The organism is Pandoraea anapnoica (assembly GCF_902459765.1).
Classification (GTDB): domain Bacteria; phylum Pseudomonadota; class Gammaproteobacteria; order Burkholderiales; family Burkholderiaceae; genus Pandoraea; species Pandoraea anapnoica.
Genome location: NZ_CABPSP010000006.1, coordinates 57,531 through 114,101 on the forward strand (window position 1 = coordinate 57,531; position 56,571 = coordinate 114,101).

The following is a 56,571-nucleotide window of genomic DNA, read 5'->3' on the forward strand; positions in this document are numbered from 1 at the left end:
TGTATCCGGTGAGTCTCGGGGCGGAAGGGTCGTGCCAGATCGGCGGCACGCTCTCGACGAATGCGGGCGGCACGAGCGTGCTGCGTTACGGCAACACGCGCGAGAACGTGCTGGGTCTCGAAGTTGTGTTGGCCGACGGCACCATCTGGGACGGTCTGCGTGCGCTACGCAAGGACAACACCGGCATCGATCTCAAGCATCTGTTCATCGGCGCGGAAGGCACGCTCGGCATCGTCACGGCGGCCGCGCTCAAGCTCCATCCGCTGCCCACGCATCACTCGCTCGCGTGGTTCGCGCCGCGCGATCCGGCCGCCGCGCTGCACATCCTCGGCATGTTCCAGAACGCCTGCGGCTCACGTCTGTCCGCGTTCGAAATCATGAACCGTCACCAGCTCGATCTGGTGCTGACGAACGTGCCGAACCGCCGCAATCCGCTTACTGCGACCCATGCGTGGCACGTGCTTGTCGAACTGGGCGACACGCGCGATGCCGAGGGCCTCGAAGCGGTGCTTACCGAAACGCTGGGCGAAGCCATCGAACAAGGGCTGGTCGAAGACGCCGTCATCGCCGCGAACGAAACGCAGCGCGCCGATCTCTGGGAAGTGCGCCATAGCGTGAGCGAGGCGAACAAGAAGGCCGCCATCGGCCTGACCACCGACTGCGCCGTGCCGGTGTCGAGCGTGCCCGAATTCATCGACGCGTCGACGCGCGCCGTGCACGCCATCGTGCCGGGGCTCGACATCGCCATCGTCGGCCACATGGGGGACGGCAACGTCCACTTCATTCCGATGTTCTCGTTCGACGCGTGGGCGGCACTGGCCGACAGCGCGGCCATGGGCGACGCGATGCGCGCTGCGGTCAACGATGTCGCCGCGCGTCTGTCGGGCACGTTCAGTGCCGAGCATGGTGTCGGGCAAACGGGCCTGCCGCTGATGCAGCGCTACAAGGCCCCCGCAGAACTGGCGCTGATGCGCGCAGTGAAGGCGGCGCTCGATCCGAACCAGTTGTTCAATCCGGGGCGTCTCGTTCCGTAAGCATCGCGCACGGATCCACGCACACACGTTTTTCAAGTTTTGCTGTTTGTTTTGCCATAACTGCGCGCGCGGCGGCGGCTGTCTCTTCAAGCCTGCTGTCCGTCGCCGCGCCCACCCTCCCAGTCAAGACCGGAGACCATGATGAAACGCAAGACCTCCGCAAGCCCGCTCGATACCACCAAGAAAAGCGAAGCGACGCTCGCACAACCGGGCCGTCGCACGGCCATGAAGACGGCCATCGTCGGCGCGGCCGCCGTTGCCTTCCCGTTCGTGTGGACGCCCTCGCGCGCCGCCTCCAAGCGCATCGTGGTGCGTGACGACGGCGGTATCTACACCAAGGCGTACGACGCCGTGTACTACAAGCCGTTCGCCAAGGCGACGGGCATCGAGGTCGTCGGCGTGCAGGCCAATGCGGAGCCGACCGCGCAGATCAAGAGCATGGTCGAGGCGGGCAGCTACACGTGGGACATGGCGAAGATCAGCCAGCCCGCGATTCTGCTGCTGACGTCGGGTGGCAAGGAGTATCTGGAGCGTCACGGTCTGGAAGCAGACCCGACCATCGCGAAGATTCCGAAGCAATACATGTCGCCGTTCGGCGTGGGTACGAACGTCTATTCGACGGTGCTGGCGTATCGCACCGACGCGTTCAAGGGCCGCAAAGCCCCGTCGTCCTGGGCCGATCTGTGGAACGTGAAGGACTTCCCGGGCCGTCGCTCGATTCGCAAGTATCCGTTCGACACCATCGAAGAAGCGCTGCTCGCCGATGGCGTAGCACCGGGCTCAGTGTACCCGTGCGACTTCGACCGAGCGTTCAAGAGCCTCGACAAGATCGCCAAGCAGGTTGCCGTGTGGTGGACGACGGGCGCGCAGGTCGAGCAGATGCTCGGATCGGGCGAAGTGGACATGGTCGCCACGTGGGCGTCGCGTGCGCAGTCGGCACAGGCCAACGGCGTGCCGGTCGAGATCGTGTGGAACCAGAACATTTGGGGCTGCGATAACTGGTCGATCCTCAAGGGCACGCCGAATGCAGCCGCGTGCCGCGAGTTCATCAAGTTCGCGAGCGATCCGAAGCGTCAGGCGGAACTGACCAAGTACTTCCCGGCTGGCATGACGCAACCGGAAGCGTTCAACTTCGTGAAGCCCGAGATCGCAAAGAACTGCCCGACGTTCCCGGACAACATGAAGAGCGGCGTGCACATCAACGCGCAGTTCTGGCAGCAGAACCAGAGCGTGGCGCTCGAACGCTTTAACCGCTGGATCCTGACCTGATCCTCACCTGCTGTTCCGTTTCATGTTTTTTGGGGTGCTGATCTCATGACCGTTGCCAATCTTCAAGTTTCGGGCCTGTCCAAGCGTTACGGCGATTTTGTCGCCCTCGCGCCGACCGACCTCGATGTCGCCCAGGGCGAATTCCTGACCTTGCTCGGCCCCAGCGGCTCGGGCAAGACCACTTTGCTCTCGCTCATCGCCGGTCTGTCGCAGCCCGATGCGGGGGCCATCCGCATCAATGGGACCGATGTCACGTACGGCGCGCCGTACGAGCGCGACATCGGCATGGTGTTCCAGAACTACGCGCTGTTCCCCCACATGACGGTGGCGGAGAACATTGCGTTCCCGTTGCAGATGCGTCGCACCGACGCACAGGCCGCTCGCAAGATGGTCATGAACGCGCTGGAAATGGTGCATCTGCCGCATGTGGCAGAGCGCTATCCGCGCGAACTCTCGGGTGGCCAGCAGCAGCGCATCGCACTCGCGCGCTGCATGGTCTACCGGCCGTCGATCATTCTGATGGACGAGCCGCTGGGAGCGCTCGACAAGAAGCTGCGCGATCACATGCAGCTCGAAATCAAGCGCATTCACCGGGAGTTGGGCACCACCATCGTCTACGTCACGCACGATCAGGAAGAAGCGATGACGATGTCCGATCGCATCTGTCTGATGAACGCAGGCGAGATCGCGCAACTCGGTACGCCCGACGATCTGTACTTCCGTCCGAAGAGCGTGTTCGTGGCCGATTTCCTTGGCGAGTCGAACCTGCTCGATGCGACGGTGCTCACGCGCTCCGGCGATCAGGTGCGCGTGGCCATGCCGGGCGTGACGGCTGCGAACGGTGCAGGCGCGATGGTCTACGACCCGCAGGTTGAGCAGGGCCGCACCGTCAAGCTGATGCTGCGCCCGCAGAACCTGCATCTGCACGACACGGAAGCTGCCGGTGAAGGCATGGCGACGATTTCGGCGAAGCTGACCGACATCATGGTCACGGGCGGCATGACGAAGCTGTACCTGCAATCGACCGTGACGGGCGGCGACGCGAGCAAGTCGCTCGTGGCCGCGTTCCCGACCCGCCGTCAGGGCAACCGTTTCGAAATCGGTCAGACGCTGGGCCTCGCATGGCGTGCCGACGACGCCGTGGCGATTGCGGGGTAAGCCATGAGTGCATCTGCCGTGGTCCGTCCTTCGTCCTCCCAACCCGCTCAGCCAGCCCCGCGCCGGGCACGCTGGCGCGCGCGCATGCGTCCGCTGCTGATGGCGGCCCCCATCGTCATTCTGCTGGCCGTCATGCTGATCTATCCGGTCGGCCAGTTGCTGTTGCTGAGCATTCGCGGCGAGAGCGGCTTTACGCTCGCCGAATATCAGCGACTGTTCGCCTCGTCGGTATACGTCGAGGTATTGCTCATCACGCTCAAGGTCTCGCTCTACACGACCTTCTTCGCGGTACTCACGGGGTACCCGATTGCCTACCGGCTCTCCACGCTCAGCGGCGCGCGCAAACAACGCCTGCTGTTCTGGCTGCTGCTCTCGTTCTGGACGAGCTTTCTCGTGCGCACGTTCGCCTGGGTGGTGCTGCTCGGGCGTAACGGCGTCGTGAACCGCACGTTGCTCGATCTCGGGCTGATCGATCAGCCGCTGTCGCTGCTCTACAGCTTCCCCGCCGTGGTGTTGGGGATGGTGCATGCCCTCATGCCGCTGGCTGTGCTGACGATGCTCTCCGTCATGGAGAACATCGACCGGCGTCTGCCGAGCGCGGCCTCGACGCTGGGCGCACGTCCCGGCACGGTGTTCTGGCGCGTGTACTTCCCGCTGTCGCTGCCGGGAGTGGCCGCCGGTGCGCTGATGGTGTTCGTCACGTCCATCGGCTTCTTCATTACGCCGACACTGCTCGGCGGTCGTCACGAAACCATGATCACGCAGCTCATCATCGATCAGGTGATGCAGGCCCTGAACTGGGGCTTTGCCGGAGCGATCTCAGTGCTGCTACTCGCCGTGGTGCTGGTGGTGTTCTTCGTCTACGACCGTATGGTCGGTCTGTCGACGATGGCGGGTGGCGCAGGGGATGTGAAAGCTGGCAAGCGCCGTGGTGGCTGGACACGCACGTTCGGTGAGAAGGTGCTCGCGACGCTCGGTACCGCGACCGATCTGTTGCTGCGCGCGTTCCCGAAAGGGCGCGGTGCGCAGGCGGAGCAGGGCGACGGTCTGGTGCTGCGTGTGGTCGTCTTCCTGCTGGTCGTGTTCCTCGCCGCTCCCGCGTTGCTGATGATTCCGATGTCGTTCGACTCGGCCTCGGGGCTGGCGTGGCCGCCGAAGGGCTTCTCGTTGCAGTGGTACCAGCAGATCTGGGATTCGCCGCTGTGGATGCAGGCAGTCACGCGTTCGATGCTTGTGGGGATCGGCGCAGGCTTGCTGTCGATGCTCATCGGTACCCCGGCGGCGTTCCTGCTGGTACGCGGTGGCATGCGCGGCAAATCGGCGATGCTCGCCTTCGTGCTCGCGCCGATTGTGGTGCCGCGCATGATCCTCGCCGTCGGCGTGTTCTATTTCTTCGCGAAGATCGGTCTGGTCGGCTCCAGCGTGGGGCTGACGCTCGCGCACACCGTGGTGGCGGTGCCGTACGTCGTCATCACGATGATGGCGGTACTGCGCAACTACGACACGCGTCTCGATCTGGCGGCGTACAGCCTGGGCGCTCGCCCGTGGGCGACGCTGCGCCGGGTGACGTTCCCGATTCTCGGTGCGGGTCTGCTGTCGTCGTTCCTGTTCGCGTTTGCGACGTCGTTCGACGAACTCACGATTGCCCTATTCACGTCGGGCGGCCTCTCGACCACCTTGCCCAAGCAGTTCTGGGACGAGATCACGATGCAGATCTCGCCAGTGATCGCCGCAGTCTCCACGTGCCTGTTCCTTTTCATCGCCGCACTGATCTGGGTGGCCGAGCGACTGCGCCGCCGCAGTCTGGCGACCTGACGCACGGATGTCGTATCCGATTCCTACGAACTCAAGATTCACGGACGTTTAACTCATGCTTCGCTCCGCACAACTGAAAGGCATTTTTCCGGCCATCCCCACGCCGGTGCACACCGACGACACGATCCACATCGAAGGCGCGCGTGCACTCATGCGTTACCTGCTGGCGCAAGGCATCGACGGTGTGGTGCCGCTGGGCGGCACCGGTGAGTACGGTGCACTCTCGCGCGCCGAGCGCGTTCGCATGGCCGAACTCACGGCACAGGAAGTGCGCGACCACGGCCGCGATGTACCGGTGATTGCGGGCGTGCTCGACCCCGGTTATCACGACGCCATCGAGGCTGGCCGCGACTTCGCCGCTGCTGGTGCCGACGGTCTGCTGGTCCTCACGCCGTACTACACGAACCCGACGCAAGCCGGTATTCGCGACTACTTCCTGCGCTACGCCGACGAGTCGCCGCTGCCCATCCTCATCTACGAAATTCCGTATCGCACGCGTATCGCGATTGCGCCGGAAGTGCTGCATGAGCTGTCGCGCCACGAGAACATCATCGGCATGAAGGCCTGCAACACCGACATGTGGCATTTCCTGCGCACCATCGCCGGTGTCGACGAATCGTTTGCCGTGCTGAGCGGCGAAGACACGCTGTTCCCGCTGCATGTGGCGGCCGGTGCGCGTGGCGGGATCGTGGTGACGGCGTCGCTGCTGCCGACGGCCTGGCAACGCATCTTCTCGCTGGCGTCTGAAGGCAAGACGGCCGACGCGCTGGCGCTGCACCGCTCTCTGATTCCGCTGATGAATCTGGCGTTCGCCGAGACGAACCCGGGTCCGATGAAGTCGGTGATGGATCTGATCGGTGTGAACGCACCGGCGATGCTCGCACCGCTCGTGCCGCCCGCACCGGCGCTGTCGGCCGAACTGCGCGAGGAACTGGCGCGTCAGCTGGCGATTTTTGAAGGACGTTGAAGTGTGACGGCGGTGACGCGTGTCACCGCCTGATAGCAACGGATAGCACCTGAGCGGTCTTAGCGTCGGAACGTCGACAGCCGCGACTTCGAGATCGAGGTTGCGGCGACCTGAATGTGCGGGGCGAGTTCGGCTTCTGCGCGTTCACGCGTCCAGCGCGAGGTCGGCACCGAGATGTTGATGGCCGCGACGGCGTGACCGTCGTGATCGGTGATCGGGGCGGCGACTGAGATGTCGCCCATCACGGTTTCGTTCTCGACGATGGCGTAGCCGCGACGTGTGGTCTGCGCAATTCGTTCGAGCAGCTTCTTCTCGTCGATGAGCGTGTACGGTGTCATCGGTTCGAGCGCTGTGCCCGAGAGGATCTCGCGCACGCGTGCTTCGGGCAGACGCGACAGGATCGCAATGCCCGACGCCGTGAACATCGCTGGCAGACGCGCGCCGACCACGATATCGATGTTCACCAGATGTTGCCCGGGAAAGCGCGCGACGAACACGATCTCGTGACCGTCCAGCTCTTGCAGGTTGGTCGTCTCGCCCACACGGCGGCTGATGTCGAGCAGATACGGCGACGCCTTGTCGACCAGCTCATTGGCGCGAATGTAGTTGTACGAGAACTGCAACACCTTAGTCGTCAGCCCATAGGTTCTCGTCTCCGGCACGCGAAAGAGATAACCGAGGGCTTCGAGCGTATGCACCAGTCGCTGCGTGGCGCTGCGATCCAGATCCGCTGCTTTGGCGATGTCGCCCAGCGTCATGTACCGCGCGGGGCCGTCGAAGGCGTGCAGCACCTGAAACGTCTTCTCGGTCGAGCCGACGAAGAGCGAAGAACGCGGGGCGGCGGCGCTCGAAGCGGTGTCGCTGGTGGATTGGGTGGCGTCTGTGGCAGAGCGCGACGCCCCGGCGGATGAGCGCGGCATGGGTGTTTGGGTTGTTCGGATTGTAATGATTGTGATTGTAATGCAATTGTTTGTGCTCAAGTAGCGAACTTTGCCCAATTTCCGGGCACGCAGAAGGGAATGCGGTTGGGCACGCCAGAACATCAAGACAGGGGGAGCAATGCACGCGTTTTCCTGCGTGGAGGATTACCGTCGGGCGGCGAAGCGTCGCCTGACGAAGCTGGCCTTCGATTATCTGGAAGGCGGTGCGGAGGATGGCGAGGCGCTGCGGCGCAATCGGGACGCCTTCGGGCAGTGGGGCTTCGCGCCGCGTGTCATGACGGACATCTCCGCCACATCCAGCGAGACGAATTTCTGGGGACGGTCGGCCGCCGCCCCGATGGTCGTCGGCCCGACGGGCCTGAACGGCCTGTTCTGGCCGCGCGCAGACGAACTGCTCGCGCGCGCAGCCGCCGGTGCGGGACTGCCGTTCGTGCTGTCGACGGCATCGACCTCGTTGCTCGAAGACGTGCGCGCGGCGGTGCCGAATGGCGAACTTTGGCTGCAACTCTACGTGCAGCAGGATCGACGCATCGCCGAGAGCATGATGCGCCGGGCGCGCGAGGCAGGCTTTCGAACCCTGATGCTGACCGTCGACACCCCGGTGCACGGCAAGCGCGATCACGACACGCGCAACGGCTTCAAACTGCCGCTGCGCTTCACACCGCGACTCGTGGCGGACTGCATGCGACACCCGCACTGGAGCTGGCAGATGCTGGTGGGCGGCGCGCCGCAGCTTCGCAACATCGCACAGAGCGTGGGGGAGCGAGCGGATCTGGCGCGTCACGCAGCGATGCTGAGCCGTCAGATGGACTTGTCGCTCGGTTGGCACGACCTCGCGTGGGTGCGCAAGCACTGGCCGGGTGAAGTGCTGGTCAAGGGCGTTCTGACGGTGGACGACGCCCGTCAGGCGCAGACCCACGGTGCGGACGGCATCATCGTCTCCAATCACGGCGGACGCCAGTTGGGCAGCACGCTCGCGCCGGTCGAGGCGTTGTCGATGATCGTCGACGCCGTTGGCGCGTCGGGTTCGGGAGGGCCTGCGATGTCCGTGTTCATGGATGGCGGCGTGCGCCGCGGGGCCGATGTCGCAAAGGCCGTCGCGCTGGGCGCGAAGGGCGTGCTGCTGGGACGCGCGCCGTTGTACGGCGTGGCCGCGCGCGGCGGGCCGGGTGTCGATGGGGTACTGGCGTTGCTGCTGAGCGAATTGCGCACGACGATGCAACTGCTCGGCTGCGCAAACGTGGGCGCGTTGACGGCTGAACGGCTGGTGAGGCTGGCAGCGCTGCCTCCGGTGCATGGGAACGGTTCCGGCGGGGCAATTCAGGCAAACCCGCTATAATGTTTCGCGCCCGATTGCCGTCGGGCGGCGTGGCATCCGGCCGGTGGGCGGGGCATGCGCGCCGCGCGACGGCATGCCATTTTTCATTCACAGGAATGCCATCATGAGCTTCAACCACGTGCCTGCCGGTAAGGACCTCCCCAACGATTTCAACGTCATCATCGAGATCCCGGCGCAAAGCGACCCGGTGAAGTACGAAGCCGACAAGGATCTGGGCCTGCTGGTCGTTGACCGCTTCATTGGCACGGGCATGCGTTACCCGGCCAACTACGGCTTCATTCCGCAAACGCTCGCTGGCGACGGCGACCCCGTCGACGCGCTGGTCGTCACGCCGTTCCCGCTGCTGGCTGGCTCGGTCGTTCGCTGCCGCGCACTGGGCATGCTCAACATGACCGACGAGTCGGGCGTGGACGCCAAGCTCGTGGTCGTGCCGGTCGACAAGATCTGCCCGATGACGGCACACATGAAGTCGATCGACGACGTGCCGGGCTACCTGAAGGACCAGATCAAGCACTTCTTCGAGCAATACAAGGCGCTCGAGAAGGGCAAGTGGGTCAAGGTCGAAGGCTGGGAAGGCATCGAAGCCGCCCACAAGGAAATCACCGAAGGCGTGGCGAACGCGAAGAAGTAATTTCCACTTCGCGAAACTTGCCGCGTCGTTCGTCGACGCAAAGAAAACCCGGCCGTGTGCCGGGTTTTTTAATGGTGCGAGCGCGGCATTGGCATCACGGCTTGTGACGCTTCACTATCGTCAGAATGACCTGGTGCAGTTCCGCCTGCGCTTCAATGGCGGTGATCGCGCCGGTGACAGCGGCATCGGACAGCGCGTCGGCCGCCCCCAGCATTGCCCACATGGCGGGGGCCGGAATGCCCCCGGGACCTGCGAACGGCGCGAAGATCGCCGCGCATTTGGCGATGAACGATTGCTGGTACTCCCGCTTCACGGCGGCTAGCTCCGTGGAGCCGCCGAGTGCCGCGAGAACGCCCGGTATCTCGCGGCCCTGCGTCACCACGCACGTCACATAGCTCGAAGCAATCACGCGCGCCTTGTCCTGCAACGTTGGCTTTGCCGCTGCAACGGCCGCATCGAAGATGGCGGTCTGACGCGCGTCGAAGTCCTGATACAGCGCGGCGAGCAACCCATTGCGTGAGCCGAAGTGGTCGTACACGACCGGCTTCGTGACTCCGGCATCCTCCGCCAGACGGCCGAGCGTGAGCGCATCCGTGCCCTCGCTGCCGACCAGTGTCCATGCCACGTCGAGCAGTTGTCGGGTGCGGGCTTCGCGGGGCATGCGTCGGCGCGATGAGGCGTCTGCAGTTGAGGTCATGGTAGGCGTACGAAATGGCTAAAGCCCCGGACCTGAGGTCCGAGGCGCGGGTGGAGACATCGATATCAGGAGGGAGACGGAAAGACCTTCTGTCCGATGACCCTCGCTGTCTCGAGATGCGCTTCAGGGTAGCCGGTGTCGGAGGCGAGGAGCAACTCCGACGTGACCACCTGCGCACCGCAATAGTCGAAGATCCCGTGATCGATCTGCGTTTTCATTGCGCCGAAGTAGCCGTGCCGTGCCATCGTGCGCTGGTCCGCGCCCCCGATGGCCACCAGATGCACGCGCAGACGTTGCAGCTTCTTCAGCGACTTGCCGGGCGCCACATCTTCATATGCCCAACCCTGCGAGAACACACGGTCGATCCATCCCTTGAGCAGCGCGGGGAACGACCACCAGTAGATCGGGTAGACGAGCACCAGCGCGTCGGCGCGGTCGAGACGGGCGTGCTCGGCGGCCACGTCGGCCGGGGCAGCGAGCGTCTTGTTGAACAGCGCGAGATCGGCCGCATTAAAGCGGGGATCGAAGCCTTCGGCGGCCAGATCCGCGATCTCGGCAGAGTGTGCGACACCGTTGGCGGCAGGCGAAGACGCGATCGTCTCGGCGACGCGTCGGGCGATGGCATGGGTGAGCGAGTGTGGGTCGGGATGGGCGACGACAACGAGTGCATGCATGATTGAGTCCTCTTCAAAACATAACCTACTAATAGTAACTTACTTTTGGTAGGTTATGTTTTCGTCACATCTTCGTCCTGAAGCCGAGAGCAAGTTCGGCGACAATGTCGGCCAGAGGCGGTGCGCCATGCTGGCCTAAATAGCCGGAAGCAGGTGGCACGAAGCAAGCGCCAGGCAAGCCGCCGGTTCGCAAACGAGGTGTGAAGTGAGCAGCGACGTAGTCATCCGTGTAGTGCAATCGATTGAAGACGTGCCGGCCGACGCGTGGAACGCGCTCGCGGGCGACAACCCGTTCGTGCAGCACGCGTTCCTCCACGCGATGCACGAGACGGGATGCGCCGCCAAGCGTACGGGTTGGCAGCCAGCCTATCTGCTCATGCATGCAGACGAAGTGCTCGTCGGCGCGATGCCGCTCTACGTCAAGTCGCATTCCCGGGGCGAGTACGTCTTCGACCACGCGTGGGCCGACGCCTTCGCGCGTCACGGTCTCGAGTACTACCCCAAGCTGTTGTGCGCCGTGCCGTTCTCGCCCGTGACCGGGCCGCGTCTGCTCGCGCGCACGCAGGAGGATCGTGTGGCGCTGGCGCGTGGTGCGATTGCGTTCGCACGGCAGCTTGAGTTGTCGTCCATCCACGTGCTGTTTACGCACGACGACGATCTGGCCGCGCTCACCGAAGCCGGGTACATGCTGCGCGAGGGCGTGCAGTTCCATTGGGAAAACCCGGGCTTTGCCACGTTCGACGACTTCCTTGCGCAGATGAATCAGGAGAAGCGCAAGAAGCTGAAACAGGACCGTCGGCGCGTGCGCGAGGCTGGGGTGACTTACCGGTGGCTGCGCGGCGAGCACATCGACGACGCAGCGCTCGACTTCTTTTATCGGTGCTACGAAAACACCTACCGCGAGCACTGGAATTCGCCATATCTGAGTCGTGCGTTCTTCGGGCAGGTGCACGCGACGATGCCCGACGCGCTGCTGCTCGTCATGGCGGAGCGTGACGGCCAGCCGCTCGCGTGTGCACTCAACGTCGTGAGCGGAGACACGATGTACGGCCGCTACTGGGGGACGACGGACTTCGTCTCCGGCATGCATTTCGAGACCTGCTACGCGCAGGGCATCGAGTATTGCATTGCGCACGGGCTGCGCAGTTTCGAAGGTGGTGCGCAGGGCGTGCACAAGATGTCGCGCGGTCTGTTGCCCACGCCCACGTGGTCGGCCCATTGGATTGCCGACGAACGATTCGCTCAGGCCATCGAGGATTTTCTCGACCGGGAGACGTCCGCGATGGACGAGCACATCGGCGAGCTGGAAGCGCATACGCCGTTTAAGCGACCGGCGTCCTGAGCGATTTCGGGACGTATTGGGGGTGTGTTCGGGACATGGCGCGGTCCAGGGCAGGCCCGGCACGGCGGGGCCTCGCGTAATATACTGACGATTCTTACGCCCGCTTCATCGCTGCAAACGCCCGACAGGTATGCCTGTCGACGTCAAGGCACAAGGGCGATGCATGGTAGCCGCCGACATGACCAACCGATTTCTCAATCTCTACAATCACGATTTCGCGCGTGTGGCCGTCGGAGTGCCGCAATGCCGCGTCGCCGATCCCGCTTTCAACGCTGCTCAGACCATCGCGCTGGCCCGCCAGGCCGACGCCGAGGGCGCGGTGCTCGTCGCCTTCCCCGAACTTGGCATTCCTGCCTACAGCTGCGAAGACCTTTTCCAGCAGCGCGCCCTGCAGGACGCCTGCGACGCCGCGCTGGCCGAGATCGTGGCCGCGAGCCGGGAACTGGGCATTGCGATGATCGTCGGCATGCCGGTGCGCGTGCAGCAGCGCTTGTTCAACTGCGCTGTTGTAGTGGCGCGCGGTCGCATTCACGGCGTTGTCCCCAAGACGTATCTCCCGAACTACAGCGAGTTCTACGAAGCGCGCCAGTTCAACGCAGCGGATGACGCTGGCGTCGATACCGTTACCCTGCTGGGCAACGACGTGCCGTTCGGTGCACTCATCTTCGAAGTCGCCGATCAGCCGCTGCTGCGCTTTCACTGCGAGATCTGCGAAGACGTCTGGGTGCCGGTGCCGCCGTCGTCGTTCGCGGCGCTCGCGGGCGCAACGGTGCTCGTCAACCTGTCTGCATCGAACGTGGTCGTGGGCAAGTCGGCCTACCGTCATCAACTGGTCGCCCAGCAGTCGGCGCGTTGCCTCGCGGCGTATCTGTATACGTCGGCCGGGCAGGGCGAATCGACGACCGACCTCGCGTGGGACGGACAGGCGCTCATCTACGAGAACGGCGACATGCTCGCCGAGTCGGCGCGCTTCGCCAGCGAGTCGCATCTGATCTTCGCCGACGTCGATCTGGAGCGCCTCGCCCGCGAGCGCATGCATCAGACGACGTTCGGGGTGTCAGTGCGCCGTCATGCCGACGAAGTGGCGCGCTTTCGCACGATCAAGGTTGACGTCACCCTGCCGCGCGACGCCGAACTGCCGCTCGCGCGCGCGATTGCGCGCTTCCCTTATGTGCCGTCCGATGCGGCTCGACGCGACGAGCGGTGCCACGAGGTCTACAACATTCAGGTGCAGGCGCTGATGCAGCGTCTCGCGTCGTCGAAGATTCAGAAGGTCGTGATCGGCGTGTCCGGCGGGCTGGACTCGACGCATGCGTTGCTCGTCTGCGCCAAGGTCATGGACCGGCTGGGTTTGCCGCGCGCGAATATTCTGGCGTACACGATGCCAGGCTTTGCCACGAGCGAGCGCACGCTGCGTCAGGCGCGCGAGTTAATGGACGCCGTCGGGTGCACGGCGCGCGAGATCGATATTCGTCCGAGTTGCATGCAGATGTTGAAGGACCTCGATCATCCGTTCGCGAAGGGTGGGGAAGTCTACGACGTCACGTTCGAGAACGTGCAGGCGGGTGAGCGCACGAATCACTTGTTCCGTCTGGCGAATCACCTTGGGGCGATTGTGATCGGCACGGGCGACCTGAGCGAGCTGGCGCTGGGCTGGTGCACGTACGGGGTGGGCGATCATATGTCGCACTACAACGTGAACGCCAGCGTGCCCAAGACGCTCATCATGCATCTCGTGCGCTGGGTCGCGGAGACGGGGCAACTGGGTGGCGCAGCGTCGGCCAAAGCGCAGAAGGACGCGAAGGACGCCAAGGACGTTAAGGGCGGCAAGGAGGGACAGCGCCGCAACGTCCTGATCGATATTCTCGAGACGGAAATCAGCCCGGAGCTTGTGCCGGGCAAGGCCAGCGGCGCGCCCGAGCAGCGCACTGAGCATTTCATCGGCCCGTACGAGTTGCAGGACTTCAACCTCTACTACACGCTGCGCTTCGGCTATGCGCCGCGCAAGGTGGCGTTCCTGTCGTGGAGCGCGTGGCACGATGCGTCGCAGGGTCGCTGGCCGAACGAGGGACACGCGTCGCGCAACGCCTACGATCTGGTCGCGATCAAGCGCAACCTGCGCATCTTCCTGGATCGGTTTTTCCGTACGAGCCAGTTCAAGCGTTCGTGCATTCCGAACGCGCCGAAGGTCGGCACGGGTGGTTCGCTCTCGCCGCGCGGCGACTGGCGCGCACCGAGCGATTCGGAGTCGGTGGTGTGGCTGGCGGATCTGGACACGGTGCCGGACGATCCGCACGCATAAGTCGGCAGGGCGGATCGGGTCGGGTGCGCTGTCATCGGCATGCCGTTCCCGGCCCGGTACAATAGCCGGGCGAAATTGCAGAACATTCCAATCAAGATATCGAGGCGACAATGAAACGCGTAACTGCCATCATCAAACCCTTCAAGCTCGACGAAGTCCGTGAAGCGCTGGCCGAAGTCGGCGTGACCGGTCTGACCGTTACGGAAGTGAAGGGCTTCGGCCGCCAGAAGGGCCACACCGAGCTGTATCGCGGTGCGGAATACGTCGTCGACTTCCTGCCGAAGATCAAGATCGAAGTCGTGGTGAGCGCAGCGCAGGCAGAACAGGTCATCGACGCCGTGTTGGGCGCGGCCCGCACCGGCAAGATCGGCGACGGCAAGATCTTCGTGACCGATGTCGAACGCGTGATCCGCATTCGCACGGGTGAAGAGGGCGAACAGGCGGTCTGATGGCGGGTTGATCGCCGCAGCGACGCTGTGGCGAGGGCGTCAGAAAAACGAAGGGCGACGGCTGCGAGAGCAGCGTCGCCCTTTGGCGTTTTGGATGTGCGGGTGCCGGATCGGCTCAGGACTTGAGGCGCACGTCGAATGCGACGGTGATCAGCCGCACGAAAATCACGGAAAACGCGCTGATCGACAAGGTGTAGACAGGATCGAGGTCGACGTAAGTCAGCGCGATGTAGATCCATCCGCCAATGAACGCACACACGGCGTACGGTCGTGTGTCGCGCAACACCAGCGGTACCTCGTTGCAGAGGATGTCGCGGATCACGCCGCCGCCCACGCCGGTAATCACGCCCATCATCACGGACATGAATGCTGACATATCGGTCTGCAATGCGAGCGACGTGCCGGACGCGCTGAAGAACCCGAGACCGATGGCGTCCGTAATGAGCAGCACGCGCTCGGTCGCCACGCGCGAGACGAGCTTCAGCACAACGCCGGTGGACAACGACAGCACGAGGATGATGACCGAGTACCACTGATGCTGGACCCAGTAGAAGGGGCGATGGTCGAGCAGTACGTCCCGTAACGTGCCGCCGCCGAAGGCGGTCGCGAAGGCCAGCACGAACGCGCCGACCGGATCGAGATGCTGCTTGCGTGCTTCAGCGAAGCCGGAGATGGCGCACGACAATACGGCGATGGCCTCCATGACGGCCAGGATCGTATGCAGCTGAGCGCTCATCTCGTGAATCATCGGCGAATCCTGTTGGGGACGGTCGACAGTCCCTCGTCAATACGTCGTGATCGGCAGCGAAATCTTTGGTGCCAGCGGTCGCTGGCGGGAGGCGGCATCTGGTGCAGGTGCGCGCGTCAGTCGCCCGCGCGTGCGCCCCGGGCCTGCGAAGCCTGGAGCAATACTACCAGCGCACCGCCCCCGCCGTCGCGTCCTTGCGCTTGCGCCCATGCCAGCACTTCGTTCTTCTGGGCGAGCCAGCCGCGCACCTTGTCCTTGAGGACAGGTTCACGGTTCGCCGAGCCAAGGCCCTTGCCGTGAATCACGCGAATGCAGCGCAGGCCGCGCTTGACCGCGTCGTGCAGGAAGGCGGAGAGCGCTTCGCGGGCTTCGTCGCGACGCATGCCGTGCAGGTCGATCTGCGCCTGCACCACCCAGTCGCCGCGTTGCAGCTTCAGCACGGCATCGTGGCTGATGCCGGGACGGCGGTACGACAGGCGGTCGTCCGTATCGAGCAGCGCTTCGGGGTCGAATTCGTCGGACAAGGATTCATGAAGCACCGCGGCTTCGTCTTCCTCGGTTTGACGCGCGACCGGCTCGGGCGGGAGGCGCGGGTGCTCGACGCGATTGGTCGAGCCCTTGTTGGCAAGCGGGGCGATCTCGCCGATGCTGTCGCGGAACACGTTGGCATCGCGTTTGGCCTGCGCAGCGCGCTTGGCGGCGGCGATGCGTTCGGCTTCGCGCGCGGCGCTCTCGGTCGCGAGTGCGTCACGGAAGTTGGAGAGGTCGCTGAGGCTGAGTTTCGGTGGTTTCTTGCTCATGATCGTGCGAACAAGGACGTTCAAAGGGAGGGCAAACGGTGTGTTGCGTCTGCGCGGTTGCGAAGACGCGTTTCCGAATCATAACGGCTCGTGACGCCACTTAACGAAGATGATGGCGACGACACAAGCGAAGACGGCGTCCCGACTGCATGAAACATCACGCAGCCGGGACGCCGCCGTCAGGCGCAAAAAAGACGCGAGAGCGATTACTGGTCGAGGTTCTCGAGGTAACGCTGGGCGTCGAGCGCGGCCATGCAACCCGTGCCGGCGCTGGTGATGGCCTGACGGTAGATGTGGTCCTGGACGTCGCCGGCGGCAAACACGCCCGGCACGCTGGTGGCCGTGGCGTTGCCGTTCAGGCCGCTGTGCGTGACGATGTAGCCGTTCTTCATTTCGAGCTGACCATCGAAGATACCCGTGTTCGGCTTGTGGCCGATGGCGATGAACACGCCGTGCAGCGAGATGTCTTCGTGCGCGCCCGTCTTGGTGTTCTTGATGCGAACGCCGGTCACGCCGCTGTCGTCGCCCGTCACTTCGTCGAGTACGCTGTCGTACTTCAGTTCGACCACGCCTTGCTTGGCCTTTTCCAGCAGGCGGTCGATCAGGATCGGCTCGGCGCGGAACTTGTCGCGGCGGTGGATCACGGTGACTTTGCTGGCAATGTTCGAGAGGTACAGCGCTTCTTCGACAGCGGTGTTGCCGCCGCCGACCACGCAGACTTCCTTGCCGCGATAGAAGAAGCCGTCGCACGTGGCGCAGGCGGAGACGCCGCGGCCCGAGAAGGCTTTTTCGGACGGCAGGCCGAGGTACTGCGCCGAAGCGCCGGTCGCGATGATCAGGGCGTCGGCCGTGTATTCGCCGGAATCGCCGATCAGACGCAGCGGGCGCTCATTCAGACGCACCGTATGAATGTGATCGAAAATTATCTCGGTGTTGAAGTGCTCGGCATGCGCCTGCATGCGGGCCATCAGTTCCGGGCCTTGCACGCCCGTCGGGTCGCCGGGCCAGTTCTCGACGTCCGTGGTGGTCATCAACTGACCGCCCTGGGCGATACCGGTGATCAGCACCGGGTTGAGGTTGGCGCGCGCGGCGTACACGGCGGCGCTATAGCCGGCAGGGCCGGAACCGAGAATCAGGACTTTGGCGTGCTTGGCAGCAGACATGGAACTCACCGGAAAGGGGTTGGGTGCTGGCGTCGGATTCCCGAGCGCGCACCGCCTGGGGTGCGACCGGGGCTCCGGCGCAAACCGACATTATAAAGGGCCGACGATGTTTCGTTGATGGAGCCTCACAATCGAGGCGATAGCCTTCGGGCGGTCTTTGGGGGCCTGGCGGCGGTGCCAGGTGTCGTCCGAAGGCACCGCCCCGCGATGTCTCTCAAATTTGGGGGCAGATGCGCCGGATGCAAGCGTGCAGGACATGGGCGACTGCTCTGCCTTGCCGCAGAGCCTCCCCGAGTCCGGCGGATCCTTTGGAGGCCGCTCCGTTACGGCTTGTCACGCTTTCCTGAGACGGTCATGCGTTTATCGATGTAATAGTTGTTTACAATGGAGCATTGCTGCGCGGCAGGCCGCCCGTCTGCCCGCCCAACCGCATGGCTTGATGACGACGAAATCTTCCTACTCTGCTGGTGCCGGATCGTCGTTGCCCAATCGGGTGACGCACCTCTTCCATGAAATCCGCTGGATGGCGCAGGTCGCGCTGATGGTGTTCCTGCTGATGGCGTTGTTCTCCTACAGCCGTCTGGACCCCAGCTGGACGCATGCGGCCCATGTGGAGCGTATCGCCAACTGGGCGGGACGCGTCGGCGCATGGGTCGCCGATATGCTGCTGCTCATGCTCGGTCTGTCGGCCTACTGGCTGGTGGTGTTCATCGCCCGCCGCGTGATCTCTGGCTACCGCCGCATCTCCGCCAAACGCGAAGCGCCTCCGCTGCGCGAACGCCTCGCGAGCGGCGGCTGGGTGGAGATTGTCTCGTCGCTCATGGTGCTGCTCTCGAGCGCTGGTATCGAGTCCCTGCGTCTGTACCGTCTCAAGGCTCAGTTGCCGCGTGCATCGGGCGGCGTCATCGGCGAGACCGTCGGTGGCTTCTTCCAGCATGCGCTCGGCTTCACCGGCGGCACGCTGGCCTTGCTGCTGATCTTCGCCTTCGGCCTGTCGCTGCTATTCCATTTCTCCTGGTTGTCCGCCGCCGAAAAGGTCGGTGCGCTGATTCTCGATACCGGCACAGTGATCCGTCGTCGCCGCGAGGCGCGTCAGGACCGTCGGATGGGGGAGGAAGCGGCGATCGCGCGTGAAGGTGCCGTTGTGCAGAACCGGGTCAGAGCAGAAGTCCACGAGCCGGTGCAGATCGTGCCGCCGGTCAAGGTCGTGCCCAAGAGCGAGCGGGTCGAGAAGGAAAAGCAGGCCCCGTTGTTTGCCGACCTGCCGGACTCGATCCTGCCGCCGCTGGCGCTGCTCGATCCGGCTCCGGTCGCACAGGAGACCGTGTCGGGCGAGACGCTGGAATTCACGTCGCGCCTGATTGAGAAGAAGCTCAAGGATTTCGGTGTGGAAGTGAGCGTCGTGGCTGCCTATCCCGGCCCCGTCATCACGCGTTACGAAATCGAACCGGCCACGGGCGTCAAGGGCAGTCAGATCGTGAACCTCGCGAAGGATCTGGCGCGTTCGCTTTCGCTGGTGTCGATCCGTGTGGTCGAAACCATTCCTGGTAAGAACTTCATGGGGCTGGAGTTGCCGAATCCGCGTCGTCAGACTGTGCGGATGACGGAGATTCTCGGCTCGGAGGTCTACAACAGTTCGTCGTCGCTGCTGACGCTCGCCCTAGGTAAGGACATCGGCGGCAAGCCGGTCGTGGCCGATCTGGCGAAGATGCCTCACTTGCTCGTGGCCGGTACGACCGGTTCGGGCAAGTCGGTGGGGATCAACGCCATGATTCTGTCGCTGCTGTATAAGGCAACGGCCGAGCAGGTCCGGCTCATCCTGATCGATCCGAAGATGCTCGAAATGAGCATGTACGAGGGCATCCAGCATCTGTTGTGCCCGGTGGTGACGGATATGCGTCAGGCTGGCCATGCGCTGAACTGGGTGGTGGCCGAGATGGAGCGCCGCTACAAGCTGATGAGCAAGCTGGGCGTTCGCAATCTGGCGGGCTACAACAACAAGATCGACGACGCCGCCAAGCGCGAAGAACATATTCCGAATCCGTTCTCGCTGACGCCGGAAGAACCCGAGCCGTTGCAGCGTCTGCCGTACATCGTGGTCGTGATCGACGAACTGGCCGACCTGATGATGGTCGTCGGCAAGAAGGTCGAAGAGCTGATCGCCCGGATTGCACAGAAGGCGCGCGCGGCGGGCATTCACCTGATTCTGGCGACGCAGCGTCCGTCGGTCGACGTCATTACCGGTCTGATCAAGGCAAACGTGCCCACGCGGGTGGCGTTCCAGGTGTCGTCGAAGATCGATTCGCGCACGATTCTGGACCAACAGGGTGCCGAGACGTTGCTGGGCATGGGTGACATGCTGTACATGCCGCCGGGCACCGGGTTGCCGTTGCGTGTGCACGGTGCGTTCGTGGCCGATGACGAAGTGCACCGCGTGGTCGAGCGGCTCAAGGAGCAGGGCGAGGCCAACTACGTCGAAGGTCTTCTCGATGGTGCTGTCGAAGGCGAAGAAGGCGGTATCGACGGTGCGGGCGGCGGAGGCGGTGGAACTGGCGAGGGGGGCGGCGAGTCCGATCCTCTTTACGATCAGGCCGTGGCCGTGGTGCTCAAGCAGCGCCGTGCGTCGATCTCGCTGGTGCAGCGCCATTTGCGCATCGGCTACAACCGGGCGGCGCGCCTGCTCGAACAGATGGAACAGTCCGGCGTTGTGTCGGCGATGGCGAGCAACGGCAACCGGGAAATTCTGGTGCCGAATCGCGAGGGAGAATAAAGAATATGCTGGGATTCAAGCGCGGCTTGCCGCTCATGGTGGGTGCCGTCGGTGTGACGCTGGCGGCGCTGGTCGCACCGGCTTACGCGAGCGGTACGGCACAACTCAAGGCGTTCGCGGCGCAGGTGAAGTCGGCACGTGGCGAGTTCGAGCAGAAGCAAGTCAAGGGGCAGCAGAACGGCGAGATGAAGGTGACGAACAATGCGTCGGGCACGTTCGAGTTCTCGCGTCCCGGCCAGTTCGTCTGGCACTACACCAAGCCTTACGATCAGTTGTTGCAGGCGGACGGCACGACGCTCTACGTCTATGACAAGGATCTGAATCAGGTAACCGAGCGCAAACTGGGCGACTCGCTGGGTGCAAGCCCGGCAGCGATCCTGTTCGGTAGCAACGACATCGAAAAGAGTTTCACGCTCAAGGATGCCGGTGTGAAGAACGGCATCGACTGGGTCGAGCTCAAGCCGAAGGCGCAGGACACGCAGTTCCAGCGCGTGGGCATCGGTTTTCGCGACGGTAATCTCGCCGCGATGGAGCTGTACGACGCGTTCGGCAACGTGACCTTGCTCACGTTCAGCAACATGCAGAAGAACCCGCCGCTACCGGCGGGCAACTTCAAGTTCTCCGTGCCCAAAGGGGCAGACGTGATCAAGGGTTGAGCTTGCGCTGACCTTTGTTCCCGCCGCCCGGCATCGTCTGAAAAGCGCTTTGCGGGCGAGTCGGCCATCGGACTGGCATAATGGGGACATCTGATTATCTGACTGCGGCCGGGGACATCCCCGGCCGCGCTGCTTGAGAACATGCCAAACGACGCCCCTTTGTCGGCTTCGGTGCCTTTGGCCGAGCGCCTTCGCCCCCATACCATCGACGATGTGATTGGCCAGCGTCACTTGCTGGGCAAGGGAAAGCCTTTGCGCGTGGCATTCGAAGCGGGCCGTCCCCATTCGATGATTCTCTGGGGCCCGCCGGGCGTCGGCAAAACGACGCTCGCGCGTCTGATGGCGGACGCCTTCAAGGCCTATTTCATTGCGCTGTCGGCCGTGCTCTCCGGTGTGAAGGACATTCGCGACGCCGTCGAGGCTGCGCAGATTCAGCGCGGGCAGGGCAAGCAGACGGTCGTGTTCGTCGATGAGGTGCATCGCTTCAACAAGGCGCAGCAGGACGCCTTCCTGCCGCACGTCGAGTCCGGTTTGTTCATCTTTGTCGGTGCGACGACGGAAAACCCGTCGTTCGAAGTGAATGGCGCATTGCTCTCGCGTGCGGCTGTGTATGTGCTCAAGAGCCTGAACGACGAAGAGCTCGGCGAGATGGTCACGCGCGCCGCGCATGAGCTGGGCGATATCGAATTCACCGACGAAGCGCGTCAGGGGCTGATCGATTCGGCGGATGGCGATGGCCGCAAGCTGTTGAACAACGTCGAAATCGTTGCGCAGGCCGCGATGTCGCAAGACATGGAGACGATCGACGAGGCGCTGCTGGCCAGTGTGCTCGCCGAGAATCTGCGTCGCTTCGACAAGGGCGGCGACGCGTTCTACGATCAGATCAGCGCGCTGCACAAGTCGGTGCGCGGCAGTTCGCCGGACGGCGCGCTGTACTGGTTCTGCCGCATGCTCGACGGCGGTGCCGATCCGCGTTATCTGGCGCGCCGGATCGTGCGTATGGCGTGGGAAGACATCGGCCTGGCCGACCCGCGTGCGGCGCGTATCGCGCTGGATGCGGCGGAAACGTACGAGCGTCTCGGCACGCCTGAAGGTGAATTGGCATTGGCGCAGGCGATTCTGTATCTCGCGTCGGCCCCGAAGTCGAATGCGGGCTACAACGCGTACAACCAGGCGCGCGCGTTCGTCGGCAAGGACAAGTCGCGTGCGGTACCGATTCATTTGCGCAATGCACCGACCAAGCTGATGAAGGAACTCGGCTACGGTCACGAGTATCGCTACGCGCACGACGAGCCGGATGCCTATGCTGCCGGTGAGACGTATTTCCCCGACGATTTGCGTGCGCAAAACTGGTACCGTCCGGTGCCGCGCGGTCTGGAAGGCAAGATCGGGGAGAAGCTGAACTGGCTGAAGTCGCTCGATGCCGAATGGCGTCGTGCGAATGCCAAGGGACGCAAAACCGATGCCCCGGCGAAGACGCCGACGGCTGGGAAAGCGTCTGCTTCGTCTTCATCTTCCGAGAAATCGCCGTCTTCGGAATCCGGGGACGACGAGTCCGCATGAGTCTGCGCGCTGTCGTGCGGGTCGGGCGACCGTAACGAGCAGCCGCAGCGTCTCGGCGCCTGGCGACATGTCAAATCGCGTCACGGCGCTGCGCGTTTGGTAAAATCCCGCCATTAGTGCTGGCGTCGGCGAGAAAGCACTGGCAACGCCGCCGTCGGCCAATACCCAATTCAAGGTCCACCCACGTGGGCCGCTCACAATAGATTTCCCACCATGCTCGACATTCAACTTCTTCGCAAGGATCTCGACGGCGTTGCTGCGCGACTCAAGGCGCGCGGTTACACGCTGGACGTGGCGGCATTCGCTGCGCTCGAGGCGGAGCGCAAGCAGATTCAGACGCAAACAGAGGAGCTTCAGGCGCGTCGCAATGCGTTGTCCAAGCAGGTCGGCATGAAGAAGGGCAAGGGCGAGGACGCCTCGGCCGAGATCGCCGAAGTCGGCGGCATCGCTGACACGCTCAAGGCGTCGTCGGTACGTCTGGAAGAGATTCAGACGCGTCTGTCGGATTTGCTGCTGGGCGTGCCGAACCTGCCGCACGAGAGCGTGCCGGTCGGTTCGGACGAGACGCAGAACGTGGAAGTGCGCCGCTGGGGCACGCCGCGGGAGTTCGACTTCACGCCGCGCGATCACGTCGATCTCGGCGCCGCGTTGGGGCTGGATTTCGACGCAGCGGCGAAGCTTGCCGGGGCACGTTTTTCGGTGATGAAGGGCGGCATTGCACGTCTGCATCGTGCGCTGGCGCAGTTCATGCTCGACACGCACACGAGCGAGCACGGCTATACGGAAACGTACGTGCCGTACATCGTGAATGCCGCGTCGATGCGTGGTACGGGCCAGTTGCCGAAGTTCGAGGACGACCTGTTCAAGGTGCCGCGCAAGGTTGGCGGTGAAGAGGGCGAACGCATCGAGAACTTCTATTTGATTCCGACGGCGGAAGTGTCGCTGACGAATCTGGTGCGTGACGAGTTGCTGCCGAACGACGCGTTGCCGATGCGCATGGTGGCGCATACGCCGTGCTTCCGCTCGGAGGCAGGTAGCTATGGCAAGGACACGCGCGGCATGATTCGTCAGCATCAGTTCGACAAGGTCGAGTTGGTGCATGTGGTGCGTCCGGAAGAGTCGTACGACGCGCTTGAGACGCTGGTGGGGCACGCGGAAACGATTCTGCAGAAGCTTGGATTGCCGTACCGCACGCTGGTGCTGTGCACTGGCGACATGGGCTTCGGCAGTGCGAAGACGTACGACATGGAAGTGTGGATTCCGGCGCAGAACACGTATCGTGAGATTTCGTCGTGCTCGAACATGGAGAGCTTCCAGGCGCGCCGGATGCAGGCACGTTTCCGCAATGCGCAGAACAAGCCGGAGCTGGTGCACACGCTGAACGGTTCGGGCCTCGCGGTAGGACGAGCGCTGGTGGCGGTGCTGGAGAACTATCAGAATGCCGATGGTTCGGTGACGGTGCCGGATGTGCTGCGTCCGTACATGGGTGGCATTGAGCGTCTTGAGCCCACAGCGTAAAAAACTTTAAAAAAGGGGTTGTCGAAAAAGGAAATTCGGCTATAATCTCTTTCTCGTTGCTTGAGGCCACTCAGGCAACGAACCAAAGCAGAAAGAACGCTTGGAGAGGTGGCAGAGTGGTCGAATGCGCCGGACTCGAAATCCGGTGTACGGTTATACCGTACCGTGGGTTCGAATCCCACCCTCTCCGCCAAGCAAACAATGAAGCCCTTGAATTTCAAGGGCTTTTTTGTTTTGTGCGTCAGCAACCTACAAGATGACTATGAAGGCGCTGACCGCGTTATCCCACTGAATTCGTGTGCTTCACTGAACATCTGTCAGTGCGGATCATCTCCAGAGCTTGGGACAGGTTGTGATCCTTGTCTTCGTCGCGCAGCCGATGGTAGGCGACGCGCAATTTCGCTTCTGAGTCGTCAGCCGAGAAAAAATAAGTGACCGAACGATTCAAGTTGGCGGCAATGCGCTCGACCATCCAATAGTCAGGGGCGTGCTTGCCTCGCTCATATTGGTTCATGCGAGCGCTGGCGGATATTTCGTCAGTTGTTGTAGGTCGCTTCCGAGATTCCGAATTTACGGCACAACTCGTCCGGGCTTCAAAATTGCCAGAAACCTCTGGTTTCGGGTGGCGCCGTTTTTCGGCAGGACGTCAACCGACGCTGGTGCGCGATAGGTGGGCATCTACAAGGGAAGCGAGTTCCGAAGCGTGCTCATGCGCCAGATTATGGTTACCGCCTGGGACTACGTGCAACTGTGCGTCAGGAAGCAGTTCGAGTAGCCGCTGGCCAACCGCTAGCGGACTGATCGGATCGGCATCTCCCCAAAGCAAAAGGACAGGCTGTGAAATTCGCCTTAGTTCGTCAGTCAGGTCAACGTTGAACGACGTGAACCAATCTGGGAAAGACGGATTTGCATTGATAAATCCGCTTCGCCACTCTGTCGCGCCCAATACTCGTGTGTCGATTCCGCCAGAGGTCACCGTCAAAACAAGATGGGTTATCAGGTCAGGCTTTTGCAGCGCCGCGCGAATCGCTAACACCCCGCCTATGGATTGGGCTATCACGGCGGTGGGCCGGTCGATGTGAGATACGACCATTCGAACAAGGTCGTCGATGTTGTTGACATTGGGCGCGGGGGGCTCTTGACCGAACCCTGGATACGCAAGGATGACTTTCCTGGCAGGCGTCGTGAGCAGATTCGCGAGGGGCTGCCAGAACGCAGTGTTTCCGGACGCACCCGGCAGAAAGAGCAGTTTCGAGGGAGCTGGCAAGCTTAAATTCTCCTAAGCTAAAACAATCGATCAAGCTGGAACCGTTTGTCGATCATGCGCGTATGTAGCGCTGCCGACAATGCGGCGCTACGTACGATCATACGGTTTTTGGGAGCGCATTACGTTGCTGACGCATTCGGATCCGTGGTGCGCTCCGGGGAGATCCGGTTGACCAGCACCATGCCGATGGCTGCCCACCACTCGCTGACGGCCTGATCCGTCATCGCAGCCTCGTCTTGCGCAATCGCTTCATGCCCGGGGCTGCGCAAGAAGTCCTCAAGATCGTTCACGTCGGAAACCCCATCAGCGTTACGCCGTCGATGCTGCTGACTGGCGGGTGATACAGCGGCTCGCCCGGTTGCGTCGGTCCGATGTTGTGGGGTTGCACGTAACGTCGCACCCAGGCGCTGGACTGGTGTGCCGCGTGCGATGCATGCTCGCGTAACCACCAGGCTTAAACGTATCTCGATCGATCGTCGGAAGGCGCGTGTGGCGTTTGACCAGCGTGACAGGTTCATTTTTCGTGCTGCTCGGCACGATGATGTACTGGCGAGAGAGCACCGGACCGATGTCGCGGAAAATCGTCCGATGCAAAGCCATCCTCGATACCGTTCTGGCCGGTCAGGGGATCGCTTTGCTGTCCGATTGGTTGGTCGCCGAACATCTCACCGCCGACCAGCTAGAGCAAGTGTTGCCCGACGTGCGGACGCACGGTTTTCCGATTCATGCGGTTTGGCAGAAGAACCAGCTCCTGTCTGCCAAAGTCCGGCATGTCGTGGATTTGCTGGCCGCGCGATTCTCGCCGGACGCGCCGTGGGAGGCCGTGTCCTGCAAGTCGTCACAGAGGTGATTTACGTTTGCCACGCACGGCGTATGCGTTCGCGAATGTCACGCAAACGATGAACGGGTTCGTTGGCGAATACGAAGCGCAGGTAGCGATCCGATGTAGGCCCCCAGCCGGTCATTGGGGTCGCGGCAACTTTGCCGTGCTCAAGCAGTCGCCGCGAAGCATCGGGTGGCTCGATGCCCAGACGGCGCGTGTCGATCAACATCGACCAACCGCCGTGCGGACGAATCACCGGGAGATCGGAAAGCGCCTCCATCAGGAAGTCGCTACGGCTTTCCCATTCGGCGACGGCTGCGGCCACGCCGTCGTCGGTGGCGTTAAGCGCGGCGGCCGCACCGTCCATTGCGATTCCGACCTGACAGACCACGTTCGAGAGGCTGACGAGGCGCACATCTTTCATGATCGACTCAGGGCCGACAACCCATCCCACCCGCCATCCGATCATCCGATACTCTTTCGACACCGCACCGATGGTGATCGTCCGGTCTCTCATGCCCGGAAACGTGGCGGGGTGAACGACGGTCCGTCCACCAAACAGAATGCGTTCCATCGCGGCGTCGTAAATGAGCCAGATGTTCCGTTGCACGCAGTGCTCGACGATGGCCTGCCATTCCTCCAGGGTCGGCACATAACCGGTCGGCATCGAGGGCGACACGATCAGCAGGGCTTTGGTACGAGGCCCGACGGCGGCGGCAAGGCTATCGAGGTCGAGGCGCCAGCCCTCGGGTTCCGGAGACAGTCGGGCAAACTTCGGCACACCACCGGCCAGATGGACGCGATTGATCAGCCCTGCATAGATGGGATCGGTGAGCACGACTTCGTCGCCGGGTTCCAGGAGCGCAAGCAGAACGTTCAGGATGCCCGTTAGGCCGCCCGCCGATATGATGCACTCGCTCGCCGGGTCGTATTCCGTGCCTGCGCTGCGCCCCACCCGCGCCGCCGCGGCTTCGCGCAGTGGTCGAAGACCGGTGAACGGGAGATAGCTGTTGGCCGCGTCGTCATCGATTGCCTCGCGCGTACGCGCAAGGGCTACCGCCGGGGGGCGCAGATCGGTATCCAGATTCTCAAGCCTAAAATTGTCCGGATCGCCTAGCGAGTCCGCTGCATCGCCCACACGATCCACACCGATTCCGGGAATTTTCTTCAATCGAGATACCGTCATATCGACCTCCGATGTTGTTTTAATATATTAAAATGAAAAAAACCGTAAATGGCAAGTTTTCTTCCGTTTCGTTGGCGGAGCGTTTGCGCGAACGTATTGCCGGCGGAGAATGGGCACCCGGGACACAGTTGCGTCAGGAATTGATCGCGAGAGAATTCGGCACGAGCCATATCCCGGTTCGGGAGGCATTCGTGGAGTTGCAGTCGAGCGGCTATGTGACGATCGTGCCGAATCGCGGCGCGTTTGTTTCGGCGATGACGACGTCCGAGGCTTCGGAGTTGACGGAAATGCGGGTGGCGTTAGAGCTGCTGGCGCTCGACGCCGCAATAGATGGATTCGGTCCGAGCGATGAAGCTGCGGTGCGCGCGATTCTTGCGCAGGACGAGACAGCGGACGAAGTCGAGTACTGGTCGGTCGACAACTGGGCGTTTCACCGGGCGATCTATCAGGCGAGTGGTCGCCGCCATTTGATGGAAACGCTCGAAGCCATCTGGCGCAAGACCGATCGCTATCTACGACTTGTGTGGCAACTGGAACGCTATCAGGACATTTCGTTTGCCGAACACGCCGCCATTCTGGAGGCCGTGCTCGCGGACGACCGGCGCACCGCGAAACGCCTGACGAAAGCGCACATCCTGTCGGCGGGTGAGGTCATGCAGATCGCACTGCGCGAAGCCCTGGCGAGTTGATGCGCGTGAATCGGTTGATGCATTTCGTTCAGTCGACTCGCGAAGCCCGGAGCGCTAGCGCTGCTTCGGTGAGGTGCCCGGATCGGCGGCCAGAACGAAAACAGCGACCGATTCGATAGCGGTTGCAGCCAATCCAGTCATTCATATTCGCTATTTTAGAAATATCGAACCATATCTGTACGCTGTCTTTCGTCGCACACATACTTTCTTCACCTTCCTTCGTGGACGAAAGACATGACATCGCCAGTGCTGCACGACACGACATCTCGCATTGCCCAGGGCCGGAGCCAGTCATGAGCATCGAAGCGGGACGTGTTAAACAGCCGGACGCCTTGGAGGCGCCGGGCGATCCAAACCGGTGGGTTGCGTTGCCTGTTCTGTTGACCGGGGCCTTTCTTCCGATTCTCGATTTCAATGTCGTGAATCTTGCCTTACCTGAGATCAGCCGCGATCTGGGGGCGACGGCCAGCGACACACAGTTTGTCATCTCGGCCTATGCCGCCACGTATGCGGTCTTCCTCATCACGGGTGGCCGGCTTGGTGATTGGCTAGGGCGCAAGCGTATGTTTATGTCTGGCGTGGCGGGATTCACGCTCGCCTCCGTGCTGTGCGGCGTGGCGGGTTCGCCGGAAGTCCTGATTGCAGGACGCATTCTTCAAGGACTCACTGCGACTGTTATGGCGCCGCAGGTGCTTGCTTCCATTCGAGTGTTGTTCCCTGCGGCGGAACAGGGCACTGCGCTAGGACTTTACGGTGCTGTGTTCGGATTGGCGAATATCGCCGGTCAGATCCTTGGCGGGGTCCTGGTGACGACGCATCCGCTGGGTTTGGCCTGGCAGGCAATCTTTCTCGTCAACGTGCCCATCGGTGTGGCGGCGTTTCTCGGTGGTCTGCGGTTTCTCGGCGAATCGCGAGCCGATCATGCCCAACGTCTGGATATCGGCGGGGTCATTCGTTTGTCCGCCGCGCTCGGTTTGCTCGTCTATCCGCTGATCGAAGGTCGAAGCGTGGGGTGGCCCGTATGGACTTTAGCAATGCTGGCGTCGTCGCCGCTTGCGTTGTTGAGTTTCGTGCGATACGAGCACCGACTCGCCCGACGCGGCGGCGCACCGCTTGTGGATCTGAACCTGTTCCGTCAGCCCGGGCTCGCGGTCGGCATAGCGATGGCGCTCCTTTACTACATGTTGTCGTCGTTCTATCTGATGTTCTCAATCTACTTGCAGAGCGGCCTGAAGCTCACGCCACTCGATGCCGGTATGCGCACGTTGCCGTTTGCGATTGGCTACTTCGGCGCGTCGTTCGTCGCTGCGCGCTTTATGCGCTGGCTCGGCTCGCGCGCGCTGACGCTCGGCTTTGGGGTGCAGGTGCTCGGCTTCGGTAGCGTGATCTGGGCCGTGGGCGACGCGCGCCTGCCTCTGGTGGAGTGGGGATTGTTCGTCGCCGGTCTGGGATATGGTCTCGTCATGCCGTCCGTGATCAAAGCGGTCATCGGTGGCGTGGAACCGCGTCACGCAGGTCTGGCTTCCGGGGTCGTGATCTCGACATTTCAGATTGGGGCGGCGCTTGGCGTAGCCATCATCGGAGGCGTCTTCTACAGCGCCCTGGGGACCGGGCACGACGTCGCCGCTTATACCCATGCATTTGTGCTGGCACTGACTTGCAACGTCGCGCTGCTGATCGTCGGCGGCCTGCTGTCGACCCGGCTGCCGCGATAGTTGTCATCGCCCGGTCCGCGCCTCCTGCACATCCTACCCACGCCTCCCAGTCACCACCTCTGCCGATCCTCGGTCAGCGCGCGGTGAAATCCCGGCTGTTGCTCACTCTGGGCGTCTCCACGCCATGTGACGCAGCGCGCGCCCCTCCATCCAGTGCCCTGTGCATGCCGTCATCTCGAAGCTATTCATAAAAAGAATAGTTTGATACATCTTATCGATTTTTAAAATAAAGTCCCGCGACATATCGTTGATGGACTGGCGTCTGGACGCGCACCGGAGCGTTCGTGCCGAGATAAAGCGCCGGCACGTTCGTCGGTGTAACGAGGAGATGGATGAGACATGATGCACAACGAGATTGCCTCGTCGCCGCCGCGCGTGATCGAGGCCGACGAAAAAAAAATCATATTCGCCGCGTCGTTGGGGGCGGTGTTCGAGTGGTACGACTTCTTTTTGTACGGCGCACTGGCCGCCGTGATTGCCACGCAGTTCTTCAGTAGCCTGAATCACACGGCGGCGTTCGTATTTGCGCTGCTAACCTTCGCGGCCGGTTTCATCGTGCGGCCGATCGGGGCGCTGATCTTCGGACGCCTGGGGGATCTGGTAGGGCGAAAACGCACGTTCCTGCTTACGATCGTCATCATGGGGGGCTCTACGCTGTTGGTCGGTGTGTTGCCCGGCTATCAGACGATGGGCGTCGCGGCGCCCATCGTGCTCGTGTTGCTGCGCATGCTGCAAGGGCTGGCGCTCGGTGGCGAGTACGGTGCGGCGGCGACATATGTCGCAGAGCATGCGCCCAACGACAAGCGTGGCGGTTGGACCGCCTGGATCCAGACGACGTCTACGGTCGGGTTGCTGCTGTCGCTCGTCGTCATCATCGCCATGCGGGCACTGACAGGAAAATCCTTCGACGTCTGGGGCTGGCGCATTCCGTTCCTTCTCTCCGGGGTGCTTCTGGCTGTATCAGTCTATGTGCGCGTTTCAATGCAAGAGTCCCCGGCATTCCAGAAGATCAAGGCAGAGGGACGCACGTCCCGTGCGCCGCTGACCGAAGCCTTCGGCAAGTGGAGCAATCTCAAGTTGGTGCTGCAAGCGCTGTTCGGGCTTCTCGCCGGGCAGGCCGTGGTGTGGTTCACCGCGCTGTTCTACGCCATGTTCTTTCTCACGCAGACGCTCAAGCTCGATACTGGCACCACCAATCTGCTCGTCGGCCTGGCGCTGGTCATCAGTTCACCGCTGTACATCTTCTTTGGCAGATTATCGGACCGCGTCGGCCGCAAACCCGTCATCCTGTGCGGCCTGTTTCTGGCGGCGGCGACGCTCTTCCCGATTTTTCAGGGCCTCACACACTTCGCCAATCCGGCACTCGCGCGCGCGCAGCAGACGTCGCCCGTGGTCATCGTCGGAGACCCGGCCGACTGCTCGTTCCAGTTCAACCCGACGGGCACCGCCACCTTCGACAATGCCTGTGACGTGGCACGACGGGTGCTGTCTGCCAACTCGGCAAGCTACGCGAGTGTTCCGGCCCCGGCCGGCGCCGAAACACTCGTTCGCGTCGGGACGGCGGAGATCGCCGTCCCTTCATTGCGAGGACTTCCTCCGGCACAGGCGAGAGCAGAGGAACAGGGATTCCGGGCGGCCGTCGTGCAGGCGCTCTCGCATGCGGGATATCCGGCGAGTGCTGACCCCAACGCAGTGAACCAGCCCATGATCCTAATCTTGCTGATCGTGCTCATGGCCTATGGTGCGATGACGTTGGGGCCGATTGCAGCGATCCTCGTCGAAATGTTCCCCACGCGTATCCGGTATTCGGCGATGTCGTTGCCGTACCACATCGGTAACGGCTACTTTGGTGGATTGTTGCCGACGATATGTTTTGCGCTCGTGGCACAACGTGGCGACATCTACTTTGGCTTGTGGTATCCGGTGACCGTGGCGGCGATATCGGGTGTGATCGGCTTGTGCTTTATCAAGGAGCCGACGCGAGATCAGATGTATCGGGACGACTGACGTTCGTCACTTTTGTCGGTGGGTAGGGCAAGGAGGCTTCGCAGCTTCCTTGCCCATTTTGTTGTCCCGCCATTCGGTGTCGGACGTACATTGTCAGTACTATTTTTATAATCAATAACGAAATGATAAAAATGGATTTCAAAAATAAAACTCGATTGCTTACATTGATTGGGTAGCGACTTCACGGTGAATTCGCGACGCTCAAATCAACAGGAGGCCATGACATGGCAGATGTGGAGCAGCTGAAAAATGAGATCAAGGTTGTGATGTTCGACCAGTACGGCACGGTCGTCGATATGCAGAGCGGGTTGACGCAGGTCGCCACGCCGTTCCTGCGCGACAAGGGCTGGACAGGCAACCCGAATTCGTTCGTTACCTGGTGGCGCCGCACGCACTTTGAGAACTCGATGATCGACGCCCTGCTGCATAAGGAGCACACGCCGTATCGTGAGATCGGCCATCGGGCGGTGTCTTACACGCTCGACCGTGCGGGCATCTCCTACACGCGCGAAGAAGTCGAGTACCTTGTATCCAACATCGAGAAACTCAAGCCGTTCCCGGACGTTCCCGAGGCGCTGGCCCGCCTTCAGACGAAGTACAAGATCGTCGTGCTCTCCAACGGTGACCGCGACATGCTGGAAACGGCGAAGCAATATCACCGGATTCCGTTCGACAAAGTGATCTCGGTGGCCGAAGCTAACTCGTTTAAGCCGCACGTGGCGACGTACACGAAGGCCGCAGAAATCATGGGTGTGCGTATGGACGAAGTCCTGTTCGTCGCCAACCATGCGTTCGACTGTCTGGGCGCGAAGTCCGCAGGCATGCGTAGTGCCTTCATCGATCGTCGGAAGCGCCCGTTCGGCGGCACACCGCACCAGCCGGATCTGTGGGTCGACGACATGAAGTCGCTGGCCGATCTGATCGTCTGAGCCGGGAACCCGTAACTATCACTCAGGGCAGTATTTTCCTCAGGGGTGTGGCGGATGATCGCCACCCCCCCCTTTTTTTAACGGCGGAGGATTAATTGCGATTAGCCCGACGCAAAATCGCGTTGGCCCGGTCGATGACGGGACGATCGACCATTCGGCCATCGATCATCACGGCGTGGGAGGCTTGGGTGGCTTCGATCACGCGCTGTGCCCAGGCGATGTCGTGTGCCGAAGGGGAGAAGATAGCGCGCGCAAGCGGGAGTTGCGTCGGATGGACGCAGAGCTTGCCGAGAAAGCCGAGATTGCGCTCGAAGCGCGCCGAGCGTTCGAAGGCGCTCAGATCCGCGATATGCTCGGTTGCGCCTGCAACAGGGGCGGGCAAGCCGGCTGCGCTGGACGCAGTGACAATCCTGGCGCTCGGGTAGAGCAGTCCGGTGTGCTCGTCAGGTGGCAAAGACAGCGCCGTCTGGAAGTCCATGTTGCCGAACGCCAGACGGCAAACTTTCCCGCTGTCTGCAATCGAATCGACATTCAGGATGCCGCACGCCGTTTCAATCATGCCGACTCGCGCCAGCGACCCCGGCAATGCTGCCGCCGCTGCGGTGAGCGCATCGACGGTATCGACCATGGTGAGGAAGACGCCGGCGATACGGTCATGAAGCATGGCGATGGCTTTGGCGTCGTGCTCGAAATGTGTCCCGGTCGAAGGGTTGAGTCGGATGAGGATGCGGTGGCTGTCATTGCGGCAGGCAAACGCCGCCGTATGCTCGCGAGCCGCCAGCTTGTTCGCGTCGATGACAGACGCCTCCCAATCGATGATGACCATGTCGGCGTCGGACTTCAACGCCTTCGCGAAGCGCTCCGGGCGGTCGCCGGGTACGAAAAGGAACGTCTGGGCGGTGTCGAGTCGAGCAGCGTTGTCAGGCGTCGAGTCGGAGGAGGTCATGGCAATCCCATTCCTTTGAAGTTAGAGCACCTTCCAGGTCGACGTAGCACTAGCGAGCAGGACATTGGCGGCGTCGCGCGCCTCGGACTGAAGGAAGCAGATCTGCCGTCCCCGGCTGCTGAAGCGACTTGTCGCACTCACCCGGCCTTCGCGGGTCGCCCGGGTGTACTGGATGTTCATGGCGAGTGTGGCGCCTGCGCCGACCTCATGGCGGAGCAGGTGCCCCATCGAGATGTCGAGCAACGTTGCGATGACCCCGCCATGCAACGATCCCTGCGGGTTGAACATGAAGTCCAGGACCGGCATGGCGACGGTGCACGACGCATCGGCGTAAGTGACGTCCATCCCATATAACTTGAGCAGGAAGAACGTGTTGAAGTCCTGGTGATAGCTTTGGAGTGCTGCCTCGAAGGCTTCTCTCGCCTGTGCTTCGTCGATGCGTTTTTCCATGGTCATTTTTTCGCGACCTGCTTTATCTGGCCTGCTTGAGTGGCGCCGTCGCGGATGGTGCCGTGCGAGCGTAACGTGTCGATCACATCGTCGGAAATACCGAGCACCGTCGAGAGAATCTCGTGTGTGTGCTGGCCGAGCATCGGGGGAGCGCTTGCGGCACGCATCGCTTCGTCGTCGAACCGGACGGGCGTTGCGATGTTCTTCACCTCGCCCGCGACGGGATGTTGCATCGAAACGATCATGCCGCGCTGCGTCAACTGGGGGGCTTCGCACACCTCGCCGACAGTGCGAATCAGCCCACAGGGCACACCGGCCGCGCCGAGCTTTTCCACCCAGTGGCTGCGGGTGTTGCCGCGCAAAATGTCGCTCACAAGCGGCCTGAGCGCCTGCCGGTGCTCAACGCGTTGCGGTGCCGTGACGAAACGTGCGTCATCGTACAAAGCCCGTGCCCCGGTGATGTCGCAGAACAGCCGCCAGAATTTGTCGTTCGCGACGCCGAGATTGATCCACCCATCCGATGTCTCGAATGTCTCGTATGGGCTGATGGTGGGGTGTTCGTTGCCGCGCCGGGTCGGCGATTGCCCCGTCGTAAAGTAGATGCCGGCGTTGAATGTCAGCAGCGAGGCGAGGGCGTCGAGCATGGAGATCTCCACACAACGCGCCACACCCGTGTGCGCGCGCTCATAGAGGGCCGAGAGAATGCCCTGGACGGCAAACAGGCCCGCGACCATGTCGGCGATGGACGTGCCGACTTTGGTCGGCTGGCCACCCGCTTCGCCTGTAATGTCCATGACACCGGATTCGCCCTGAACGATCAGGTCGTAGCCGGGACGCTGCGCGTCGGGCCCCTGCGATCCGAAACCGGAAATCGAGCAGCAGATGAGGTGTGGATTGTGCTGACGCAACGTCGCGAGGTCGAGCTCGAGCCGCTGCATCGTGCCGGGGCGAAAGTTCTCGATCACGACGTCGGCTGTCTCCACGAGTTCGAGCAGCAGTTTGCGGCCTGCCTCATGCTTCAGATCGATGGCGCAGCTGCGCTTGTTGCGATTGACCGACAGGAAATACGCGCTTTCCCCTTCAACGAACGGCGGCCCGAAGGCGCGGCTGTCGTCGCCCTTGGCGGGGGCTTCGATTTTGATGACGTCCGCCCCCAGATCGCCCAGATGCATGGTGGCGAACGGGCCGGACACGACGCGGGTCAGGTCGATGATCCGAATACCCTCCAGCGGGCGGGCCGGGGCGTGCCGTGCACTGCCGGCAGTTGCGGAAGCAGTGGCGTCGGCAGACAGACGCTGGTCCATTATGAGTCTCCTATTTCACGGATCTCCAGCCAGCTTAGCGGCGTGCCGCATATCAATGAAATGGATTTTGAGTATTCGAATATTCATGTAGGATATGGCGCAAGACGCAACACACCCGAGACTGCCCGGTATGAATCTACGCTCCGTCGACCTGAATCTGCTGGTCATCTTCGATGCGCTGATGCGCGAGCGGCACGTCACTCGCGCCGCGCTGCGTATCCCGATGAGTCAACCAGCCATGAGCAACGCGCTGGCGAGGCTTCGCCACGTTTTCAAGGACGATCTTTTCATTCGTTCCGGCGGCACGATGGAGCCGACACCCCGCGCCATCGAACTCGGGGAGTCGGTCAGACAGATCCTTCGACAGACGGAACGCCTGATGTCGAGCGACGTGAACTTCGACCCCGCCACGGCGCAGCGCGAATACACGGCGCGCATGTCGGATCTGGTGGGGAGTCTGGTGCTCCCGCAGATTCTCGCGGCCATCGCCGAATCGGCCCCGGGTGTCACGCTCGACATTCTGCACATGTCGCCCGAGCGCACCATCAAGGCGCTTGAGAGCGATGAACTGGACTTTGGCCTGAGCATGCAGCTCCAGCACGCGTCCAACATTCGCAGTCAGCCACTTTTCATGGACCAGATGGTGTGTGTCATGCGTGCCGACCATCCGCTCGCGGCCGGCAAGCTGACGATGAAACGCTTTCTCGAAGCCGATCACCTGCGCGTCGCCATGAGTCCCACGGATATTCGTTTCGTCGATAACGTGCTAGCCGATCAGGGGCTGGGCAGAAAGGTTGTGGCGAAGGTTCCGCATTGGCTGTTGATTCCACCGATTCTGCAGGAGAGCCATCTGATCGCCGTCATCTCCGGAAAGCTGGCTGCCCGGCTGGCTTCGGAAGTCATTGCCGTGCGGCCACTGCCGTTCCCTTCCGAGCCGTTTTCGTGGGATATCTACTGGCATCGCCGCAACGACAACAGCGCCTCGCACAAGTGGATGCGGGATCTGATCGTGAACGCCTGTGCTTCGATATAGGCATGCGGCCGATGCGCGCCCTCACGCGTACCGGCCGGACATTACGCCAGCGCCTCAGAACTTATGCACCATGCCCACCCGTAGCGCGGCCTGATTGCGTGACGATGAGGCACTGGCGATAGCCCCCTCGAAGATGTCTGCGTGCGCGGCGCTGGCGTTCGCTCTTTGGAACGACGACATGGCGTAAAGCTCAGTTCGCTTGGACATCTTCTTGTCGATCACAAGCCCGACCAACTGATAGCCTGGCGACGCGCCCGAATAGCCGATACTGCCGACGGTGTAGGTGTACTCCCCACCTACGGTCCAGGACGGTGCGAACTCATAGTTCAACCACACCTCGTAGTTCGTGAACGTCACCGTCGAAGCCGTGCCGTTGGCCTGACCGAACAACGTGCGTGTGTAGTTAGCCCCCAGCGTCACGGCATCGATACCCCACGTGGCCCCCAGCCCCCACTCCTGAAGTGACGCGGGGTTGCCGACATAGCTGAACGGTCCCGCCGCACCGATGGCTGCGCCGCTCGTATTGGCGAGGAAGTTGCCGTCGGGGAACAGCGTCGCGGGATGTTTCGCCTGCAAATAGCCGCCCGCGAACAGCAGCGCGCCGAGACGGTAACGCACGCCCGCGCTCCATGTGCCTATCGTCGAGGTGCCCGGAGCGTTCGAATTCGATAGCCCCAGCATGGCCGCGAAGGAGAGACCGCCGTAGTCGACGCTGGTGAACTTGATTGCATTGTTCACGCGGTACGAATCGCTTGTGTTGTCGATGTCGCTGGCATGCGCGAACATCGGCCCCCAGTTGCCGTTAAACGTCACAGGCTGCACGAAGTCCACGATCTCGTCGTATTGCCGGCCGATAGCGAGCGAGCCGAGCGACCGATCGCGCAATTCAATGTAGGCCTGTCGCCCGAACTGGCGCCCGCCCTGAAAGAGCTGACCATTCGCCGAATTGAACCCGTTCTCCAGCTTGAACGACACGGAACGGCCGCCACCGAGGTCCTCGCTGCCCATGAGTCCCCAGCGACTGCCGTAGATTCCCGAGAGCGTGCCGTCGACAACCGACCACTGCGATTTCCCGCCGCTATTGCTGACATAGTCGATGCCTGTGTCGATCACGCCGTACAGCGTCACGCTGGACTGCCCGTACGCAAGACCTGCGGACAACGCCCACAAGCCCAATATCCACTTCACCTGCTGTTTCATTGCGCTTCCCCTTTCCTGTCATGTGCCACGTCTACAAAAAATCGCCTATAAAATTCGGATTACTAATTTTTGTGGAATGATGAAACCCTGTGCCGATCATCCGCATTCTTCTGAGTGCGCCCGATATTGGCGCTACCGGGCCGTGAGTCCAGGTTCTGCTAGGTGCCAGTCGGTTACTCGCTGGTAAGCACTGCCGAAGCGCAACAACGAGAATTCAGACCAGGGACGGCCAATCAATTGCAATCCCACGGGCATGTCTGCGTCGTCGAAACCGATGGGCAGCGACAAGGCGGGTACGCCGAGATAGTTGAAACAGCGGTTAGCGCGAAGCAGGGCCGTCGTTAGTGCGACTGCGGCCTTCGGCTGGTTGAAGAGGGTGGCAATCGGCTGTGCTCTGACCGTCACTGCGGGACAGACCAGCAGGTCGTATTCCGTGAAGACGTGCGCAACGAAGCGCTCCAGCGCGGGTACACGTGCCGATACCGCGCGTGCATAGGCCGCTGGTTCCATCTGCCCCGCGGAGGTCAGCCGCAACCGGGTTGCCTCGGACAGCTGCTGCGGCGAGTGTTGCAAGCGCTCGCGATGCAGCGCGTGGGCTTCGAACGAGGTAAGCGCGGTTGCATGGGTATCGTAGTGCTCGAGTTCTTGCAGTGGGAGCGGGTGCAGCGTTGCCCCCAACGTCTCGAAAACTTGCAACGCTGCTGCGGTCCGCTCCGACAAACCGGCGTCGTGAAGTTCGAGGAACGGATGTTGTGCGACCGCGATCCGCACGCCATGCAGCGACCGTGCGCTGTCGAGTGGAGACCGCCCGGGGGCGTTCTCCGGTGCTGCACGCGCTTCGTCGAGCGCCGCGATGAAGTTACGAGTCGCTGCATTGTGCTGCGCGCTGTCGGCCCCATCAATGGCCAAAGGCCGCTGAATGACCGGAAGCACACGTGCGCAGTCCTCGGCGAGGCGTGTCATGAGGCCCACGGTGTCTTGCGAGCGGGAGAGCGGCACCATGCCGCGCGCGTCGATGCTGGCGAACGTCGGCTTGAGTCCGACCACGCCGCACAACGCCGCAGGAATGCGAACCGAACCGCCGGTGTCGGCACCGAGCGCAAACATCACCGCACGGCCGGCGACCGCTGCCGCTGCGCCGCTGGAAGATCCCCCGGCGATCATCGCGGTGTTCCACGGATTTCTCACCGGACCGCCGGCGGCGTGCAGACCGGTGGCGCCGTAGCTCAGCTCGTCGGTGGCCAGTGCGCCGAACCCTAGCGCGCCCGCCTCGTGCAACGTGGTGAGCACCGGCGCAGGCTCGGCATCCGCACATAAGTCGTCGAACTTCGATCCGGCGCGCGGCGGGTGCGCGCCGTCGGCGAACACGTCCTTATGGCCGAACGGTACGCCAGCGAGCGGGTGCGAGACGTCGACGGCCGGTGCGATGGCAGGCACGCCGATATCCGGTGAGACCCAGCATTGCGTGGCGGCACCCACGCGCCGCGCACGCGTGCTGAACCGCTCGACGATGTCGGCGCTCGTCAGCCGGCCGGTCAGCAGGGCCTGACGCAGCCCTGCGATCGACGAGGGCTGCGATGCACCGTCGGCAATGACGTCAGACATGGCCGTACTTCGCCAGGGCTTCGGACAGACTGAGGCCTTGCTGGAGTTCGGCGCGAATGCTGCGCTCCTTCTCCGTAAGCCGTTCGGCTTCGATCAGCACCTCGTCGACCAGCGCAGCCGGAATGACGATGACACCGTCTTCGTCGCCCAGAATGAAGTCGCCGGGCCGGACCTCGACCCATCGCGAGACCGCACCGCGCAGGCTCACGGGCGTCTGCCAGCTGTCGACCTTCCAGCGCCCGATGGACTGCACCGGCGTGCGATAGCGGGCGAACAGCGGGTAGTCCTGCATGCCGATCCAGCGCACGTCGCGAATCCCGCCGTCGATCAGCGCACCGACGCTGCCGCGCTCTTTCATCCCGATGGCGATCAGTTCGCCGAAGTAGCAGATGCCTTCGCCGTCACCGCTCCACACGGTGACTTCCCCTGGAGACACCCCCGCGCAAGCCTGCATTTTGTCGGCGTCGCCGCCTTGCGGGTACGGCATCATGTGACCGTGAATCGTGTAAGCCCAGCCAGCCAGCTTCGCGACGTCTGCCGGATACGGCGCAAACGCGGCCGCCAGTCCCTGATTCATATAGCCCATCGTGTCAAGCACGTCGGCCACATTCGACGTGTCGACTTGCAGGAAGCGTTGACGGATTTCCTCTTTTTGCTCAGTAGTACGAATTTTTTGATTTTCGCTCATGGTACTCTCCATTGCCTGAAATTGCTCAGATACTCGGAATCATTCCGCCGTCGACGCGAATGACGGAGCCGTTGATGAATGAGGCTCGCGCGCTCGCGAGGAACGCTACCGTGTCGCCATATTCCTCGGGCATGCCGTAGCGGCCGACCGGAATGGTGGCGATGCTCTGTGCCACGACCGTGTCGAGCGGCCGCGACTCGCGACTCGCGCGGGCTTCGTCTAGCGCCCGAATGCGGTCGGTCCCGATGCGGCCCGGTAGCACGACGTTCACGCACACGCCATCGGCCGCCACTTCGTTGGCCAGCGTCTTCGACCAGCCCAGCAATGCGGTGCGCAACGCATTCGACACGCCGAGATTGGCGATCGGTGCGATCACGCCGGACGACGTGCTGGTCACGATTCGTCCCCAGCCCTTCGACCGCATGGCTGGCAGCACGAGGTCGGTGAGGTGCATCACTGAGAGCACCATCGCGTCGAACTGCGTACGCCAGGTCTGCGCCGGCACGCCCGAGGCTCCCGACGGCGCAGGGCCACCGGTGTTGTTGACGAGAATGTCCGGTGCGCCCAGATCGCGTGTCACCGACGCGACGAGTTCGTCCAGCGTTTCCAGTCGGCCGAGGTCGGCGACGTAACCGCTCGCCACGCCGCCAGCATCGCGAATCTGCGCGACGGTGCGCGCCAGCGCTTCCTCGCTGCGATCGGACACCGCGACCTTGACGCCTTCACGTGCGAGCGCCAGCGCAATCGCGCCGCCAAGCCCGCCGCCGGCGGACATGACCAGTGCGGTCTTACCTGTTATGCCCAAATCCATCATTGCTCCTTGTCTGAGATATGCCCTGCCGTCGTGATCGGGCTCACGTGCCGACCCGCAGGGGACTGCGCACTTTGCGCAGCGCGGCCAGCACGCTTTGCGCCGTGATGCGTCCGGTCTTGGGGTTTTCGGTTGGAATGTTCTGAATGCTCATGGAGAAGGACGCGGCGTCCGAGTCGACCTCGATGGTGTGCGTGTTGCGCGTAAGCGCCGGGTCGGCCCAGATTTCGAGTTGTGTGTCGTCCGGCCCGACGCCCGCCAGCGCCAATGCGACGACCACGTTCAGGTTCGCCGGGAAACCTCTGGCCGCATCGCGCGCGGTGCCCGAGAAAATACGGATCGGTGCTGTGACGTCCTCGATACGAATATTGTTATCGACGAGGTAGGGCGCACCGACCAGCCCTCGCACGGGCTTGCGGGTAATCATGCGCACCGAGTGGATCGTGCCTTCGGCGGCGGCCGTTACCGCGTCGAGGCCGAGGAGTGCGCCTGTCGGCACGATGATCTGTCCGCCGTGCTCGCGGGCAAGCGTGACAAGATCCATGCGATCGAGCAACGCGCCGCAGCTCAGTACGATGAGTGTCTTGCCTGCGCGCAGTACCGGCTCGGCGATTTCACCCACCAGATGCGCTGGCGCGCACTCGATCACGATGTCCGAATGCTCGGCCAGTTCGCTGAGCGACACCAGGGGTACCGGGTGTTTCAGGGCGCCGAGCGTGTCGGCGGATTTCGCAGGATCTCGCACGGAGATCGCCGCCAGACGCAGGCCGAAAATGCCGTCGTCGAGCCGCTTTGCCAGTGTTTTGCCGACAGCGCCGAGCCCGGCGATGCCGACGCGCAGTTCCTTGTTGATAGGCATATGTGCTCCTCTCATGTTGGTTTTGATGTAGCGGATGTCCCGACACCGCAGGGTTACGGCAGATCGAGATCGATGAAATGTTCGGCAATGGCCCCCGTTGTTGTGAACCAGATCCGTTCGCGATGTCGAGCGATGTGTTCGAGCGCACGACGGAAGTGCCGCAGGCGGAACGGCTGGCCGATCAGGAACGCGTGGATCGAGATCCCGAACACGAGCGACTGCTGCGTGCTTTGCGCCAGCATCTCGTCGAAGTTGTCGATGATCATGTCGGCGAAGTCGGCCGCGCTGCCGTGGTGCAGGGCAATGGCGGGAATGTCGTTGACTTCGTGCGGGTAGGGCACGCTCAGAATGCGCCCCTCACGGGTTTTGATCCACACGGGCTGATCGTCGAGCGGCCAGTCGAGCAGATAGCGATAACCGGCTTCTTGCAGCAAATCGGGCGTCAGTTGGCTCGGGTTGACCCCCGGGCTCAGCCAGCCCGTCGGTGCCCGCCCTTCATGGAGGGTGATCGCCTCGGTGACATCGCAGATCAGTTGTCGCTCACCCGCTTCGTCGAAGTCGTTCTGATGCTCGGAGTTCGTGCGGCCATGGCCGAGGATCTCGTCGCCGCGTGCGCGCAGCGCCGCAACGACTTCAGGGCAATGCTCGTAGCACTCGGAATTGAGCAGCACGGACAAGGGCAGGCCAAGCGCATCGGCCAGCTCGATAATGCGCCAGACGCCCACCCGATTGCCGTACTCGCGCCAGCCCCAGTTATAGGTGTTCGGGTGGGGCAGACCCGGTGAATACGAGATGCCCAGACCGGTGTTGTAGGCGAAGTGCTCCAGGTTCAGGCACAGATGCACTGCCAGCCTGCGACCGTCCGGCCACGAGAAATCCGGACGCGAGACGATGCCGGAGTAGGGAAAGCGGTCGTGCGAAGGAAGCATCGGAAGCCTCGGCGTGTTGATGTAATAAGGAGTGGGTGCGCGCTGGCGTACCCGCGTGTTGCGTTAGGTGCAATAGGCGCGTTACGTACGTTAGGGGCGATAGGATGCCGGAGCGCTGAGGAGCGAGAGGTCGACCGTCGCCAGATTTTGCGAGCTGATCATGATCGATGGGGCCTGCACGTCGCGTTGCACCGGCTTGTGTGCGGCCGCTGCAACCGCCTGACGCAGCGCCTCGCGTCCCTGCGTCACAATCTGTTGTGCTGACGTACAGACCAGATCGCCGCTCTTGATCATCTGCTGTGCGGTCTGGCTCAGATTCGATGCGCTGATCTTGACCTGACCGCGCCGTTGCGCCCCTTTCACGGCGATCAGCGCACCCGCGGCCGAATCGTCTACGGCGTTGTAGATGCCGCCCAGATCCGGGAATCGCTGGAGCCAGTTGTCGACGAGATTGATCGCGTCGTTGCGCGTCACCGCGTTGCGCGATTCCGCCACCACCTTGAGGTTCGGGTAGCTCGCCTTCAGCGTGTCGAGAAACCCCTGACGGCGGCGGTCGGCCCACGATTGCCCCTGTTGCTGCGAAATCATCGCCACTTCTCCTTTTCCACCCATCGCATCGCCCAGACACTGCGCTTGCAGACGCCCCATCTCATAGTGGTTCGCGCCGACCGTAGCAGCCAGTTTGGTGCTGGCTGGAAGGCTCGACAATCCGACCACGGGGATGCCCGTGCCGATGGCATGCTCGACGACGCTGCGCACCGCCTCGCCATTGGTTGCGCCGACGACCATCGCGTCGACTTTGCGCTCGGTGAGATCCTGAATCTGAGAAATCTGCGTACTGACGTTGGCGTCGCCGCCGGCATTGAGCTTGACGAGCGTCACGCCCAGTTTCTTCGCCTCGTCTTCGACACCATAGGTCATCGAGACCCAGAACGACGACGACAGGTCGGGCGTGGCGTAGCCGATCGTGACGGCCTTCTGGGCGTGGGCGATGCCGAACCCGCTCAGCGTGAAGCCGATGGCGAGCAGCGTTGGTTTGATTCTCATGAGAAGTCCCCTTTGCAGGATCGAACGTAAATCGAGGTAGAACGCGTTATCGGGTGAGGGCGGTTGTCACGCCCCCGCGGGGCGACGCATGCGCCGCAACTGCCGCAGCAGGAAATCCATTGCGCCGCAAACGACGATGATTGCGCCGAGCACCCATTCGGACATGAACGGCGACGCGCCGATCAGATTCAGGCCATTGAGCAGCGTCTGAATGAACAGGGCACCGACGACCGCTTGCCAGACGCGGCCCCGCCCGCCCATCAGGGAGATTCCGCCGATGACACAGGCGGCGATCGATTGCATTTCCATGCCGTTGCCGTCTACTGCGACTGCCGAGCCGCTGCGGGCGAGCAGCAATACGCCCGCTACACCGGCAAAGGCACCGCAAAGGGCGTAGGCGGTCATGCCAGCGCGTCGGACGGGCACGCCGACGAGACCTGCGGCGATCGCGTTGCTGCCGATCATGTAGAACCAGCGGCCCAGCGGCGTTCGCATGGCGAGCCACCAGGCGGCCACCAGCGCGGGCAGCGCGCATACCGTGAGCGCCGGCACGCCGATCCAGCTCTGGTAGGCGAGCGTGTGCAGATGACTGGACGGCGGCAACATCAGCGCATCGGCACCGCCCGACCCGGCGGTGGCAAGCCCGCGAGCGATCAGTGCGGTACCCAGTGTGACGATCACCGGCTCGATGCGACGGTACGCCACGAGGTAGCCGTTGACGGCGCCGAAGACCAGCCCGACGGTCACGGCGGCACCGATGGCGGCGATGTCACCCATGCCGCCGATCCGCAGCGCTGTCTGGGCGGCAACGATGGACGCGAGAATGGCGACCGGGCCGACCGAAATGTCGAAGCCGCGTGTCACGATGACCAGCATCTGTCCAACAGAGAGCACCAGCAAAAAGGTGCTCTGCGACACGACGTTGCCCATATTGACGAGGCTGGCGAAACCAGGCGCCATGCTCGCGAGTACGAGCCACAACACCGCCAGTGCGACGATGCCGGTCAGTTCCCGCAAGGGGAGCAGGGCGGGCAGCTTCGGTGTAGCGAGGCGTGTTTGCCCGTTCATGGTTATGCCGCTCAGTGTTTTGGGGTTATTCATGTTGACTCCGTTCATGCGGCACGAAACACGCGAAACCGACGTGTCGCCGTGCCTGCCTGACGCGCCAGCACGGCACCGACGATGACAACGCCCAGCAGCATGTTTTGTACGAGGCTCGGCAGGTTGAGCAGCACGAGCGCATTGACGACGATGGTCAGGATCACCACACCGATCAACGCATGCAGCGCGCCACCCTTGCCACCAGCGAGCGGTACGCCGCCGATGGCACACGCGGCGATGGCCTCGAACGGCAGCCCCGGGTACAGATTGGGCTGTCCCGATCCGAGCCGGGAGGTCAGCACCGCCCCCGCCGCTGCCACGAGCAGGGCGTTCAGGAGATAAGCGCCCACCACCCGGCGACGCACCGGAATGCCTGCCAGTTGCGCGGCGGCCTCGTTGCTACCGAGCGCGAAACACTCCCGGCCGAAGCGGGTGAAACGCAGCATCACGCCGACAAGCATGAACCCGCCGAGCGCCATCCACAGCGGCGCGGATAAGCCGAGCCACGACGCTTGTACGAGCGTCGAGAAGTCGATGTCGGCCGGGGCGTCGAGCGGCATGCCGCCGACCATCGCACCGCAAAGGCCGTGCACGGCAATCATCGAGCCCAACGTGACGAGAAACGGTGGCGCTTGCATCACGCCGATCAGCACGCCGTTGGTCAACCCGAGCGCGAGCACCGCCAGCGTTGCCAGCACGAAGGCACCGCCGGTGCCGTATTGCGCGCCGGTCATGACCGCCGTCACGCTGAACAGCGCAACGGCCGAGCCGATTGAGAAGTCGATGCCGCGCACGATGATCACGAGCGTCTGGCCCAATGAGGCGAGCAGCAGAATCGACGCCACGCGCGAGAGGTTCGCGAGGTTGCTCGCCGTACCGAAGCGCGGCACGGCAATCCAGCAGATGACGAGTAGCACCAGCCCGACCCATAGGGCCGGGGGCACGCGTTCAAACGATCGCATGGTTCACCTCCTGTGGCGTGGATGCTGTGGCGATCACGGGCGACGCATCCGCGATTCGTGCAATGACTTCCTCAAGCGGCGTGCCTCGCGGCAGCTCGCCAGCAGGGCGCCCGCCACGCATGACGACGATGCGATGCGCGAGCGCGACCACCTCGTCGGTGTCCGTCGACGCGATAACGATGGACACACCGCGTTGTGAAGCGTCGATCAGTGCGTCGTGGATGGCGGCGCGCGCATGGACGTCGACACCGCGCGTCGGTTCGATCACCACGAGCACAGACAAACCAGGTAGGACCAGATTGCGAATCAGCAGCACCTTCTGCTGATTGCCACCGCTCAGGGCATCGATCGGCAAACGCGCATCGGCCGGTTTGACGCGCAGTGCTTCGAACCACGAGGCCGAGGCCTGTCGCTCCATGCGGGCAGTGAGCACCCGCGCGCGCGCAATCGATGCGAATGTGGAAGCGGCCGCGTTGGTCGCACAGCTCAGGCCGGGCAGAATGCCCTCGGCGCTGCGATCGGCCGGCACGAACCCGACGCCGCGCTGCATGAATCGCATGCGCGACGCGCCGCCAAACGGCACGCCGTCGACCGAGATGTCGCCATGCGACAGCGCCCGCGAGCCGGCCAGCGCTTCGCCGACTTCGATGGCACCGGCGCCCATCAGGCCGACGATGCCGACGATTTCGCCAGCCCCGATGCTCAGCGACACATCGGAAAAGCGCGATGCAGCGGCCGCTTGCCGGACGATCATGCGCGGCGCACCGACGGTGCCGGGCTCGCGATGTTCGCGCTCGGCCACCGGGCCGACCATACCTTCGACGATCTGACGATGCGAGAGCGTGCCGATCGGTGCTGCATCGATCACTGTCGCGCCATCGCGAAGCACCGTCACGGCATCGCAGATGCGCGTGATTTCACCAAGCTTGTGACTGATGAAGATGATGCCGAGTCCCTCGGCTCTGAGTGAATCCACCGCGCTGAAGAGCCGCTCGGTCTCGTGTTCGTTGAGCGCCGCGGTCGGCTCGTCAAGGATCAGCACTCGGCACTTCGCAGCGACACCGCGTGCGATTTCCAGCAATTGCCGTTCGGCCATCGAAAGGCTTGCCACGGGTTGTCTGGCATTCACGTGCAGACCGATCCGGTGGGCCACGCTGAGCAACTCGTCGCGGTGCGCTTTGGTTGTGCCCAGACGCAAAGGCCGGGCACGGGCAATATCGAATGCGCGAAGGTTTTCTTCGACGCTGAGTTCCGGGAGCACTGTGGCGTGCTGGTAGACCGGGACGACGCCCGCTGCGATGGCGTCGCGCACCGAGTGAAACTCGCAGCGCTGGCCTTGCAGCACGATCTCCCCGGCGTCCGGCTTGAGGGCACCGACGAGCATCTTGACCAGGGTGCTCTTGCCTGCGCCGTTTTCCCCCATGAGCGCGTGTACCTGTCCGGACTGCACGCGCAGGTCCGCGCTACGCAGTGCCTGTGTCGCGCCGAACGATTTTGCGAGTCCACGGGCATCGAGCAGTGCCGGTGGGCGATCTGTAGCCGTCATCCTGTCCTCCTGCTTGCGCCTGATTGCGCTTTGCACAGGGTGAATCGTTAGCCGCCAAATTTCCGCCCACAAACAATTTGATCGCCTCGACGCATGAGCTAGACTCATGCGTGTCTTCGCCAGATATTCCGACATCGTGAGACGTGACCTGCCTAATCTTCTGTCGTTGCGTGCGTTCGAATGTGCTGCCCGTCACTTAAGCTTTACCGTAGCGGCCGATGAGCTTTGCGTCACGCAAAGTGCTGTGAGCCGACACGTCAAGAATCTGGAATCTCACTATGGCTTGCGACTGTTCAAGCGCCTCACGCGCGAGATCGAATTGACGGAAGCCGGGCTGCGGCTGTTTCGTACGGTCGAAAAATCGTTCAACGCCATCGAGGCGGCGTCGCGCGAGCTTGCACCGCGTGACGTCAAGCGCAGTCTCGTTGTCAGCATCCTCCCGACACTGGCTTCCACGTGGTTGATGCCGCGTCTGGCGAAGTTCACGCAATCCCATCAGAACGTCGAAGTCCGCCTTCACACGTCGATTGCCCCGGTGTCGTTCGAGCGCGACGGCATCGACGTTGCCATCCGTGTGGGCAAACCGCCTGCGCAGCGCCGTCGAAAGGGTGCGCCGCGGGTGGATCTGGTGATGACCGTGGAGTGGAAGGGGGTAAGTGCAGACCGCCTCTTCGCCGATGTACTGATTCCGGTCTGCCGCCCGGCGCTGCTGGGAAAACAGACGATGATCGACACACGGGCGCTGCAACGTCTGCCCCTCATCCACACCGATTCGCGTGCCCATGCGTGGGAAGACTGGTTCGGCACGCAAGGCGTGGACTACCGGACCGGCGTGCGGGATCTTCACTTCGGCCATTTCTTCATGTCGGTGCGCGCCGCACTCGACGGTCGTGGCGTGGCGCTCGTGCCCGACGTCGTGGTGGAGGATCAACTGAGGTCGGGCGAGCTGGTCGTTGCGTCGCCGGTGCGCGTGGCCAGTGCAGGCGATTATCATCTTATCTATCGCCGCGAGCGGGTGGATGAGCCGGCGATTGCCGCGTTCCGCGAATGGATCATGGCAGAGAGCGCGTCTGTACTGACTGCACAAGGGCTCCCTGATTGATCTGTTATGTTGCCCGTGGTTCGTTTGCTAGCGTAGGCTCTCGCTTAGGTATAGCGGCCACGAATCGCAAGGTTCGTATTGAGTGGTGTGGTCGCCCATTTCTTGTTCTGTGAGGTCGGGAATGACGTCGTCAATCGATACGGCTGCATCGAAGCTGCAACATGTCGGGCCTGTTGCGGCGACGATCGGTGTGGTCTTCAAAGACGGGCGAGTATTGCTGGTCAGGCGCCGTAATGAGCCGGACGCCGGGTATTGGGGCTTCCCGGGCGGCAAGATCGACCGAGGCGAGTCGATCATGGCAGCAGCCACGCGCGAGATTTTTGAGGAGACGTCGATCACTTCCGAAGCATTGAAGACCCTCACGGCGGTCGATGTGCTCGATGCCGGCGAGACTGGCAATTTGCGCCATCACTTCGTTCTGATCGCCGTTGTGTGCCGCTGGATATCAGGAGAGCCACAGGCCGGCGACGATGCGCTCGACGCTCGCTGGTGGGACCTGGATTCGATGGACGAGGCCGGGCTTGTCATGAGTTTCGGTGTGACGGACGTGATACGCGAAGCTCAGGAATGGTTGGCCGCGCACTGACGTTGGCGGGGGCCGCGTGATCACGCAGCTTGCCGGTTGCGCGGCCGATTCAGTCCAGAAGACGACGAAATGCTCGATACGCTTCGTCATGCAGCTCGAAGCCGATGCCGGGTGCCTGCGGCAATTCGATGAAACCGTCTTCGATCCCGAGACTGGGCGGTGTTCCCTGAAACGGCGCAAACGCGAGCGGATTGAGTTCCGCGCCGCCGAGTCCCAACGCCGCTACCACGTGCAGGCTGAACAGGTGTCCGCCATGCGGCCAGAAGGCGGAGCGCGGCCAGCCACGCTCGACCATTTCGGCCACTATCTCGAAGTAATGCGTCAATCCGTAGCTGTGCGTCGCATCGAAGAGCAGGATGTCTTGCGACGGCCGCAATCCACCGTAGTTGTCGAGCAGCTTCGCTTCCGCGCGAGAGAAAAGCGCTTCACCTGCGGCGATCGGATGCGGATAACTGGCGGCAACGCTCGCAAGTGTCTTGAAGTCCAGCGGATCGCAGATGTCCTCGAACCACATGAGTTCGAGGGGCGCGAGGGCACGTGCGATTCTCATGGCGTCGCCGGGGCCGTATAGATTCATCGCGTCGACGGCAAGATGCGATGGCCCACCGAGTATGGCGGCGGCCGCCTCGATACGCTTCATATCCTCATCGACATTCACGCCGATCTTGATCTTGGCGTGGGTGATGCCAAGATCGGTGCAGTAGCGAATCTCATCGGCAAGGCGTTTGAGATCGTCAGATGGATATCGATACCCCCCACCCGCATAAACACGCACGCGCGACGGTGGAGCAGCCGCTGCCATTCGCTCGGCGATATGCATGTAAAGCGGCTGGCCGGCAATCTTGGCGGCAGCATCCCAGATGGCCATGTCGAGGGTGCCCACCGCCACGCAGCGTTCGCCGTGCCCACCGGGCTTCTCGCCCTGCATCATGGCCGACCACGCGCGCTGCGGGTCGAGGCCGTCGCCGGTATCGGTCGTTAGCGTCTCGGCGGCGATGAGCCGAGGCGCGAAGCGCTCCCTAATCAGACCGCCCTGTCCGAACCGGCCAATGGACGCGAAGCCGTATCCGACGACTGGCGCGCCAGATCGCATCACGTCGGTGACGACTGCGACCAGACTCGTGGTGAGGCCGCCAGATGCGATCGTGGGATCGGCATAACGGGAGATTGGGAGGGTGATTTCCCTGACGTCGACAATCCGTACCATCGTCCTATCGCCTCGTCGAGACGCTCGATCAGAACATAGGGGGAGCGCTTTCGATGGCTTTCACGACCGCGACCATATCCTGCTCGCCGAAGCCCATCGACTCGGTTTGCGCGTACAGCGCGCGGCAGACTTGCATGAGTGGCATGGTTACGCCCGCCAGCCCTGCGGCATTCAACACAAGATCGCTGTTCTTGAGCACGTCGGTAATGCTCGCCTGTTTCGCCAGATCGTTGTCTCGCAATTTGCCGATCTTGACGCGCGAAACGGCGCTGGACATCGGACCCGCATCGAGAATCTCGGCGAAACGGCGCATATCGAGTCCGTGCGCTCCAGCGAAGCGGGCGGCTTCCGCCAGACCGGTGACCATCGTGATAAGAAATGTGTTGACCGCCAGCTTCATGCGCAACGCGCCGGGCACCGGTCCGCAAGCAAAGTGTTGTCGGCACATCGGCTTCAGGCGTTCGCCTATGGCATCGATATCTTCGGGCGCGCCCGACAGCATCGCGACAAGCTCGCCTTTTTCCGCCGGAATGCGCGAACCCGACACCGGGGCCTCTACGAAACGTCCGCCAGCGGCCCGTATGTCGTCACCAAGCGCCTGCGAGTACTCCGGTTCGACGGTCGACAGGTTGACGATGATATGCCCTTCGACGCGCGTGGCGAATGTCGGCGTTCCGCGTGCGAGCACGGCGTCGATGGCCTTGCCGTCCATTAGCATCAGCATGACGGTGGCGCATCGGGCGAACACGTCGTTCGCGTCGGGCGCGACCTCCGCCCCCGCCTCGGCCAGACGCTCGCACTTTTCAGGCGAGCGATTCCAGACGATCAGTGGTGCCCCCGTCTTGAAAAGATTCAACGCCATCGGCTCGCCCATCGTGCCGAGTCCGATGAATCCAATCGGTGCCGTGTCGGTCATGGTTGCATCCTTTCTCGGTGCAGTGATTCATTGGCTGGAAACGTCGCGGTCGACTATATTCCAAACCGATACTTATTAATATCGAAAATATCTTAAGTCACACTTCACAAAAATGGATGTATCCATGACGACACGATTCGATGTCGAAACCATCTGACGGAGATCGGTGCCAAGTTCGTCGACGTGCTCGCTTCGGTTGTCCGACAGCGCGTGTCGGCAAAGTAGCGCTCGTTTGCGCGGGGGAGGGGGGTATAAAACATACCGGTAATAGGAATTGTCTTGCTAACGGATAACTCAACCGAAACAATCGTTCTGACACAGATATCTCGTCTGTGCCGTGCTTGCCGAATCGTTCGGGAAGCGTCGGACGGACCGGCAAGCAAAGGGGCAGGCAATGCGCGTATCTTTTTTACATACGGTTGAGAGCAACAAGCGCTTATTCGATGACACGGCCAAACGGCTTGGCTTGGCGGAGGTAGACCTTCGTCACGAACTTCGGCCGGAGCTTCGTGAGGCGGTGCAGCGCGCAGGTACGATGCCTGCGGACGTGAAAGAGGAGGCGACTCGTCGTCTTTTGGCGCTGGCGGCCGATGCCGACGTCGTCATTCTGACGTGTGCGACGCTTGGCGCCGCAGCCGATAACATCGAGCACCCGCCGGTGCCCATCGTGAGAGCCGACGTGGCATTGGCTGTCGAGGCGAATCGCATCGGAGGAAAGATCACCGTGCTGTGTGCGGTCGAATCCACCGTCGATCCGAACCGGAAGCTCTTCGCACAACACGCGAGCGACAAGACGGTGTCTATCGATGTCGTTCTTGTTGAGCGCGCCTGGGCGCTTTTCAGCAGTGGTAATGCCGACGACGCACGTGAGTGCTACGCGCTCGTGGCTACGGCAGCGAATCGCGCCTTCGATGCCGGCGCGAACGTTGTGGTCTATGCGCATCCCTGGATGGCGGCGGCGCTCGATCTTGCTAACGACGACAGGCGACCGCTCGATAGCGCCCATGCAGCGTTGCGCACGGTGATGCAAACGACTGGGAAGTCGGCATAGCGATGCAATGGCCTGGCATCTGGAGAAGTCCGGTCAAGCGGTGCAATCTTCAGCCTTTAGCCTTCCAGCTTGAAGACGAACTCCACTTCGACGACCGCTCCCTTTGGCAATTGCAGTACGCCCACAGAGGTGCGCACATGCACACCGACTTCACCTAGAACCGAATACAGCACATCCGAAGCGCCGTCGGCGACCTCGCTTTGTAAGGTGAAGTCGGGAGCGCTGCGAACAAAGACGCCGATACGGGGAACGGCCGATATCGCATTCAGACTGCCGCATGCGAGCTGCGCCAGCACCAGCCCTCTCAACGCCGATATGCCCGCAGCGCGGCGCGCGTCTTCCAGGGAAATATCGGTGCCGGCAGCGCCGATAAAGTGGACCTGATCGACGATCCTCGGGATTTGCCCCGCGACGTACACGGTGTCGCCGCTAATAACGACCGGGGCATACCGCCCGCCCACCTTGATAGCTTCGCCCAACGGAAAGCCGAACTCATCGGCTATTTGTTGCAGTTTTTCATCACGGGTCATGTGGTTCATTCCTTTCATTGCAACGGGCGGGATTCGGTGCCCCGTTCATCGAATGGCGACGTCAGCCAACGATATCAATATTCGCGGTATTTCGCTATGCGCCAAATTAAGCGTCAAAGGAGTGCCCATCACGCCCGGAAGAAGTGGATGAAGCCCGCGTCATGGAGCACTACTGCCGACTAGTACGTAGCGATGTGTCCGCCGACGTTCGAATGCTTGCGGGCGCGCGGCACCATAATCATGGCATTCCAGCGGATGTAGGCATAGAGACGCTGTCCGACGTCAAGGTCGCGGGGATAGGCTGGCTGCCGATCTTTGTTGGTCAAGTGGATCTAGGCGGTCGTGTCACGCCCTAGCGCTTCCAGCCACGCTCGGGTCTCTGGCGGATCAATATCGACCAATGGGGGGCGTGGTGAACCTCCGGAAAAGAGGCCGACTGGGAGTACGCGCGTAATCACAAGTCGTACATGACGAGCCGTCTCATCACGCTCAACGACATCTACTCGTTCGATCCGAACGCGCAGGTGAGCTGGGATCCGTTCATCGACATCATCGGACGCCATTTCAAGCAACCGAAGGAAGGGCTCGGATTCGACGGTTCGCCCTCGGCGCACATGTGGCGCACCATCATCTGGCCGACGAAGTTCCTGTGAGACAGACGGCGGGCGATCGCGGCAACGCGGTTGCCTGCCGTGGCGAGGCGCGCCGGTGGTAAGGCCGACTTGGGGTAAACGCACCTTCCCGACGCGGATTTTGTCCTGATATAAAAACGGGACCGTCGCATCGACGAAATTCCTGAGCCAACGCCGCCGACTGGCGCACGCGTAGCCGACGCCGGAGTGCATTTGCATGTCGCGCAATCTGTATTCGCCGTATATCGATTCACCGTATCTCGACTATGGCAACCTGAGCGACGACCTCACGGCGGCGCCCGGCACACTTCTGTTCCCCGACTCGGCGGCTGCGCGTGTCGAGCAGGTCGGCAACGGACACCATTACCGGCTCGAATACTGCAACGGTTACGCAGACGGGCGGACCGAGTTTCACGCGCAGTCTCCCGCCATGTGGATGACCTATGCCGACGTCAGCTTCAAGAACGTCGTAAGACGGCGCACCCACGGACGCAACACGCTGCGCATCCGCATTTCCCGACGCGGTGCCTGTTCCTATTCGATTGACGGTAAGCATCTGAGCCTCGACGGCCCGAACGTCGGCATCGTGGCGGAGCCGGAGAACATGTTGCCCGGCGACGTCAGCGAACAGGGCCACCATCAGGTCACCAGCTTGTGCATCCACCGCGACGCGCTGCGTGGCTTGTACGCCGGGGAGGAGGCGAGCCTGCCCGTTCCCATCCAGCATTTTCTCGACGGCTCGCTGCGCCAGAGCTTCATGCACTCGGCACCCATCGCGCCGGATATGCTGGACTGTCTGCAACAGTTGGCCGATTGCTCGATGGAAGGGCGCCATCGCTCGCTTTTCCTGCAAGCCAGAAGTCTGGAGATTCTTGCCCGTGCGATGGCCTCGATCAGCGATGGTATGAATCCGTCGGACGACGAACACGCACACCCAGAAGTGAGCCGCATGACGCGGCGCGCGGTATCCAAGGCGCAGGTGATTCTTCAGGAGAATTTCGTCACGCCGCCATGCCTCGATACGCTCTCGCGTCAGGTCGGCCTGAGTCGCAGCAGCCTGTGCGCAGGTTTCCGTACTCTGGTGGGCAAGAGCATCTACGAATACGCGCACGAGTTGCGCATGCAGCAGGCGTTACGGTTGCTGCGCGAGCCGGGCGTGCCGGTGACCGATGTGGCCTATGCCGTCGGCTACCAGCATCCGAGCAGCTTCTCGGTCGCCATTCAGAAGCGCTTCGGCCTGTCGCCCCGGGCACTGCGCTCGCGCAGCGCCGGTGGCGGCGTGAGCTTTCCTGACTGACGCCGTCGGCTGGGTGTCAGACGTGCCGGAGCGTGATCGCGGCGACGTGCAGCATCCGATCGACGACATCTTCGACAAACGCCGGTGATTCATACGGGAAGTTGTGCCCATTGCCAGCGGGCGCGAAGATCTGCTCCGAGCGTGTCGACGTGGCCAGATAACGTCGACGAACGGCCGTCATGATGGCCAGATACCGCTCGAACCCCGCTTCATCCACACCCATGCGAGAACGTAGCTTCTGCGCTGCCTGGGCGGTGCCGGGCCGCATCTCAGAGGGGTCCGACGGCGTGACGACGAAGACCGGCAACCCGTCCAGTTCGCCGTCGTGAACGTGGGCGTCGAACCCCGAACGCGCACTGCCCGACACGCTTAGCTCCGAGAGCGCCGACGCGGAACTGAACCCCGCGCTGGCCCGCCACTCGATCGGCTCGAAACCCATCGAAATCGCGTCGGTAAGCCGACTGCGCACCAGTGCATAGAGGCGTGCGACGTCTGGCTGCCAGCGTCCGACCAGCGCAAAGAGGTCTGCGTGGATGCCAAACAGGTGCAGCAAACCCGTCAGGTTGCCGACCACGCACATCATCGTTGGACGCATGCACGCCGGTCCGTAGTTGAAGAAATCGAAGTGGGTAGCGTCGAGCAGCACGAGCCCGCAGACGAGGTCGGGGCGACGACGCGCGATGTTCGCGACCAGCAGTCCACCGAACGAATGACCGGCGAGCACGAACGGCCCGCGTTCCCCGGCGTTCTCCAGCGCGGCTACGATCTCCTGTGCTTCCAGCGCGGTGCTACGCGGGAACGGGCCAACGTCGCTCCAGCCGGTGCCCGCACGGTCGATCAGAATCGAGCGCGTACGACCGCGAAACAGCTGATGCAGATGATGCAGGGCGAGCCCGCCGCTGTGTGCACCCGGCATCCACACGATGGCGGGCAGGTGCGTCACCTCGCCTTCGGCGAGCACGTGCAGGCGATAGCCGCCCACGTCCACAAGCTTGCCGGGCGGCGCAAATTTAGCACGAATGCTGGCGATCCGAACCATGTGATAGAGCGCACCGGCCAGGAGCAGCAGGCCGATGCCGAGCAGTCCGGCACCCACGGTGGCGGCGCCTGCGAGACAACATGCCAGGCTCGCGAGCAAGATCAGAGCGGCGATGGGGACGCCCGCCCAGTCACGGCTCAACAACGCCGGTATCCAATTGCGCATGTCTCTGTTTTTCCCTTATGTAGGCCCCGACGGGCGGGGCGGCAATCGTCGCGATGAGGATACCCGGCTGGCGGTGCTTCGGCGCAAGTGGGTAGCCGGGATAAAACGATACCGGCTACCGTGCTTGCGCGCTTAGTCTCGCGTCCGCAAGACTGTTGCCCCGTGCCGAACGGCGTCCCCCGTTTGCCGGACGCGCGCAAAAGCATTCCGGTCGGCGGCAAAAGGATACGATGCCGAACGCCACTACATTGATGTCATGCTGCCGTTTGCCCGTCGCGCCGTGGTGACAACATTTGCCGAGGCCCGACAACGGCCGGGTGATCTCTCAACGATGGAACGTTGCTATGCAAATCCTGAAGGACCGGCTCGACGAATTGCTCGAACAAGCCGTGCAAAGCGGTGCCGTGGCCGGTTACGTCGCTGGCGTGAGTCGCGGTGGCGAATGCATCGCGTTGGCGCGCGGTAAGGCCAATCTGAACACGGGCGCGCAGATGCGCGTCGACACCCGGTTCCACATCGGCTCGGTGACCAAGATCCTCACCACGCACCTGCTACTGAACTACGTCGATGCAGGGCGACTCGATCTCGACGACCTCGTCGTCACGCATTTGCCGTCGTTTCGCCTGCGTGAGCCGGGTGCGGCCGAGCGTCTGCGGGTGCGTCATCTGCTCAATCACACCAACGGCATCGACGCCGAATGCTTCAGCCCGATGGACGAGAACGGTCCGGGTGCGACACGCGATTATGTGGAGAAGCTGCGCGACTTCGGCACGCTGTTCGGACCGGGTGAAGCTGTCCACTATTCGAATCCGGGCTTTGTGGTTGCCGCGAGGCTGATCGAGAGGATGTCCGGCAAGGCGTTCAATCGCGTGCTGGAAGACGAGCTCTTCGCGCCGTGCGGCATGACGCAATCGTGCACGTCGGTCGAACAGGCCGTTCTGCATTCGCATGCGGTGGGCGCGTTCCCCGACCCGGCCACGGGGAAACTGCGCGCCACGCTGTCGTTCATGTTGCCTGCGTCGCTCGCCGGGGCTGGAGCGACGCCGATGTCGACGGTGGCCGACATGCTGCGCTACGGCGAGATGCACCTCGCGGGCGGACGCACCGCGTCGG

The 56,571-nt window shown here is 62.6% G+C and carries 53 protein-coding genes and 1 tRNA gene (2 of these 54 running past the window's edge); 27 read left to right on the forward strand and 27 right to left on the reverse strand.

The window, feature by feature from the left end; genetic code table 11:
• From PAN31117_RS11710 to PAN31117_RS11730, 5 genes are all read left to right on the forward strand, one after another.
• On the forward strand, positions 1–1,034 hold the 3' portion of the coding sequence (locus PAN31117_RS11710) for an FAD-binding oxidoreductase (RefSeq protein ID WP_150738339.1). It extends 415 nt beyond the left edge of the window; 1,034 of the gene's 1,449 nt are visible here — the last part of the coding sequence; its start codon lies off the left edge, out of view; the stop codon is at positions 1,032–1,034.
• A gap of 225 nt (positions 1,035–1,259) precedes the next feature.
• Positions 1,260–2,303, forward strand: a complete 1,044-nt coding sequence (locus PAN31117_RS11715; protein ID WP_150738499.1) for an ABC transporter substrate-binding protein — start codon at positions 1,260–1,262, stop codon at positions 2,301–2,303.
• A 45-nt stretch (positions 2,304–2,348) separates the two neighbouring features.
• Complete coding sequence (locus PAN31117_RS11720) at positions 2,349–3,461, forward strand: ABC transporter ATP-binding protein (RefSeq protein ID WP_150738340.1); 1,113 nt, start codon at positions 2,349–2,351, stop codon at positions 3,459–3,461.
• A 99-nt stretch (positions 3,462–3,560) separates the two neighbouring features.
• The gene (locus PAN31117_RS11725) at positions 3,561–5,276 is read left to right on the forward strand and encodes an ABC transporter permease subunit (protein WP_150738500.1); all 1,716 of its coding nucleotides are present in this window, start codon (positions 3,561–3,563) and stop codon (positions 5,274–5,276) included.
• Between the two features lie 55 nt (positions 5,277–5,331).
• Positions 5,332–6,243 (forward strand): dihydrodipicolinate synthase family protein, encoded by a 912-nt coding sequence (locus PAN31117_RS11730; RefSeq protein WP_150738341.1) that lies wholly within the window; start codon positions 5,332–5,334, stop codon positions 6,241–6,243.
• Positions 6,244–6,302: 59 nt separating this feature from the next.
• Here the strand turns inward: PAN31117_RS11730 and PAN31117_RS11735 are convergent, their stop codons facing one another.
• The gene (locus PAN31117_RS11735) at positions 6,303–7,163 is read right to left on the reverse strand and encodes an IclR family transcriptional regulator (RefSeq protein ID WP_150738342.1); all 861 of its coding nucleotides are present in this window, start codon (positions 7,161–7,163) and stop codon (positions 6,303–6,305) included.
• 139 nt (positions 7,164–7,302) lie between these two features.
• Here PAN31117_RS11735 and PAN31117_RS11740 point away from each other — a divergent pair, with 139 nt between their 5' ends.
• Entirely contained in the window at positions 7,303–8,523 is a 1,221-nt protein-coding gene (locus tag PAN31117_RS11740) for an alpha-hydroxy acid oxidase (protein ID WP_150738343.1), read from the forward strand.
• A gap of 103 nt (positions 8,524–8,626) precedes the next feature.
• A complete protein-coding gene (ppa, locus tag PAN31117_RS11745) occupies positions 8,627–9,154 on the forward strand; it encodes an inorganic diphosphatase (RefSeq protein ID WP_039399943.1) in 528 nt (175 codons plus the stop codon).
• 94 nt (positions 9,155–9,248) lie between these two features.
• Here ppa and PAN31117_RS11750 read toward each other — a convergent pair whose 3' ends face one another.
• Positions 9,249–9,815: a TetR/AcrR family transcriptional regulator gene (locus tag PAN31117_RS11750; RefSeq protein ID WP_306440191.1), complete on the reverse strand. Its 567-nt coding sequence runs from the start codon at positions 9,813–9,815 to the stop codon at positions 9,249–9,251.
• A gap of 101 nt (positions 9,816–9,916) precedes the next feature.
• On the reverse strand, positions 9,917–10,525 hold the full coding sequence (locus tag PAN31117_RS11755; RefSeq protein ID WP_150738345.1) for an NAD(P)H-dependent oxidoreductase: 609 nt from the start codon (positions 10,523–10,525) through the stop codon (positions 9,917–9,919).
• A gap of 205 nt (positions 10,526–10,730) precedes the next feature.
• Here PAN31117_RS11755 and PAN31117_RS11760 point away from each other — a divergent pair, with 205 nt between their 5' ends.
• From PAN31117_RS11760 to PAN31117_RS11770, 3 genes are all read left to right on the forward strand, one after another.
• On the forward strand, positions 10,731–11,867 hold the full coding sequence (locus PAN31117_RS11760) for a GNAT family N-acetyltransferase (RefSeq protein WP_150738346.1): 1,137 nt from the start codon (positions 10,731–10,733) through the stop codon (positions 11,865–11,867).
• Positions 11,868–12,045: 178 nt separating this feature from the next.
• Complete coding sequence (locus PAN31117_RS11765) at positions 12,046–14,169, forward strand: NAD(+) synthase (RefSeq protein WP_150738501.1); 2,124 nt, start codon at positions 12,046–12,048, stop codon at positions 14,167–14,169.
• A gap of 110 nt (positions 14,170–14,279) precedes the next feature.
• Positions 14,280–14,618, forward strand: coding sequence for a P-II family nitrogen regulator (locus tag PAN31117_RS11770; protein WP_010805431.1), 339 nt, complete (start codon positions 14,280–14,282; stop codon positions 14,616–14,618).
• A 115-nt stretch (positions 14,619–14,733) separates the two neighbouring features.
• Here PAN31117_RS11770 and PAN31117_RS11775 read toward each other — a convergent pair whose 3' ends face one another.
• From PAN31117_RS11775 to trxB, 3 genes are all read right to left on the reverse strand, one after another.
• On the reverse strand, positions 14,734–15,354 hold the full coding sequence (locus tag PAN31117_RS11775) for a trimeric intracellular cation channel family protein (RefSeq protein WP_370855751.1): 621 nt from the start codon (positions 15,352–15,354) through the stop codon (positions 14,734–14,736).
• Between the two features lie 128 nt (positions 15,355–15,482).
• Positions 15,483–16,166, reverse strand: a complete 684-nt coding sequence (locus tag PAN31117_RS11780; protein WP_150738347.1) for a Smr/MutS family protein — start codon at positions 16,164–16,166, stop codon at positions 15,483–15,485.
• A 206-nt stretch (positions 16,167–16,372) separates the two neighbouring features.
• Positions 16,373–17,329 (reverse strand): thioredoxin-disulfide reductase, encoded by a 957-nt coding sequence (gene trxB / locus PAN31117_RS11785; protein ID WP_150738348.1) that lies wholly within the window; start codon positions 17,327–17,329, stop codon positions 16,373–16,375.
• A gap of 439 nt (positions 17,330–17,768) precedes the next feature.
• Here trxB and PAN31117_RS11790 point away from each other — a divergent pair, with 439 nt between their 5' ends.
• The 5 genes from PAN31117_RS11790 (at position 17,769) to PAN31117_RS11810 (ending at position 24,029) form a co-directional block, all read left to right on the forward strand.
• Positions 17,769–20,099 carry a DNA translocase FtsK gene (locus PAN31117_RS11790; protein ID WP_150738349.1) on the forward strand — a complete coding sequence of 777 codons (2,331 nt, stop codon included), beginning with the start codon at positions 17,769–17,771 and terminating at the stop codon, positions 20,097–20,099.
• A 5-nt stretch (positions 20,100–20,104) separates the two neighbouring features.
• Positions 20,105–20,755: an outer membrane lipoprotein chaperone LolA gene (gene lolA, locus PAN31117_RS11795; RefSeq protein ID WP_150738350.1), complete on the forward strand. Its 651-nt coding sequence runs from the start codon at positions 20,105–20,107 to the stop codon at positions 20,753–20,755.
• A 141-nt stretch (positions 20,756–20,896) separates the two neighbouring features.
• A complete protein-coding gene (locus tag PAN31117_RS11800) occupies positions 20,897–22,318 on the forward strand; it encodes a replication-associated recombination protein A (protein ID WP_150738351.1) in 1,422 nt (473 codons plus the stop codon).
• 213 nt (positions 22,319–22,531) lie between these two features.
• Positions 22,532–23,836 carry a serine--tRNA ligase gene (gene serS / locus PAN31117_RS11805; protein WP_150738352.1) on the forward strand — a complete coding sequence of 435 codons (1,305 nt, stop codon included), beginning with the start codon at positions 22,532–22,534 and terminating at the stop codon, positions 23,834–23,836.
• Between the two features lie 102 nt (positions 23,837–23,938).
• A tRNA-Ser gene (locus PAN31117_RS11810) sits at positions 23,939–24,029 on the forward strand.
• A gap of 87 nt (positions 24,030–24,116) precedes the next feature.
• Here the strand turns inward: PAN31117_RS11810 and PAN31117_RS11815 are convergent.
• The 3 genes from PAN31117_RS11815 to PAN31117_RS27130 all read right to left on the reverse strand — a co-directional run bounded on the left by PAN31117_RS11815 (position 24,117) and on the right by PAN31117_RS27130 (position 25,393).
• Positions 24,117–24,350: a helix-turn-helix domain-containing protein gene (locus PAN31117_RS11815; RefSeq protein ID WP_150738353.1), complete on the reverse strand. Its 234-nt coding sequence runs from the start codon at positions 24,348–24,350 to the stop codon at positions 24,117–24,119.
• Between the two features lie 132 nt (positions 24,351–24,482).
• Complete coding sequence (locus PAN31117_RS11820) at positions 24,483–25,103, reverse strand: alpha/beta fold hydrolase (RefSeq protein WP_150738354.1); 621 nt, start codon at positions 25,101–25,103, stop codon at positions 24,483–24,485.
• 119 nt (positions 25,104–25,222) lie between these two features.
• A complete protein-coding gene (locus PAN31117_RS27130) occupies positions 25,223–25,393 on the reverse strand; it encodes a hypothetical protein (RefSeq protein WP_174990927.1) in 171 nt (56 codons plus the stop codon).
• Between the two features lie 197 nt (positions 25,394–25,590).
• On the opposite strand from PAN31117_RS27130, the gene PAN31117_RS11825 reads away from it, so the two are divergent.
• The gene (locus PAN31117_RS11825) at positions 25,591–25,953 is read left to right on the forward strand and encodes a LysR substrate-binding domain-containing protein (RefSeq protein WP_150738355.1); all 363 of its coding nucleotides are present in this window, start codon (positions 25,591–25,593) and stop codon (positions 25,951–25,953) included.
• Between the two features lies 1 nt (position 25,954).
• Here PAN31117_RS11825 and PAN31117_RS11830 read toward each other — a convergent pair whose 3' ends face one another.
• Positions 25,955–27,112 (reverse strand): pyridoxal phosphate-dependent aminotransferase, encoded by a 1,158-nt coding sequence (locus tag PAN31117_RS11830; protein ID WP_150738356.1) that lies wholly within the window; start codon positions 27,110–27,112, stop codon positions 25,955–25,957.
• Positions 27,113–27,144: 32 nt separating this feature from the next.
• Here PAN31117_RS11830 and PAN31117_RS11835 point away from each other — a divergent pair, with 32 nt between their 5' ends.
• The 4 genes from PAN31117_RS11835 to PAN31117_RS11850 all read left to right on the forward strand — a co-directional run bounded on the left by PAN31117_RS11835 (position 27,145) and on the right by PAN31117_RS11850 (position 32,452).
• Entirely contained in the window at positions 27,145–27,801 is a 657-nt protein-coding gene (locus PAN31117_RS11835; protein WP_150738357.1) for a GntR family transcriptional regulator, read from the forward strand.
• Positions 27,802–28,094: 293 nt separating this feature from the next.
• On the forward strand, positions 28,095–29,516 hold the full coding sequence (locus PAN31117_RS11840) for an MFS transporter (RefSeq protein WP_150738358.1): 1,422 nt from the start codon (positions 28,095–28,097) through the stop codon (positions 29,514–29,516).
• Between the two features lie 342 nt (positions 29,517–29,858).
• Positions 29,859–31,523 carry an MFS transporter gene (locus PAN31117_RS11845; protein WP_150738503.1) on the forward strand — a complete coding sequence of 555 codons (1,665 nt, stop codon included), beginning with the start codon at positions 29,859–29,861 and terminating at the stop codon, positions 31,521–31,523.
• Between the two features lie 224 nt (positions 31,524–31,747).
• Positions 31,748–32,452, forward strand: a complete 705-nt coding sequence (locus PAN31117_RS11850) for a haloacid dehalogenase type II (protein WP_150738359.1) — start codon at positions 31,748–31,750, stop codon at positions 32,450–32,452.
• A 91-nt stretch (positions 32,453–32,543) separates the two neighbouring features.
• Here the strand turns inward: PAN31117_RS11850 and PAN31117_RS11855 are convergent, their stop codons facing one another.
• Genes PAN31117_RS11855 through PAN31117_RS11865 form a run of 3 tightly spaced genes read right to left on the reverse strand, consistent with a single transcriptional unit; the run spans position 32,544 to position 35,152 of the window.
• Positions 32,544–33,398, reverse strand: coding sequence for an HpcH/HpaI aldolase/citrate lyase family protein (locus PAN31117_RS11855; RefSeq protein WP_150738360.1), 855 nt, complete (start codon positions 33,396–33,398; stop codon positions 32,544–32,546).
• Between the two features lie 21 nt (positions 33,399–33,419).
• The gene (locus PAN31117_RS11860) at positions 33,420–33,848 is read right to left on the reverse strand and encodes a PaaI family thioesterase (RefSeq protein WP_246189042.1); all 429 of its coding nucleotides are present in this window, start codon (positions 33,846–33,848) and stop codon (positions 33,420–33,422) included.
• 2 nt (positions 33,849–33,850) lie between these two features.
• Positions 33,851–35,152 carry a CaiB/BaiF CoA transferase family protein gene (locus PAN31117_RS11865; protein ID WP_150738361.1) on the reverse strand — a complete coding sequence of 434 codons (1,302 nt, stop codon included), beginning with the start codon at positions 35,150–35,152 and terminating at the stop codon, positions 33,851–33,853.
• Between the two features lie 130 nt (positions 35,153–35,282).
• On the opposite strand from PAN31117_RS11865, the gene PAN31117_RS11870 reads away from it, so the two are divergent.
• Positions 35,283–36,185, forward strand: a complete 903-nt coding sequence (locus PAN31117_RS11870; RefSeq protein WP_150738362.1) for a LysR family transcriptional regulator — start codon at positions 35,283–35,285, stop codon at positions 36,183–36,185.
• Positions 36,186–36,239: 54 nt separating this feature from the next.
• Here PAN31117_RS11870 and PAN31117_RS11875 read toward each other — a convergent pair whose 3' ends face one another.
• The 10 genes from PAN31117_RS11875 to PAN31117_RS11920 all read right to left on the reverse strand — a co-directional run bounded on the left by PAN31117_RS11875 (position 36,240) and on the right by PAN31117_RS11920 (position 46,933).
• Positions 36,240–37,385, reverse strand: a complete 1,146-nt coding sequence (locus tag PAN31117_RS11875) for a porin (RefSeq protein ID WP_150738363.1) — start codon at positions 37,383–37,385, stop codon at positions 36,240–36,242.
• A gap of 132 nt (positions 37,386–37,517) precedes the next feature.
• Positions 37,518–38,990 (reverse strand): amidase, encoded by a 1,473-nt coding sequence (locus PAN31117_RS11880; protein ID WP_150738364.1) that lies wholly within the window; start codon positions 38,988–38,990, stop codon positions 37,518–37,520.
• The gene (locus tag PAN31117_RS11885; protein ID WP_150738365.1) at positions 38,983–39,678 is read right to left on the reverse strand and encodes an RraA family protein; all 696 of its coding nucleotides are present in this window, start codon (positions 39,676–39,678) and stop codon (positions 38,983–38,985) included. The genes PAN31117_RS11880 and PAN31117_RS11885 overlap by 8 nt, the downstream gene beginning before the upstream one ends.
• A 25-nt stretch (positions 39,679–39,703) precedes the next feature.
• Positions 39,704–40,489: an SDR family oxidoreductase gene (locus tag PAN31117_RS11890; RefSeq protein WP_150738366.1), complete on the reverse strand. Its 786-nt coding sequence runs from the start codon at positions 40,487–40,489 to the stop codon at positions 39,704–39,706.
• Between the two features lie 43 nt (positions 40,490–40,532).
• The gene (locus tag PAN31117_RS11895) at positions 40,533–41,348 is read right to left on the reverse strand and encodes an aspartate dehydrogenase (protein ID WP_150738367.1); all 816 of its coding nucleotides are present in this window, start codon (positions 41,346–41,348) and stop codon (positions 40,533–40,535) included.
• 53 nt (positions 41,349–41,401) lie between these two features.
• Positions 41,402–42,277 (reverse strand): polysaccharide deacetylase family protein, encoded by an 876-nt coding sequence (locus PAN31117_RS11900; RefSeq protein WP_150738368.1) that lies wholly within the window; start codon positions 42,275–42,277, stop codon positions 41,402–41,404.
• A gap of 90 nt (positions 42,278–42,367) precedes the next feature.
• Complete coding sequence (locus tag PAN31117_RS11905) at positions 42,368–43,324, reverse strand: TMAO reductase system protein TorT (RefSeq protein ID WP_150738369.1); 957 nt, start codon at positions 43,322–43,324, stop codon at positions 42,368–42,370.
• Positions 43,325–43,390: 66 nt separating this feature from the next.
• On the reverse strand, positions 43,391–44,425 hold the full coding sequence (locus tag PAN31117_RS11910; RefSeq protein ID WP_174990928.1) for an ABC transporter permease: 1,035 nt from the start codon (positions 44,423–44,425) through the stop codon (positions 43,391–43,393).
• An 11-nt stretch (positions 44,426–44,436) separates the two neighbouring features.
• On the reverse strand, positions 44,437–45,387 hold the full coding sequence (locus PAN31117_RS11915; protein WP_150738371.1) for an ABC transporter permease: 951 nt from the start codon (positions 45,385–45,387) through the stop codon (positions 44,437–44,439).
• Positions 45,374–46,933, reverse strand: a complete 1,560-nt coding sequence (locus PAN31117_RS11920; RefSeq protein WP_174990929.1) for a sugar ABC transporter ATP-binding protein — start codon at positions 46,931–46,933, stop codon at positions 45,374–45,376. The genes PAN31117_RS11915 and PAN31117_RS11920 overlap by 14 nt, the downstream gene beginning before the upstream one ends.
• 106 nt (positions 46,934–47,039) lie before the next feature.
• Between PAN31117_RS11920 and PAN31117_RS11925 the strand changes: the two genes are divergently transcribed.
• On the forward strand, positions 47,040–48,035 hold the full coding sequence (locus tag PAN31117_RS11925; RefSeq protein WP_150738373.1) for a LysR substrate-binding domain-containing protein: 996 nt from the start codon (positions 47,040–47,042) through the stop codon (positions 48,033–48,035).
• Positions 48,036–48,156: 121 nt separating this feature from the next.
• Positions 48,157–48,621: an NUDIX hydrolase gene (locus tag PAN31117_RS11930; RefSeq protein WP_150738374.1), complete on the forward strand. Its 465-nt coding sequence runs from the start codon at positions 48,157–48,159 to the stop codon at positions 48,619–48,621.
• 49 nt (positions 48,622–48,670) lie between these two features.
• Here the strand turns inward: PAN31117_RS11930 and PAN31117_RS11935 are convergent, their stop codons facing one another.
• Both PAN31117_RS11935 and PAN31117_RS11940 read right to left on the reverse strand, forming a co-directional pair.
• Entirely contained in the window at positions 48,671–49,828 is a 1,158-nt protein-coding gene (locus tag PAN31117_RS11935; RefSeq protein ID WP_150738375.1) for an enolase C-terminal domain-like protein, read from the reverse strand.
• Between the two features lie 28 nt (positions 49,829–49,856).
• Positions 49,857–50,744, reverse strand: coding sequence for an NAD(P)-dependent oxidoreductase (locus PAN31117_RS11940; RefSeq protein WP_150738376.1), 888 nt, complete (start codon positions 50,742–50,744; stop codon positions 49,857–49,859).
• A gap of 394 nt (positions 50,745–51,138) precedes the next feature.
• Between PAN31117_RS11940 and PAN31117_RS11945 the strand changes: the two genes are divergently transcribed.
• A complete protein-coding gene (locus tag PAN31117_RS11945) occupies positions 51,139–51,795 on the forward strand; it encodes an aspartate/glutamate racemase family protein (RefSeq protein WP_150738377.1) in 657 nt (218 codons plus the stop codon).
• Between the two features lie 56 nt (positions 51,796–51,851).
• Here PAN31117_RS11945 and PAN31117_RS11950 read toward each other — a convergent pair whose 3' ends face one another.
• On the reverse strand, positions 51,852–52,325 hold the full coding sequence (locus PAN31117_RS11950; RefSeq protein WP_150738378.1) for a RidA family protein: 474 nt from the start codon (positions 52,323–52,325) through the stop codon (positions 51,852–51,854).
• Positions 52,326–52,792: 467 nt separating this feature from the next.
• On the opposite strand from PAN31117_RS11950, the gene PAN31117_RS11960 reads away from it, so the two are divergent.
• Both PAN31117_RS11960 and PAN31117_RS11965 read left to right on the forward strand, forming a co-directional pair.
• A complete protein-coding gene (locus tag PAN31117_RS11960) occupies positions 52,793–52,978 on the forward strand; it encodes a hypothetical protein (RefSeq protein WP_150738379.1) in 186 nt (61 codons plus the stop codon).
• 196 nt (positions 52,979–53,174) lie between these two features.
• Positions 53,175–54,254 carry a helix-turn-helix transcriptional regulator gene (locus tag PAN31117_RS11965; protein WP_150738380.1) on the forward strand — a complete coding sequence of 360 codons (1,080 nt, stop codon included), beginning with the start codon at positions 53,175–53,177 and terminating at the stop codon, positions 54,252–54,254.
• A 16-nt stretch (positions 54,255–54,270) separates the two neighbouring features.
• Here PAN31117_RS11965 and PAN31117_RS11970 read toward each other — a convergent pair whose 3' ends face one another.
• Positions 54,271–55,458 carry an alpha/beta fold hydrolase gene (locus tag PAN31117_RS11970; RefSeq protein ID WP_150738381.1) on the reverse strand — a complete coding sequence of 396 codons (1,188 nt, stop codon included), beginning with the start codon at positions 55,456–55,458 and terminating at the stop codon, positions 54,271–54,273.
• 344 nt (positions 55,459–55,802) lie between these two features.
• Here PAN31117_RS11970 and PAN31117_RS11975 point away from each other — a divergent pair, with 344 nt between their 5' ends.
• Positions 55,803–56,571 carry the 5' portion of a serine hydrolase domain-containing protein gene (locus PAN31117_RS11975; RefSeq protein WP_150738382.1) on the forward strand. Its footprint extends 683 nt past the window's final position, so only the first 769 of its 1,452 coding nucleotides appear in the window; the start codon lies at positions 55,803–55,805; its stop codon lies beyond the right edge, outside the window.

Bases quoted from the DNA above. Each gene is read 5' to 3' on its own strand.
- PAN31117_RS11845 (WP_150738503.1), top strand. From the start codon at position 29,859: ATGCACAACGAGATTGCCTCGTCGCCGCCGCGCGTGATCGAGGCCGAC.
- PAN31117_RS11890 (WP_150738366.1), bottom strand. From the start codon at position 40,489: ATGGATTTGGGCATAACAGGTAAGACCGCACTGGTCATGTCCGCCGGC.
- PAN31117_RS11770 (WP_010805431.1), top strand. From the start codon at position 14,280: ATGAAACGCGTAACTGCCATCATCAAACCCTTCAAGCTCGACGAAGTC.
- PAN31117_RS11920 (WP_174990929.1), bottom strand. From the start codon at position 46,933: ATGACGGCTACAGATCGCCCACCGGCACTGCTCGATGCCCGTGGACTC.
- PAN31117_RS11720 (WP_150738340.1), top strand. From the start codon at position 2,349: ATGACCGTTGCCAATCTTCAAGTTTCGGGCCTGTCCAAGCGTTACGGC.
- PAN31117_RS11730 (WP_150738341.1), top strand. From the start codon at position 5,332: ATGCTTCGCTCCGCACAACTGAAAGGCATTTTTCCGGCCATCCCCACG.
- PAN31117_RS11915 (WP_150738371.1), bottom strand. From the start codon at position 45,387: ATGCGATCGTTTGAACGCGTGCCCCCGGCCCTATGGGTCGGGCTGGTG.
- PAN31117_RS11735 (WP_150738342.1), bottom strand. From the start codon at position 7,163: ATGCCGCGCTCATCCGCCGGGGCGTCGCGCTCTGCCACAGACGCCACC.
- PAN31117_RS11900 (WP_150738368.1), bottom strand. From the start codon at position 42,277: ATGCTTCCTTCGCACGACCGCTTTCCCTACTCCGGCATCGTCTCGCGT.
- PAN31117_RS11775 (WP_370855751.1), bottom strand. From the start codon at position 15,354: ATGAGCGCTCAGCTGCATACGATCCTGGCCGTCATGGAGGCCATCGCC.
- PAN31117_RS11840 (WP_150738358.1), top strand. From the start codon at position 28,095: ATGAGCATCGAAGCGGGACGTGTTAAACAGCCGGACGCCTTGGAGGCG.
- PAN31117_RS11935 (WP_150738375.1), bottom strand. From the start codon at position 49,828: ATGGTACGGATTGTCGACGTCAGGGAAATCACCCTCCCAATCTCCCGT.
- PAN31117_RS11875 (WP_150738363.1), bottom strand. From the start codon at position 37,385: ATGAAACAGCAGGTGAAGTGGATATTGGGCTTGTGGGCGTTGTCCGCA.
- PAN31117_RS11865 (WP_150738361.1), bottom strand. From the start codon at position 35,152: ATGGACCAGCGTCTGTCTGCCGACGCCACTGCTTCCGCAACTGCCGGC.
- PAN31117_RS11895 (WP_150738367.1), bottom strand. From the start codon at position 41,348: ATGCCTATCAACAAGGAACTGCGCGTCGGCATCGCCGGGCTCGGCGCT.
- PAN31117_RS11885 (WP_150738365.1), bottom strand. From the start codon at position 39,678: ATGAGCGAAAATCAAAAAATTCGTACTACTGAGCAAAAAGAGGAAATC.
- PAN31117_RS11750 (WP_306440191.1), bottom strand. From the start codon at position 9,815: ATGCCCCGCGAAGCCCGCACCCGACAACTGCTCGACGTGGCATGGACA.
- PAN31117_RS11905 (WP_150738369.1), bottom strand. From the start codon at position 43,324: ATGAGAATCAAACCAACGCTGCTCGCCATCGGCTTCACGCTGAGCGGG.
- PAN31117_RS11960 (WP_150738379.1), top strand. From the start codon at position 52,793: ATGACGAGCCGTCTCATCACGCTCAACGACATCTACTCGTTCGATCCG.
- PAN31117_RS11815 (WP_150738353.1), bottom strand. From the start codon at position 24,350: ATGAACCAATATGAGCGAGGCAAGCACGCCCCTGACTATTGGATGGTC.
- PAN31117_RS11970 (WP_150738381.1), bottom strand. From the start codon at position 55,458: ATGCGCAATTGGATACCGGCGTTGTTGAGCCGTGACTGGGCGGGCGTC.
- PAN31117_RS11740 (WP_150738343.1), top strand. From the start codon at position 7,303: ATGCACGCGTTTTCCTGCGTGGAGGATTACCGTCGGGCGGCGAAGCGT.
- PAN31117_RS11855 (WP_150738360.1), bottom strand. From the start codon at position 33,398: ATGACCTCCTCCGACTCGACGCCTGACAACGCTGCTCGACTCGACACC.
- serS (WP_150738352.1), top strand. From the start codon at position 22,532: ATGCTCGACATTCAACTTCTTCGCAAGGATCTCGACGGCGTTGCTGCG.
- PAN31117_RS11850 (WP_150738359.1), top strand. From the start codon at position 31,748: ATGGCAGATGTGGAGCAGCTGAAAAATGAGATCAAGGTTGTGATGTTC.
- lolA (WP_150738350.1), top strand. From the start codon at position 20,105: ATGCTGGGATTCAAGCGCGGCTTGCCGCTCATGGTGGGTGCCGTCGGT.
- PAN31117_RS11965 (WP_150738380.1), top strand. From the start codon at position 53,175: ATGTCGCGCAATCTGTATTCGCCGTATATCGATTCACCGTATCTCGAC.
- PAN31117_RS11780 (WP_150738347.1), bottom strand. From the start codon at position 16,166: ATGAGCAAGAAACCACCGAAACTCAGCCTCAGCGACCTCTCCAACTTC.
- PAN31117_RS11950 (WP_150738378.1), bottom strand. From the start codon at position 52,325: ATGACCCGTGATGAAAAACTGCAACAAATAGCCGATGAGTTCGGCTTT.
- PAN31117_RS11860 (WP_246189042.1), bottom strand. From the start codon at position 33,848: ATGGAAAAACGCATCGACGAAGCACAGGCGAGAGAAGCCTTCGAGGCA.
- PAN31117_RS11755 (WP_150738345.1), bottom strand. From the start codon at position 10,525: ATGCATGCACTCGTTGTCGTCGCCCATCCCGACCCACACTCGCTCACC.
- PAN31117_RS11715 (WP_150738499.1), top strand. From the start codon at position 1,260: ATGAAGACGGCCATCGTCGGCGCGGCCGCCGTTGCCTTCCCGTTCGTG.
- PAN31117_RS11945 (WP_150738377.1), top strand. From the start codon at position 51,139: ATGCGCGTATCTTTTTTACATACGGTTGAGAGCAACAAGCGCTTATTC.
- trxB (WP_150738348.1), bottom strand. From the start codon at position 17,329: ATGTCTGCTGCCAAGCACGCCAAAGTCCTGATTCTCGGTTCCGGCCCT.
- PAN31117_RS11835 (WP_150738357.1), top strand. From the start codon at position 27,145: ATGAAAAAAACCGTAAATGGCAAGTTTTCTTCCGTTTCGTTGGCGGAG.
- PAN31117_RS11800 (WP_150738351.1), top strand. From the start codon at position 20,897: ATGCCAAACGACGCCCCTTTGTCGGCTTCGGTGCCTTTGGCCGAGCGC.
- PAN31117_RS11880 (WP_150738364.1), bottom strand. From the start codon at position 38,990: ATGTCTGACGTCATTGCCGACGGTGCATCGCAGCCCTCGTCGATCGCA.
- PAN31117_RS11765 (WP_150738501.1), top strand. From the start codon at position 12,046: ATGACCAACCGATTTCTCAATCTCTACAATCACGATTTCGCGCGTGTG.
- ppa (WP_039399943.1), top strand. From the start codon at position 8,627: ATGAGCTTCAACCACGTGCCTGCCGGTAAGGACCTCCCCAACGATTTC.
- PAN31117_RS11830 (WP_150738356.1), bottom strand. From the start codon at position 27,112: ATGACGGTATCTCGATTGAAGAAAATTCCCGGAATCGGTGTGGATCGT.
- PAN31117_RS11930 (WP_150738374.1), top strand. From the start codon at position 48,157: ATGACGTCGTCAATCGATACGGCTGCATCGAAGCTGCAACATGTCGGG.
- PAN31117_RS11940 (WP_150738376.1), bottom strand. From the start codon at position 50,744: ATGACCGACACGGCACCGATTGGATTCATCGGACTCGGCACGATGGGC.
- PAN31117_RS11790 (WP_150738349.1), top strand. From the start codon at position 17,769: ATGACGACGAAATCTTCCTACTCTGCTGGTGCCGGATCGTCGTTGCCC.
- PAN31117_RS11925 (WP_150738373.1), top strand. From the start codon at position 47,040: ATGCGTGTCTTCGCCAGATATTCCGACATCGTGAGACGTGACCTGCCT.
- PAN31117_RS11725 (WP_150738500.1), top strand. From the start codon at position 3,561: ATGGCGGCCCCCATCGTCATTCTGCTGGCCGTCATGCTGATCTATCCG.
- PAN31117_RS11870 (WP_150738362.1), top strand. From the start codon at position 35,283: ATGAATCTACGCTCCGTCGACCTGAATCTGCTGGTCATCTTCGATGCG.
- PAN31117_RS11910 (WP_174990928.1), bottom strand. From the start codon at position 44,425: ATGAATAACCCCAAAACACTGAGCGGCATAACCATGAACGGGCAAACA.